A 57,057-nucleotide genomic window follows, 5' to 3' on the forward strand; every position below is an offset into this window, starting at 1 on the left:
TGCGCCCCTATGGGGCGAAATCAATGCCACCTGCTATGCAGGTGGTTTTTTACTTAATGACGGCATAAATGATTTGGCTCAACAAATCGCCATTTGAGGTGCATTTTTCGTACAAAAAAAGCTAAGGTAAGGATAAATACTGAAGTCAGTAAAAAGCATATGACCAATCAGAACACCAACGGCTGAAGGAGTATGCGTATGAAGAAAAACGATATGTATTTAATGAAGAATTTTGATTTTCTGGCCCAGAGCTTCGCCAGAATGAACGCACAAGGTCAGCCCGTCGATCTTCAGGCCATTGTTGGTAATATGGATGAAGCGCATCGCGAATGGTTTTGTCAACGCTATGAACTTTACTGCCGCCAGGCGAATAAAACCATGACGCCAGAAGCGGAGCTGGAGCACTAATCTACTTACCGCAGTACAGATACGACAACGGGCCTGACGGCCCGTTGCTTGTTTTACGGCTTATCTTCGACGTCCGGCGCTGCCGGCGCGCTCGGCGAACGGTTTTCCAGATCGTTAAGACGCTGCTCCAGAAGCGCCAGCTTTTCACGCGTGCGCAACAGCACCTGCGTCTGCACGTCGAACTCTTCGCGGCTTACCAGGTCCAGGCGAGTTAACTGCGACTGGAGCACCTGACGGATTTTTTTCTCCACGTCTTCCCCCAGATCGCGGAGCCCCTTCGGCATTGATTCATGAACCTGACGGGCGATTTGTTCAATTTTTTTCGGGTCAATCATGGTGGTTTCCTGCTCTGGTCGGTTATCCGCTCATTGTAGTGCGATCGTCGGCGCCTATAAACCATAAATGTTTGAAGCTTATGCATTGCCGACGATAGTCAATAGCGTTATAGTTGCTTTGCTTATTCTCAGGGCGGGGCGAAATTCCCCACCGGCGGTAAATCAACCATAGCGTTGAAAGCCCGCGAGCGCTTTCTGCGAATGCAGAAAGGTCAGCAGATCCGGTGTAATTCCGGGGCCGACGGTTAGAGTCCGGATGGGAGAGAGTAACGGCTCAGTCGGGTTTGTACCCGCTTGCGTTGACTTTTGCCGCTAAACCGGCGCTCCTAAGACTGCCCTGATTCTGGTAACCATACAATTAATGAGGTTTTTTTTACCATGAATCAGACGCTACTTTCCTCTTTTGGTACCGCTTTTGAACGTGTAGAACGTGCTCTGGATGCACTGCGCGAAGGCCGCGGTGTGATGGTGCTTGACGATGAAGACCGTGAAAACGAAGGCGATATGATTTTCGCCGCTGAAACCATGACCGTTGAGCAGATGGCGCTGACCATTCGCCACGGTAGCGGCATTGTCTGCCTGTGCCTGACGGAAGATCGCCGTAAACAGCTCGACCTGCCAATGATGGTTGAGAACAACACCAGCGCCTACGGTACCGGTTTTACCGTGACCATCGAAGCCGCTGAAGGCGTGACCACCGGCGTTTCCGCCGCTGACCGCGTGACCACCGTGCGCGCGGCAATTGCCGATGGCGCGAAGCCGTCCGACCTGAACCGCCCTGGACACGTTTTCCCGCTGCGCGCGCAGCCGGGCGGGGTTCTGACCCGCGGCGGCCATACTGAAGCAACCATCGATCTGGTCACGCTGGCTGGCTTCAAACCGGCGGGCGTACTGTGTGAACTGACCAACGACGACGGCTCTATGGCGCGTGCGCCGCAGTGCATCGAGTTTGCTCAGCAGCACAATATGGAAGTGGTCACGATTGAAGATTTAGTGGCCTACCGTCGCGAACACGAGCGTAAAGCCAGCTGATTGCCGTCGTTGCGCTAAAAGTTGCGCTAAAAAATGAGAAAGCCGGGATATCCCGGCTTTATTGTTGAATAGCTCCAAAAGAAAGCTACTGATAGTTAATCTTTATAATCACATCTTTGCTAAAAGGGCCATCCTTGACTGAGACGGAGGGATTTTGGGTCAGCTCAGCAATATAGTTATGCGTGACGGTTGATGGTCGTCCCGGAATATAGGTAGCGAATGGCATATATTGGTTGAATATAACGTTAGTACTAGCCGTGCTATCATAGATATTCAATAGAAAGCCATTATTCATATCCAAATGAGTAATATCGTATAGGGTATCATTAGTATAGAAGCTGGTCGTGATATCGAATTGTTCAGTACAGCCTGCCGCCTGATCCCGGATGGTGGAGAGGCTGAACGTTTTTTTCAGCGCTGGCATGTCGGTTTTATAAGCATGAATGACGCCAAAATCCACTGTCTGACTTTCAGGGAAAAGCTTAACGGAAGCTGTACAGGTCAAAAACCGCACGTTATCTAATCCAGTAATATAATAACGTAAATTTTTGGCATCACTGAGCAGGTTTGCTCCCCCTTCGCCATCAAATTGCAGTACGTTAATGTCACCAAAATTATAGACTGTTGAGCTATCGGGAGGAATCGCTTTAACTTTAATATACAGGCGGAAGCGGGCGTTAAAGGATACATTTTTTTGCAGTACCGAACCATTACATACCGGGTCATGATAGATATTTGGCAGCGGTTTCTGATCTATTCTATCCAGACAGGCGCCTGTCTTGATGCCTTGATTAATGCCTTCGTAATCGACACCATCGTATGTTACGCCAAAAGTAAAATAAGGATTATTGAGTACCTCACTGCTATTAAACGCCGAGAGTTTTATCCAGGCATAAAGCTCTTCCGTTGGGGCAGCGCGACTCCAGTGCGAGGCTTTATCGCAGTACACGGTAATATTAATGTCGGAACTTTCCCAAATTTTCTTGCCAGGCGTAATGTCGTTAGGAATGGTAAAGGAAGGAAGTGTAGCAATGTAAGAAAGCGCTCCTCCTTCGTTATTTTGATAGCAATTTACTGCCCATGATGGCACAGAAAACAGGCTGATTAATAACGTTAAAAAACTTAGTAGTCTTTTCATTATTATCCCTTTTTCACCGGTTCAGACTGACAGACCACTTGTACAGAATTACAGCTGACTTTAAACATATTCAGGCCGCCGTAATCGCCAATAAAGCCTACCTGGAAATTAGCCGGCAGGTCTTTAATCTCCTGAGACGCCAGGCCAAACGGTTCAGCCATCATGCTGGATGTTTTTGGCAGCAGCGTTTTGCCATTCGTGCCAATATAACCCACGGTGATAAAGTAGGGGGAGTTGTTCTTTAACGTTAACCCGCTGGCCGTTCGGCTAATATCGAATTTACCGGTCAGATTCACCTGCCCGTTCTTCACTTCGACTGCCTTTGGTCGCCAGAAAATTTTAATGCGGCTCTGCATGGCAATTTGCATGACGTTTTTCTGTTCCGAGCGCGGCGGAATTTCGCGCACGTTGAAATAAAACAGCGATTCCCTGTCCGCCGGAAGCTGCGTCAACGTTGGCTGAGGAATCAGGCGAACCTGTACTTGCTCACCCGCCTCGAGGCGCACCATTGGCGGAACAGCAGTAATATAGTTTCGGGATTTTTTATTATCCTTATCCTCAATCCATGATTGGGCAAGGAAAGGGGCCGTTGTGCTCTGGTTGGTCAAGCGCACGGAGACGCTCTTATCCGACTGGTTAAGAATAATGCGGGTTCTGTCGGGCGACACGGCGGCATTTACCGCAAAGCTGGTACTCAACAGACAGAATAGTCCTTTCGCAAATGTCTTAATTTTCATCATCATTCATCCTGAATTAATGTGCGGGCTTACATGGTAAAATAATGGCCTGACCATCGAGGTTGCTATGGTTAGGCGGTGTCAAATCACACACGTTGTCGTTCCATTTTAGCGTCAGGATGCTGTTTTCCTGTATTCCGCTCAGGTATACAAAGCCGTCATCAGCGACTAAACCTATATCGCGACCTGTTGCTTTGTCGGTTACGGTCACGCCCAGCGGTGGATAGCGTCCGTCTTCCAGGCGGATGACGCCGATGATCTGATAGCCTTTGGTCGCGCTCAGGGGCATATAGCCAATAGCGCCTTCGGTCAGCGTGGTGCGGATTACCGAGTTGGTTACATCCACGCCATCCGGCAGGTTGTTGTTGTTCACCATCACCATCGCCGTTGTGTAGTTACCCACTGACGGAACCACGGAAATACCAAACATATTGGTCATACTACGATGATTGTTTACCTCAACACCGGCTATTCCATCCGCATCCACCATGACGCGAGAACTGTTGCCAGTGTTGTAATCATGTAATGCCGCACCGTAACGGGTTGCCGTGAACGAGCCGTTCCAGCCAGCGCTGAGCGAGCGATAGCTGCTTGGCTTCACGCTACCGTTTACATTCAACCGGCCATAGGGTGAATAGTGCTGATAGTATCCGCGCATGGCCGCTTCGCCATCGCCAAACTCTTTATCTGTGCCTGAAACGGACATATTCCACGGGTTATTACGATCTGAACCATCGTACCAGGTTGCCGTTTGCGTCGTTGCGTCGTCGCCATAGCGCTGCAGGCTGTACATAATATTGCGATTATTTTCCAGCGGCAGGGTGAGTGAAAAGTAATATTGATTCTCTTCATCATCATTCCAGCGCACGCGGCTCATCGCCAATGAAGCTGAAATATTTTTAAACGCACCAATATCAAAGCTCCGGCTCAGAGAAAACGAGTAGTTCGTATTGGTTTCACTGTTCCAGTAGGTATTACGTGTGACACTCAGATAGGTATTTAGCTCCAGCGGCGCAACGAACTGATTAAAGGAGAGCACATAGCTCTCTTTCTCATTGGAGCTGGAGTCGGAGCCATCGCGCGAGCTGATATATTCGCTCATCGTGACGTACTCTTTATCTGAGAACCGGTAACCCGCGAAGGTTACCTGACTGTTTGTTTCTTCAAAACGTTTGGCATAGTTAGCGCGATAGCTGAAGCCGCGCTGTTTACCTTGATCGTCATTACGTAGATTAGCCTCGGCGCGGGTAATATCAAGGGAGAATGAGCCAAAACGGTTAAGGTTAAAGCCAACCCCACCGGTTGCCGCCTGATAGTCATCGGCGGTGACGATAGCGCCGCCGTAGAGAGAAACATCACTCAACCAGCCCCAGGAAGCCTCCCCGGTCCAGAAAAGGGGGTTATTCACATCATTGTGGGTCGTTGATGTGGGTTTACCCACTGAACTTTTATAACGTACCTGCCCTTTACGCGTCAGGTAAGGGATAGAGGCGGAACCAACCTGGAACGTACTTTTGCGTCCGTCTTCTTCCTCGATCGTTACATCCAGCTGCCCCTGCAAGGTTGTGCCCAGATCGGCGATGGTGAATGGCCCGGGGGAGACGGTCGTTTGATAGAGCGTGCGGCTGTTTTGCGTAACGGTGACTTTAGCGTTGGTCTGCGCGATGCCGCTTATTTGCGGCGCATAGCCGCGTAAATCCGGCGGCAGCATTTGTTCATCACTTTCCAGAGAGGCGCCGGTAAAGTGAAAAGTATCGTAGAGGCCTGAGCTCAGGTCGTACTGGCCCATCGTGAATTTTGACGCCAGGGACGGAATCGGGCGGAATAAATAGGTACGCGGCAGGCTGCTGCTGGTACCCGTTGATTTCCGCTCAGTAAACGATTGATCGTACTGATAATCGCTACGTAAGCGCCATGCACCGAGGTTGAAACCCAGTGTGCCATATGAGTTGACGCTCTGGTTGCTGTCGCCGTGGCTCGGCGTGTACTGGCTGGCGTAAAGGTTATAATCCAGCATAAGCCCCGCGATACCGTCGTCCCAGTACTCCGGCGGCGTCCAGTTTTTAGCCTGATATTTCATCCATGCCTGGGGTACGGTTAACGTCAGTACCATATTCGCTTTATCCAGACGAATAATCAGCTCTGGCTGATGGCTGAGATCGAGACAGCCTTTTTGATTCCACATTTGTAGCGGTTCAATAAACGCATCGGCAAAGCCGAACTCTGCCAGGCGCTCTTTAGTGAGGCAAAGCTGAGATCCGCTTTCGTTATCAGCTTTTATCCACTCCAGGTGATAGGCTTTTGGTAAGGTATTTTTGTTGATCTGTACGCGTGCTACATAGGTGCCGACAGGAATATAGCCTTTTTTTTCAAATTGCGAGAGATCGATGTTTTTCCTGTCCTCAGCATCAATCATATCGGTATTGAATTCTATTGCATAAAACGGCATTGATAGTGATGCGGTAAAACATACTGAGCAAAGGGTATGCTTTATTAAAAGGAATAACTTTCCTGGCATTAAACCGCTATGAATAATAGTGCGCATAAAATCCGTTTCTTTTAATAAAATAGACCAGGAAAGCCGGTGAATCCATCACCGGCTTGAATCGATAAAAATTAAGCGAAAGCGATAATTATTTATAAGCCAGGACGTAGTTTGCCTGAGCGTAAACATCACCCTCGGTTGCATTTTTACCTTTAGATTCCATGCGGGCGTGGAAGTCCAGGTTCTGAGTCGGGTTGGTATCGGTAAACACTACCGGCACTGCGGATCCCAGGGTTACGGTGTTGTAACCTGCGTCCATAATACGTACGCCAACGCCGGTAGCGCCGCCGTAGTTGCTTTCTTTGGTATTTACCATCAGGCTGGCGTCATTGCTGTCGACGTTGGCAGAAGTGAAGGTCACGTTCACTTTATCCGTTGTCGTTTTCACGCCTTTATCATCCGTTGTGCTCAGAATACAGTCGCGCAGTTTGATAGAGAAATCTGCAGGCTGAGAGTACTGGCCGCCGTTCAGTACGCTATCGGCAACCTGGCCGAGATCGACATCAATCTGAGAGCTTTCCGGTGTCACAGAGCAAGGGGCGGTAATAACGGTACCGGAGAAGGTGACAATACCGAGCAGCGTTTTTTTAAACATGGAATATAGTCCTTTATAGATGATCAATATTAAATATGAGGTTTACGACAACTGGTATGGGATTGGGTTTGCTTGAATTAATATTAATTCAACGCGTAAAAACTATCATGCTGCTCACTGTTACGCATGTTAATTGTAATTAAAGGTAACTCGCAGTTTTCCTTAATGTATGCATTTTAGTGCGCTTTTTTTAGGATATTTCGCAATGTAATATCTCTTTTGACGGTGGCTTTACCTGTATTGATTGTTGATGTGAATAAATTTCGTTTGATACCCGCAGAATTAACGTCAAATTAATGCCAAAGCAATGAGGGCGAATGCTGTGAAAAGGCTATTTACGCATGGTCTTAATTGACTAAAGGTTAAATTTAATACCTGTTCTCAATTCATCATTAATGATGAATTGATGTAATGAATTGACAAGTGAAATAATGGGGGCATTGACTCAGCCAATGCCCACCGTTTGCAAAACCACCAGGCTTAATCCCATCACTGACATCCCGCACAGCACGCCATAGCTCGGGTTGCTTTGTGGATCGAGCTCTTTCGCCAGCGGCATAAGCTCATCAACCGACAGCGCAATCATGATACCGGCAACCGCGGCCATAACGGCGCCCATCATCACCGGGGATATCGCGCTGCCCAGCACCAGCCAGGCCAGCACGCCGCCGAAGATTTCCGCCATGCCGGAAAGACCCGCCCAGAACACCGCTTTACTTCTGGAGCCCGTGGCGGCATATACCGGTCCGGCTACCGCCAGTCCTTCCGGGATGTTGTGTAGTGCAACGGCTAACGCGACCCCCATGCCCAGCTCGAGATTATTGCTGGCCGTCACGAAGGTCGCAATGCCCTCGGGGAAGTTATGCAGGCTGATGCCTAAGGTCAGCAAAATCGCCGTACGGCGCAGGTTGCGCGGGCGGGAAATGCCGGGAGACATCAGATCCTGCGGGTGGGCGTGAGGCAGCATGCGGTCAAGCGCAAAGTAGCCCAGAAGGCCGATAATAAACATGCCGTAGCCGAGCAGGGGGGACATGCCTTCGGTAGCCAGCGCGGCGGGCAGCATCTCCATCAACGAAATCAACAGCATGATCCCGGCGGCGAATCCCAGTGAGAACCCCAGTAAGCGATTCGAGGGTTTCTGCCCGATAACGCCGAAAATGGCGCCAATAAAGGTAGCGCTCCCTGCCAGCAGGGTCAAAATGACGGGTGAGGACAACATTCACCTCCTTATGAAAATGATTCTTATTAAGAGTATCGTGATCCATTGACGATCGCGAGCGCGCGGATTCACTCTTTACCGCCGCTTACATTCAAATTTTCTGACGATCATCATCATGCTTATCTGAGTTTATCCTCCATAGAAAGAGCGTAATGTAAATACATCAACTTTCTTAATAAAGGATATCACTATGTCCCGTACCCGCCTGCCCGCGCTGTTTTTAGGTCACGGTAGCCCGATGAACGTGCTGGAAGATAACATCTATACTCGCGCCTGGCGGCATCTGGGCGAGACGCTGGCGCGGCCTAAAGCCATTGTGGTGATCTCCGCGCACTGGTTCACTCGCGGTACAGGAGTGACCGCGATGGAGGCGCCGAAAACGATTCATGATTTTGGCGGTTTCCCTCAGGCGCTCTACGATACGCATTATCCGGCGCCGGGTTCGCCTGAGCTGGCCCAGCGTCTGGTCGAGCTGCTGGCGCCGGTGCCGGTGACGCTGGATAAAGAAGCCTGGGGCTTTGACCATGGTTCCTGGGGCGTGTTGATTAAAATGTATCCCGATGCCGATATTCCGATGGTACAGCTGAGTATTGATAGTACGAAGCCCGCGGCATGGCATTTCGAAATGGGGCGTAAGCTGGCTCAGCTGCGCGATGAGGGCATTATGCTGGTGGCAAGCGGCAACGTGGTGCATAACCTGCGTACCGCACGCTGGCACGGCGAAAATACACCTTATCCCTGGGCGGCGTCGTTTAATGACTACGTGAAGGCGAACCTGGACTGGAAAGGTCCCGTAGCGGAACATCCTCTGGTGAATTACCTGGCGCATGAAGGCGGATCGTTATCGAACCCGACGGCCGATCACTTTCTGCCGCTGTTGTACGTGCTGGGCGCCTGGGACGGTGAAGAGCCGATTACGATTCCGGTTGAAGGAATGGAAATGGGCTCCCTGAGCATGCTGTCGGTGGTCATTGGCGCCTGAAAATAGATAAACCCCGGCAGTAAACAATGCCGCCGGGGTTTGCTGTTACTCGACGAAAATGTGCGGATAAAAGCGCGACAGATCCTGAGTGATCAGCGCCCGGTCTTCGCGAATGCCAATTCCCGCCGGCTGGTCGTTAATCAGCCAACTGCCGATGAGCGTGTAGCTGTCGCCAAACTTCGGCAACGGATAGAACGCCTGGACGATGGTGCCCTCTTCACCGTACGGCCCTTCTACCGCCTCCAGCACTTTGCCATTCTCCACGATAGAGACGTTAGCGCCTTCGCGGGAGAAGATCGGCTTGATTACGTACTTTTCCAGCCCCGGGTGCGCATCTTCGCTGAAATAAGCGGCCAGCAGGTTCGGATGGTTGGGGAACATCTCCCACAGCAGCGGCAGCAGCGCTTTGTTGGAGATAATGCTCTTCCACGCCGGCTCCAGCCAGCGCACGCCGGCATCTTCCAGCTTGGTGGAGAACACCTCGCGCAGCATGTACTCCCATGGATAGAGCTTGAACAGATTACCAATCACCTGATCCTGCAGGTCGGTAAACTGGCCTTTTTCGCCGAGACCAATATCTTCGATGTAGAGGAACTCGGTCGCCACGCCCGCTTCTGCGGCGCAGTCCTGTAAATATTGCACGGTACCGCGGTCTTCAACGGTATCGCGACAGCAGGCCATATGCAGCAGCTGGAAGCCGAACTGCTCGCGCAGCTCGCCAAAGCGATCGATCAGCTTCTCCTGCAGGCTGTTGAACTGGTCGCTGCCCGCCGGCAGCTGACCGGCGTTAAGCTGATCTTCCATCCAGATCCACTGGAAGAATGCCGCTTCATAGAGAGACGTCGGCGTATCGGCGTTGTTCTCCAGCAGCTTCGGCTCACCCACGCCGTCCCACGCGAGATCGAGACGCGAATACAGCGAGGGCTGATGGGTTTTCCACGACTGGCGTACGAAGCCCCAGGTGTGTTTGGGGATGCGAAATTTGGCCATTAACTCATCGCTGGCGATGACTTTTTCCACCGCCTGCAGACACATCTGATGCAGCTCTGCGGTGACCTCTTCAAGCTTTTCAACCTGCGCCAGCGTCAGTTTGTAATAGGCTTCTTCGCTCCAGTATGGCTCGCCGTACATGGTGTGAAAGTTAAAGCCATATTCTGTCGCCTTTTCGCGCCAGTCCGGGCGCTCGGTAATGCTGATTCTTTCCATGTCGCTTAGCCGCCCATCGAGCGTGAAGAAGAGGAGCTTGCTGAGCTACGCTGCATGGTTGATTGCTTAGCGACCGAGTCGCCAAACCCGCCGCGCGTCACGGTGCTGGTGGTGGCTGGTTTTGGCGCCATCGCAGTTTTCGGCACGGTCATGGTACGGCCCGGCTGCGCTGCTCCGTAGCTCTTACCGCCCGCGTCGGTGTATTTACCATAGGCCGGGCTGGCCGGGTTTTTTGAGCTGAACAGCGGCTGCTGAGCGCCCATTCCGCCGCCCATCATCCGGCCCATCATGTAGCCCGCCATCAGCGGCATCCAGAAGCTGCCGCTGCTTTGCGCCTGGGCCTGGTTTTCCGGAGCCATGCCTGCCTGAGCCGGCGCCTGCTGGCACTGACCTTCACCGAATTCGGCGACGCAATCTTCACGAGAGGCGTATTTTGGCGCGGTACGTTCTGCTTCTTTGAGTGCGTTGTTGTAAGCGGTGGTGCACTCTGCGGATTTGCTCGGGTTAGCGGCAGAGCAGTCATCGGCGTTTTGATACAGAGAAACCGTTTCATCGCTTTGTTCACAGCCGGCGAGCATAAATACCGCCGTCACGGCGAGCGCAACGGGAGTTAAATGACGAGCGCTCCAGCTTTTGCGGAAGGAGGCGTGTTTAATATTTTTTGTCCGTTTCATGTTTGTCTTCCTGGACCCAGTGGTATGCGTTTTGTTAACGCTCAGGATAGAGGATGAGTGGTGGAAAATGAAGCGAATAGGGGCGGAAAGCGGGGGATCTTTACGTTGCCTTACGTTTAACGCTTCGCTTACCCGCGGGGTAAGCGAAGCGTGGAGTGCGCAAGCTTAATTACTGGCGGAACGGATTGCTGCCGCTGGTGCTGCGTGCGGAAGCCGGTTTTGCCGCGGCGGTGTTGCTGTAGCCGTCAGCGCTGGCATCCTGCTGCGGATTTTCCGGCGCGACGCTGTCAGGCGAGGTCGGAATCGCTTTACCCAGCGTGTTGTTCAGCGCAACCAGGTCCTGCTTGTTCAGCGTACCGAGCGCGGACTTGATGTTCAGCTCGTTAATCAGGTAGTTATAACGCGCGTTGGACAGCTGCTGTTTTGCGTTATACAGCGTGGTGGTCGCGTCCAGGACATCGACGATAGTACGCGTACCCACTGAATAACCGGCTTCCATGGCATCCAGTGAACTTTGGGCAGACACCACGGCCTGTTTGTAGGCATTGATGCTGCTGATGGACGCGTTCACGTTGTTAAAAGAGGAACGAACGGTCTGCACCACGCTACGATGCGCGCTTTCCAGCTGCTCGCTGGCGCCGACAAAGTTGTACTGCGCCTGTTTAACCTGGGAGTTCACCATCCCGCCCTGATACAGCGGCAGGGAGAAGTTCAGGCCGATTTGGTTCTGCCCGATATCTCTGTCCTGCGTGGTGTTTTTAGAACCACTGTAGCTGTTATTAGATACGCTACTGGACGCGTTTAAATTCAGGGTCGGCAGATGCCCATCCTGCGCCTGGCGAATTTGCTCGCGCGCCAGGTCCTGGCTGAGTCGGGCCTGCAGCAGCGACAGGTTGCGGTTTTCCGCTTCTTTCAACAGCGCGTTCACCGCCGATGGTTTAGTGGTTTTAAACCCATCAACGTTCAGCGAGGCCAGCTCCGGATAGTAGTTGCCGGTCACCTGACGCAGCCCTTCTACGGCGTTATCGAGGTCGTTGCGCGCGGTGACTTCATTCGCCAGCACGGCATCGTACTGCGAACGGGCGTTCTGTACGTCAGTAATCGCCACCAGGCCAACGTTAAAGCGCTGGGTGGTCTGATCTAACTGGCGGTAAATAGCCTGTTTCTGCGCTTCGGTATAGGAGAGCGTATCGATCGCGGCCAGCACTTTAAAATAGGCCGTCGCGGTGTTCAGAATCAGCGTTTGCTGATCCGTCTGATAGGTGACGTCCTGAATGCCGGCGTTCTTTTCCTGCAGCGTCAGCGCACGCCATTTCGACATATCAAACAGAACCTGCGTGAGCTGCAGCGATCCGCTGGTGACGTCGGAATTCTGGTCTTTAGCATCACGGAAGCCGCTGGTATAGGTATAATCTGCACCCAGACCGAGCTGTGGCAATAACGGGCTACGCGCTTCGTTGATCTTCTCGAATGCGGCATCACGATCGGCTGCTGATTTACGCAGATCAGGGTTGCTGACACGCGCCTGCTGATAAACCTGCAGCAGGTTTTCAGCCTGGCTCATGGCGCTGAAGCCAGTCAGGCCCAGGCCGATAAGGATGGGAAAGAGTTTCTTCATTTGCATTCCTTGTTGTGAAGCATTTAGCGCTACTCAAATTCTAAAAATAATCACTGATTGTATAGAGTCTGTTACCGTAAAAAGTTGGCGTTATGTGCCATGGGGCGGTAATTTGCACCAATCTAGCATACGAGCCGTAAAACGGTAGCCACACCGCCTATAAATTCATAACTTCATGTTCTACAGGATATCGAAATGAGCGACGTCAATCAGCAGGGGATTACCTTCTCTAAAAACGATGTAGAAATTATTGCACGCGAAACGCTTTATCGCGGTTTTTTTTCGCTCGATTTATATCGTTTTCGCCATCGCCTGTTCAACGGTGGGATGAGCGGCGAAGTGACCCGCGAAATTTTTGAGCGCGGCCACGCCGCAGTCTTGCTACCCTTTGACCCGGTACGCGATGAAGTTGTGCTCGTCGAGCAGATCCGTATTGCGGCGTATGATACCAGCGCGAGCCCGTGGCTGCTCGAAATGGTCGCCGGTATGATAGAAGAAGGCGAATCTCCTGAAGATGTCGCCCGTCGTGAAGCGGTGGAAGAGGCCGGGCTTATTGTTGGCCGGGTTAAACCGGTCCTGAGCTACCTGGCCAGCCCCGGCGGCACCAGCGAAAGGCTGTCTATTATGGTGGGTGAAGTCGATGCAACGACGGCAAAAGGAATTCATGGACTGGCCGACGAAAACGAGGATATTCGCGTTCATGTGGTGAGCCGGGAACAGGCTTACAGATGGGTGGAAGAGGGGAAAATCGACAACGCAGCCTCTGTCATCGCGCTGCAATGGCTGCAACTGCATTATCACAATTTACGAAACGAGTGGACAAAATGAAGCGTTATACGCCTGACTTTCCTGAAATGATGCGCCTGTGTGAAACCAACTTTGCCCAGCTGCGCCGCCTGTTGCCGCGAACGGATGCAGCGGGAGAAAAGGTGAGTTACCAGGTGGGCAACGCGCAATACCGATTAACCATCGTCGAATCGACCCGCTACACTACGTTAGTGGCGATTGAACAGACGGCGCCGTCGGTGAGCTACTGGAGTCTGCCGTCAATGACGGTACGGCTCTATCACGATGCAATGGTCGCTGAAGTGTGTTCAAGTCAGCAGATCTTTCGCTTTAAAGCGCGGTATGATTATCCTAATAAAAAGTTGCATCAACGCGACGAAAAGCATCAAATTAATCAGTTTCTGGCCGATTGGCTGCGATACTGTTTTGCACATGGAGCGATGGCGATTCCGGTTTGTTAGCGTCGTGAAACCTAAGGACACCATTTGGAAAGCCTGTTAAACCTACCTTTGGCTGGTGAGGCCAGAGTCAGGATATTACAAATTACCGATACTCACCTGTTTGCTGAAAAACATGAAACGCTGTTAGGTATCAATACCTGGGAAAGCTATCAGGCCGTACTGGATGCGATCCACGCCTCACAGCGAGAGTGCGACCTGATCGTTGCTACAGGCGATTTGGCGCAAGATCACTCTGCCGCGGCCTACCAGCATTTTGCTGAAGGCATCGCGAGTTTTACTGCACCCTGCGTCTGGCTACCGGGTAATCATGATTTTCAACCGGCAATGTACAGCACGCTGCAGGAATCCGGCATCTCTCCCGCTAAACGCGTATTGCTGGGCGACCACTGGCAAGTATTGCTGATGGATAGCCAGGTGTTCGGCGTGCCGCACGGCGAGCTGAGCGATTTCCAGCTGGAATGGCTTGAGCAGAAGCTGACCGAAGTTCCGCAGCGCTATACGCTGCTGCTGTTGCACCATCATCCCATGCCGTCAGGCTGTAGCTGGCTGGATCAGCATAGCCTGCGCAATGCCGGGGCGCTTGATTGCGCGCTGGCCGCTTTTCCTCGCGTTAAGCATCTGCTCTGCGGCCATATTCACCAGGAGCTGGACCTTGACTGGAACGGACGGCGCATGATGGCCACGCCATCCACCTGCGTGCAGTTTAAGCCGCACTGCGCGAACTTCACGCTCGATACCGTCTCCCCAGGCTGGCGCTGGCTGGAACTGCATCCTGACGGCACATTGACCACTGAAGTTTGCCGCCTCGAAGGCGTGAAATTTCACCCGGATATCGCTTCAGAAGGATACTGATGTCTACGCTTCTCTATCTGCATGGTTTTAACAGCTCGCCTCGGTCGGCAAAAGCGACTGCGCTGAAAGCGTGGCTGGCGCAGACCTATCCTGACATCTCGATGGTGATACCGGAGCTCCCGGTTTATCCCGCGCAGGCGGCTGAGCATCTGGAGTCTATCGTGCTGGAGCATGGCGGTGAACCGCTGGGCGTTGTCGGGTCGTCGCTGGGGGGATATTACGCGACCTGGCTATCGCAGTGCTTTATGCTGCCCGCCGTGGTAGTGAACCCCGCGGTGCGCCCGTTTGAGCTGTTGAACAATTTCCTTGGCCCCAATGAGAATCCATACACGGGGCAGCAATATGTGCTAGAGTCTCGCCATATTTACGATCTCAAGGTCATGCAAATTGACCCGCTGGAAGCGCCGGATTTAATCTGGTTATTGCAGCAAACGGGTGATGAAGTGCTTGATTACCGCCAGGCCGTGGATTATTTCGCCTCCTGCCGACAAACGGTAGAGGAGGGCGGTAATCACGCATTTGTTGGCTTTGAAGATCATTTCACTCAGATTATCGATTTTCTGGGCCTGCGCTGAGCGGTTCGGAACGACCTACGAATACACACCATGACGCAATCTTCATATAACGCTGATGCCATTGAGGTACTCACCGGGCTAGAGCCGGTTCGCCGCCGTCCGGGAATGTACACTGATACCACACGTCCAAACCATCTTGGTCAGGAAGTTATTGATAACAGCGTGGATGAGGCCCTGGCCGGTCACGCGAAACGCGTGGAGGTGATTCTCCATGCCGATCAGTCGCTGGAAGTCATCGACGATGGACGCGGAATGCCGGTGGATATCCACCCTGAAGAGGGGGTTCCGGCAGTTGAACTGATTCTTTGCCGCCTGCACGCCGGGGGGAAGTTCTCCAATAAGAACTACCAGTTCTCCGGCGGCCTGCACGGCGTAGGGATTTCGGTGGTCAACGCCTTATCGAAACGCGTTGAGGTGAACGTGCGCCGCGACGGCCAGGTCTACAGTATCGCGTTTGAAAACGGCGATAAAGTAGAAGATCTCCACGTGACGGGTACCTGCGGTAAGCGCAATACCGGTACCAGCGTGCACTTCTGGCCGGACGAAAGCTTTTTCGATAGCCCGCGTTTTTCCGTCTCGCGCCTTTCTCATTTATTAAAGGCCAAGGCCGTTCTCTGCCCGGGCGTAGAGATTGTTTTCCGCGATCTGGTTAACGACAGCGAACAGCGCTGGTGCTACGCCGATGGTCTGACCGACTATCTTAGCGAAGCGGTTAACGGCCTGCCGCTGCTGCCGGAAAAACCGTTCGTCGGCACCTTCTCCGGCGATACCGAAGCGGTTGACTGGGCGCTGCTGTGGCTGCCGGAAGGCGGTGAACTGCTGACCGAAAGCTACGTCAATCTGATCCCGACGATGCAGGGCGGTACCCACGTTAACGGCCTGCGCCAGGGGCTGCTGGACGCCATGCGCGAGTTCTGCGAATACCGCAATATTCTGCCGCGCGGCGTGAAGCTGTCGGCGGAAGATATCTGGGAGCGCTGCGCCTACGTCCTGTCTGTGAAGATGCAGGACCCGCAGTTTGCCGGGCAAACGAAAGAGCGCCTCTCTTCCCGTCAGTGCGCCGCGTTTGTTTCCGGGGTGGTCAAAGACGCCTTCAGCCTGTGGCTGAACCAGAACGTTCAGTCGGCAGAGCTGCTGGCGGAAATGGCGATCTCCAGCGCCCAGCGTCGCCTGCGCGCGGCGAAGAAAGTGGTGCGTAAAAAGCTGACCAGCGGTCCGGCGCTGCCCGGTAAGCTGGCGGACTGTACCGCCCAGGATTTGAACCGAACCGAACTGTTCCTTGTGGAAGGGGATTCGGCGGGCGGATCGGCCAAGCAGGCGCGCGATCGCGAGTATCAGGCGATCATGCCGCTGAAAGGTAAAATCCTGAACACCTGGGAAGTCTCTTCCGATGAGGTGCTGGCTTCTCAGGAAGTGCATGATATTTCCGTCGCTATCGGTATCGATCCGGATAGCGACGACCTGAGCCAGCTGCGCTACGGCAAGATTTGTATTCTGGCGGATGCCGACTCCGACGGCCTGCACATCGCGACGCTGCTGTGCGCGCTGTTCGTCAGGCACTTCCGCACGCTGGTTAAGCAGGGTCACGTCTACGTGGCGCTGCCGCCCCTGTACCGTATCGACCTCGGCAAAGAGGTGTATTACGCGCTTACAGAAGAAGAGAAAACCGGCGTGCTGGAGCAGCTTAAGCGCAAGAAAGGCAAGCCGAACGTGCAGCGCTTTAAAGGGCTGGGCGAGATGAACCCGATGCAGCTGCGCGAGACCACGCTGGATCCGAATACCCGCCGTCTGGTACAGCTGATTATCAACGATGAAGACGAGCAGCAGACGACCGCCATGATGGATATGCTGTTAGCGAAGAAGCGTTCTGAAGATCGGCGTAACTGGCTGCAGGAGAAGGGCGATCTGGCGGAGCTGGACGGATAATAAAAAATCGGCCGGGAAACCGGCCGATGTCGTTTGCTTGCTTAAATACCCGCTTCAAGAATACGAATATTCATTTCCAGTACGTCGCCTTTCACGGCTTCGCCGTAGGCTTTCATGTGCGGCGTCTGCAGGTGCGCTTCAAGATGCGCGACGCTTTCCCACTGCTCGACCATCACGATGGAATCCGGTGAAGTAGTCTGAAAACTGACGCCAGCGGCGTGATCCACCAGCGGCGCATAGCCGTGGCAGCCTTCTTCCTGGAGAACGGTCGGGGTAATTTTTGCGAACTGATCCAGCACCGCCTGACGATGGTGTTGGCCCGGACGAGTGCGAATTTCAGCGATCACTGTCAACATGGTTAACTCAACTCCTTCTGTATATTCTCATCATACTTCAAGCCGCCGCTAAAATGAGCCGCGCTTGTCGTCTTTTCATAACTCACTACAGTTAACCAAAAATTTCCGCCAGATGCTTGCGATATTCTGCCGTATAACGCGGAACATCGGGCATTTTGATCACATCGTTGGCGATGAAGGTGGGCAGGGCGCTCATCCCAAGGAACTGGTTGGCCTTATGGAATGGCAGGTACACCCCGTCGACGCCAACGCCGTGGAAGAACTGATCTTTCTCGGTGAACGCTTCCATCGGCGCGTTCCAGGTCAGGGACAGCATATATTTTTTCCCCTGAATCAGGCCGCCGGAACCATATTTCTTACTGGCGTCGGAGCGGGTGCGGCCATCGCTGGCATACAGCGCGCCGTGACCTTCGGTAAAGACATCATCAATGTACTTTTTCACCGTCCACGGTGCGCCCATCCACCAGCCCGGCATCTGCCAGATAACCACGTCTGCCCAGAGAAAATTCTGCACTTCTTCTTTGATGTCGTAGTCGCTCTCGGCGCGGACGACCTTAACATCATGCCCGGCGTCGCGCAGATAACCATCCGCGACCTCGGTCAGGGTGTCGTTCAGCTGGCCGTTAGAGTGGGCGAATTTTTTCGCACCGTTAATAATCAGGATGTTGCTCATTTTTTATCCTCAACTTTTCAATTTTGAGGCTAATTTTACCCCGCAGGGCAGAGCGGTAAAATGAGCAAAATGTGCAAAGTCTTTTGCTTTTTTAGCAATAATGCCGCTACCAGCGAATGCGCGCCTCGAATCCGCCGTCCCGGGCGTTGTCGAAGCTGGCCGTCATCCCGTGCAGCGCGGCGATGCGTTTGACGATGGAGAGCCCAAGGCCGCTGCCGGGCTGTTCCTGGCCGGGAGGGCGATAAAAGCGCTCGCCGATGCGCGTCAGGGCCTCGGCGCTGATGCCCGGGCCGTTATCGCGTACGCGAAATTCACCCGCATCAAGGATGATGTCGACCTGGCTTCCGGCGGCGCTATAGCGCACGGCGTTATCCAGAAGATTGCGCACCAGCAGGCTCAGCAGCAGCGGCTGGCCGGTGCGCGTGATGTTTTTCGCGTTCAGGTGCAGGCGTAGCTCAACGCCGGCCTGCTGGGCGGGGTGGTACATCTCCATGACCGCCGACTGCAGCAGTTCATCAAGGGCGATAGTCTGGAGATCGTCCAGCTGCGCCAGCGAATCCAGACGCGACAGGGTGAGCAGCTGGTCGACCAGGCGAGTGGCGCGATCGATCCCCTGGTGAAGCTGCGCCAGCGCTTTATCCAGCCCTTGCGGATCGTCCGTTGAGAGCTGAGCCACTTCGGTCTGCACCTTCAGCGCCGCCAGCGGGCTGCGCAGCTCGTGGGCGGCATCGGACGTGAAGCGACGCTCGCGGATCATGGTGTCATGCGTCCGGGTAAAGAGCTGATTTAGCGCGTCGACCAGCGGGCGAACTTCGCTGGGCACGTTCTCGCTATTTAGCGTTTCGGCGGAGTCCGGCGCCCGGGCGCGCAGCGTGGTGGCCAGCTTTTTCAGCGGCGCCAGCTCCCGGCTCAACAGCACGATGAGCAGCAAAAACATCAGCGGCAGCGCAACCAGCCAGGGCGTAAGCTGGGAGGTGACGATATCCAGCGCCATCTCGCGGCGATAATCCCACTCCTGACCGACGGCGATACGATGGCGACCGTCGCGGGTGGTAAGCCACAGGAAGCGCCACTCGTCATCGTCGCCGCGCAGGTAGCCATCGCTGAACCCCTCCCGATGGTTACCCCACGGGATATCCTGGCCATTTTCGCCATCGTTAAGCACCATTTTGCCATCGGCGGTAAAGATAGCGAAAGCCAGCGCATCGTCATCGAGATGGCCATGTTTGACCTTTTTCTGCTCCCGTACCTGCGGAGCGAGGGTATGGAGTTCGTCAACATTCATCGCGCTCAGGCGGCGGGCGAACAGCAGCTGCTGGGTATCGAACAGCTTATCCAGTTTGTCGGCGGTTTGTTGCCAGGCCACAAGGCTGGCAATGCCCCAGGCGGCGCTGGTCAGCAGCAGAAAAAGCAGCGTCAGGCGGACGCGCAGGCTCAGTCTACCCAGTCGTTTCATGCATCCCCCAGGGTATAGCCGATGCCGTGCACGGTGCGAATGAAGCCGCTGCCGAGCTTACGGCGCAGATGATGGACGTGCACTTCTACCGCGTTACTGGAGACATCGTCATCCCAGCTATAGAGCTTTTCCTCAATCAGCTTACGCGGCAGCACGCGTCCGGCGTTGCGCATCAGGAGTTCCAGCAGAGCAAACTCCTTTGGCTTGAGCGGCAGGCTCTCGCCGTTTAGCGTGGTCGTGAGTCGGCCTGGATCGAGAACAACATTGCCGTGCCGCAGCTCGCTGCTGCTGTGGCCGTGGGCGCGACGCATCAGCGCTTCCAGACGCGCGGCGACTTCAACCAGTGCGAAAGGTTTGCAGAGGTAGTCATCGGCGCCGAGACGTAACCCTTCAACGCGCTGGCTGAGCGCGTCGCGGGCGGTGAGGATCAGTACCGGTTCGTGGCGGCCTTTGTCGCGCCATTCGCGCAGAATATCCAGCCCATCGATGCCGGGCAGGGTCAGGTCCAGAATAATGGCGTCGTAAGGGGCGTGGTACAGCGCGGCTTTGCCCTCTTCGCCGCGGGTAAACCAGTCGACGCTGAAGCCCAGCTTGGTCAGTCCGGTTTTAAGGCCGTCGCCGATCAGTTTGTCGTCTTCCACCAGTAAAATGCGCATTTTCTGCTCCTGTGTCCCTCGGATATTCCCGCAGTAAAGCGCGTTGCGGCGCGTACTGTACAGGAATAAAATTTATTTTTTCCGCTTAAGAAGTCGTTAAGTTTTGCCCGGTGTAATAGTGACGATATAAACACAAAGGGAGAACACATCATGAAGAAAATCGCCGCAATGACCGCTATCATCGCCTTAGTTTCCATGCCGGTACTGGCCGCCGGGCAGGGCGGATTTTCCGGACCCGGCTCGACGCAAACCAGCCAGACGACCACGCAAAACGGCGGGTTCATTGGCCCGAACGGGAGCGTAACGACGGTTGCGAATGCGAAAAGCCTGCGTGACGATACCTGGGTGACCCTGCGCGGTAAAATCGTGGAGCGTATTTCCGACGACCTGTATAAATTCCAGGACAGCTCCGGCACCGTGAACGTCGATATCGATCACAAGCGCTGGAACGGCGTGACCGTGACCCCGCAGGATACGGTAGAGATTCAGGGTGAAGTGGATAAAGACTGGAACTCAGTGGAAATCGACGTAAAGCAGATTCGTAAAATCACGCCATAATTTTCTTATCATCTTAAGCAAGATCGGTCAGGAACCGCACTCCTCGCTCTGTCAGAGTATGTTTCCGGGAGGATGCGATGAACGATACTCAGGTAAGCCCGGCCTTTGCCGGGCGTTTTCAGCAAGTGTGCTTGTACATTGAACGCCATCTGGACACGCCGCTGTCGCTGGAGACGCTTAGTGCGATAGCCCACAGCTCGCCGTATCATTTTCACCGGCAATTCAGCGCCTATAGCGGGGTACCGCTCTATCGCTATATCCAGTGGCTACGTCTGCGTCGCGCCTGTTGGCGACTGGCGTTTAATCCACAGGAAAAGATTATCGATATTGCCCTTGATGCGGGGTTCCAGAATCCTGAGTCGTTCAGCCGTGCCTTCCGCAGCGCTTTCGCGCAAAGCCCCAGCCAGTTCCGTCAACAGCCGGACTGGCTGGAATGGCATCGACGCGTGCCGAAACATACGCTACAGGAGCAACACCCGATGGATGTTAAAATAATCCAGCTACCTACCACTCAGATCGCGAGGCTGCGGCATCGCGGCAACCCTGATTTAGTCAATGAGACCGCCGCGAAGTTTATCGCCTGGCGCAAGGTGAGCGGTCTGTCCCCGGTCGCCAGCTGCGCAACCTGGGGAATCTCCTGGGACGACCCCGCGGCCACGCCGGCTGACGATTTTCGTTTCGATATTGGCGGTACGGTCAGCCAGCCGGTGCCGGAAAACAGCTTCGGCGTGGTGAATGGCGAGATCCCCGGCGGACGTTGCGCAGTGGTGCGTCATCACGGCTCTCTGGACACGCTCGCGCAGAGCATCTGGTTTCTTTATCGCGACTGGCTGCCCGCATCGGGAGAGTCGCTGCGCGATTTCCCTGTTTTCTTTCGCTACCTCACTTTCGTGCATGAAGTCGGTGAGCATGAGCTGCAGACGGACGTTTATCTTCCGCTGAAATGAAGGATGTCCACTGAATTCCTCAACCAGCCTAACGCCCTGTGACTCAGGGCGTCAGATAGGGTATTATCGCCGGTAGTTTTGCCGTCCGAACGGCCGGTACGCAGATTGAGGATTCACGATTAATGAGCGATATGGCAGAGCGCCTTGCGCTGCATGAATTTACGGAAAACGCCTACCTGAACTACTCCATGTACGTCATCATGGACAGGGCGCTGCCGTTTATTGGCGATGGCCTGAAGCCGGTCCAGCGTCGCATCGTCTATGCGATGTCTGAGCTGGGTCTCAACGCCAGCGCCAAGTTCAAAAAGTCCGCCCGCACCGTCGGCGACGTGCTGGGTAAATACCATCCGCACGGCGATAGAGCCTGCTATGAAGCCATGGTGCTGATGGCGCAACCCTTCTCTTACCGCTATCCGCTTGTTGACGGTCAGGGGAACTGGGGGGCACCGGACGATCCTAAATCCTTCGCCGCGATGCGTTATACCGAATCCCGTTTGTCGAAGTATGCTGAACTGCTGCTGAGCGAACTGGGGCAGGGCACCGTTGACTGGGTACCGAACTTCGACGGCACTTTGCAGGAGCCGAAGATGCTGCCTGCGCGCTTGCCTAATATTCTGCTCAACGGCACTACCGGCATTGCCGTCGGCATGGCGACGGATATTCCGCCGCACAACCTGCGTGAAGTCGCTCAGGCGGCCATTACCCTGATTGAAAAACCGCAGACCTCGCTGGACGATCTGCTGGATATCGTACAGGGGCCGGATTACCCGACCGAAGCGGAAATCATCACCCCCCGCGCCGAGATCCGCAAAATCTACCAGAATGGCCGCGGTTCGGTGCGGATGCGCGCGGTGTGGGCGAAAGAAGACGGCGCGGTGGTGATCAGCGCGCTGCCGCATCAGGTTTCCGGCGCCCGCGTGCTCGAGCAGATCGCCGCCCAGATGCGCAACAAAAAGCTGCCGATGGTGGATGACCTGCGCGACGAATCGGATCACGAAAACCCGACTCGCCTGGTGATCGTCCCGCGCTCTAACCGCGTGGATATGGAGCAGGTGATGAACCACCTGTTCGCGACGACCGATCTGGAAAAGAGCTATCGTATCAACCTGAATATGATCGGGCTCGATAACCGTCCGGCGGTAAAAAATCTGCTGGAAATCCTCTCGGAATGGCTGACTTTCCGCCGCGATACCGTGCGCCGTCGTCTCAGCTACCGTCTGGAAAAAGTCCTTAAGCGCCTGCATATCCTGGAAGGTTTGCTGGTGGCGTTTCTGAATATCGATGAAGTTATCGAAATTATCCGTCACGAAGATGAGCCTAAGCCGGCCCTGATGTCGCGCTTTGGCATCAGCGAAACCCAGGCGGAAGCGATTCTGGAATTAAAACTGCGCCATCTCGCCCGGCTGGAAGAGATGAAGATTCGCGGTGAGCAGAACGAGCTGGAAAAAGAGCGCGACCATCTGCAGGCCATTCTGGCTTCTGAACGCAAAATGAATAACCTGCTGAAGAAAGAGCTGCAGGCCGACGCCGACGCCTTTGGCGACGATCGCCGTTCGCCGCTGCGCGAGCGTGAAGAAGCGAAAGCGATGAGCGAGCACGATATGCTGCCGTCCGAGCCGGTCACCATCGTTCTGTCGCAGAGCGGCTGGGTGCGCAGCGCCAAAGGCCACGATATCGACGCGCCGGGGCTGAACTATAAAGCGGGCGACAGTTTTAAAGCCGCAGTGAAAGGGAAGAGCAATCAGCCGGTGGTCTTTATTGACACCACCGGGCGTAGCTACGCGATTGACCCGATCACCCTGCCGTCCGCACGCGGACAGGGCGAGCCGCTCACCGGTAAGCTGACGCTGCCGCCGGGGGCGACGGTAGAACATATGCTGATGGAGGCCGATGACCAAAAACTGCTGCTGGCTTCCGACGCAGGATACGGGTTTATTTGTACTTTCAACGATCTGGTCGCGCGCAATCGTGCCGGTAAGACGTTGATTAGCCTTCCGGATAACGCGCACGTAATGCCGCCGCTGGTGATTGAGGATGAGTCCGATATGCTGCTGGCCATTACCGCAGCCGGCCGCATGCTGATGTTCCCGGTGAGCGACCTGCCGCAGCTGTCGAAAGGCAAAGGTAACAAGATCATCAGTATTCCGTCGGCGGAAGCGGCTGCGGGCCAGGATGGCCTGGCGCACCTGTTCGTTCTGCCGCCGCAAAGTACGCTGACGATTCACGTCGGCAAACGGAAAATCAAACTACGCCCGGAAGAGCTGCAAAAAGTCACCGGCGAGCGCGGCCGCCGCGGCTCTCTGATGCGCGGACTACAGAAAATTGACCGGGTGGAGATTGATTCACCGCGTCGCGCCTCCGCGGGCGATAGCGAAGAGTAGGAACATCCTCCCCCGCGGTTCGGCGGGGGAGGTTAATATTTACCGCAAAATCGTTGTTTATTCAGGCATTGCGATGAACAATATCCGCCAGCGTCATTCGAGATGCGCAACGCGCTTTGCAATGATGCCCGATGCCTGCAATCTGCGAAACAGCGAGTATAATTCTAAGCGGTTTGGGTTTCAGAGGTAGCTATGCTATTTATTTTTCGACTAATTATCGTTGTCATCTATTGTATTCTGGTCTGCATCTTCGGCTGTATTTATTGTCTGTTCAGCCCGCGTAACCCTAAGCACGTCGCCACCTTCGGCCACCTGTTTGGCAAACTGTCGCCGGTCTTCGGCCTGAAAGTCGAGCTGCGCAAGCCAGCCGACGCGGAAAGCTACGGCAACGCTATCTATATCGCTAACCACCAGAATAACTATGATATGGTGACGGCATCAAATATCGTGCAGCCGCCGACCGTGACCGTGGGTAAAAAGAGCCTGGCGTGGATCCCCTTTTTCGGCCAGCTCTACTGGCTGACGGGGAACCTGCTGATCGATCGCAATAACCGGGCAAAGGCGCATGGCACTATTGCCGAAGTCGTGAACGCATTTAAAAAGCGCAATATCTCTTTTTGGATGTTTCCGGAAGGGACCCGCAGCCGCGGCCGCGGTTTGCTGCCTTTTAAAACCGGCGCTTTTCATGCTGCTGTCGCGGCTGGCGTGCCCATTATTCCGGTGTGCGTGTCTAATACATCGAATAAAATTAATCTCAATCGCCTGAATAACGGTCTGGTGATTGTAGAAATGCTGCCGCCGGTAGATACCAGCCAGTATGGAAAAGAGGGCGTTCGCGCGCTGGCCACGCACTGCCGCGAGCTGATGTCCGCGAAAATCGCTGAGCTGGATAAAGAAGTTGCCGAACGCGAAGCGGCCGCAAAGAAATAACACAGGAAACGCCGCAAACAGCGCGCGGATTGCTGGCGGGAAACGAATTCCCTTATTAATTAGTCAGTATTTCATGGAGTTAATATGTCACTCAGTCGGCGTCAGTTCATTAAGGCTTCAGGCGTAGCGCTGTGCGCGGGCGCCGCGCCGCTGAAGGCACAGGCCGCTGGCCAGCAGCCTGCGCTGCCGATCCCCCCTCTGCTGGAGTCCCGCCGCGGGCAGCCGCTATTCTTGACGCTACAGCGCGCGCACTGGTCGTTTACGCCCGGTACCCGCGCCTCGGTGTGGGGGATTAACGGTCGCTATATGGGGCCAACCATTCGCGTCTGGAACGGCGACGATGTCAAGCTGATCTACAGCAACCGCCTGACGGAAAACGTGGCGATGACTATCCGTGGTCTGCAGGTCCCCGGTCCGCTGATCGGCGGCGCCGCGCGCATGATGTCCGCTAACGCCGACTGGGCGCCGGTACTGCCAATCCGCCAAAGCGCGGCGACCCTGTGGTATCAGGCCAACACCCCAAACCATATGGCAAAACAGGTCTATAACGGCCTGGCCGGCATGTGGCTGGTGGAAGATGATGTCAGTAAGAATCTGCCGATCCCCAATCACTACGGCGTGGATGATTTTCCGGTGATTATTCAGGACAAGCGTCTGGATAACTTCGGTACGCCTGAATACAGCGAGCCCGGTAGCGGTGGTTTCGTGGGCGATACGCTGCTGGTGAACGGCGTACAGGGGCCTTTCGTTGAGGTGTCGCGCGGCTGGGTGCGCCTGCGCCTGCTGAATGCGTCCAACTCCCGTCGCTATCAGCTGCAGATGAGCGATGGCCGATTGCTGCACGTGATTTCCGGTGACCAGGGGCTCCTGCCCGCGCCGGTTTCGCTGAAGCAGCTGTCGCTGGCGCCGGGAGAGCGTCGAGAAATTCTGGTCGATATGACCAACGGCGATGAAGTGTCGATCACCTGCGGGGAAGCGGCAAGCATCGTCGATCGTATTCGCGGCTTCTTCGAGCCGTCGAGCATTCTGATCTCCACGCTGATTCTGACATTGCGCCCGACGGGCCTGCTGCCGCTGGTGACCGATAGTCTGCCCGTGCGTTTGCTGCCGACGGAAATTCTGGCCGGCGCGGCGATTCGCAGCCGTGAGATCACCCTTGGCGACGATCCGGGGATCAACGGTCAGCTGTGGGATCCGCAGCGTATCGATATTACGGCGCAGCAGGGCACCTGGGAGCGCTGGATTGTGCGCGCCGACCGGCCGCAGTCGTTCCATATTGAAGGCGTCATGTTCCAGGTGCGTAACGTCAACGGCTCCGCGCCGTTCCCGGAAGATCGCGGCTGGAAGGATACCGTCTGGATCGACGGCCAGGTTGAACTGTTGGTCTATTACAATCAGCCCTCCTGGCCGCACTTCCCGTTCCAGTATTTAAGCCAGACGCTGGAGCTTGCCGACCGGGGCTCCATTGGCCAGATTCTGGTGAATCCGGCGCCGTAATTTATTCTGTCCCGGTTCCATGCGGCCGGGATTGGAAAAACCTCCTTCATTTCTTCCATCGTTCCGGCTTATAATCGCCGCCCTTTTTGATTATTTTTTTATCATTTCCCCGGAAGCAATATGAGCGCAATATCCCTGATCCAACCGGATCGTGACCTTTTCTCCTGGCCGCAGTACTGGGCCGCCTGCTTTGGCCCCGCGCCGTTCTTGCCGATGTCGCGAGAAGAGATGGATCAACTTGGCTGGGATAGCTGCGACATCATTCTGGTTACCGGCGATGCCTATGTCGATCACCCGAGCTTCGGCATGGCGATTTGCGGACGCATGCTGGAAGCGCAGGGATTTCGCGTGGGGATTATTTCCCAGCCGGACTGGAATAATAAAAACGATTTTATGCGCCTGGGTAAACCGAATCTGTTCTTCGGCGTCACCGCCGGCAACATGGATTCGATGATCAACCGCTACACCGCCGACCGCAAGCTGCGTCATGACGATGCCTACACGGCGGGTAACGTTGCCGGTAAACGCCCGGATCGCGCCACGCTGGTCTATACCCAGCGCTGTAAAGAAGCCTGGAAAGATGTCCCGGTGATCCTCGGCGGTATCGAAGCCAGCCTGCGCCGTACCGCGCACTACGACTACTGGTCTGATACCGTGCGTCGCTCGGTTCTGGTGGACTCCAAAGCCGATATGCTGATGTTCGGCAACGGCGAGCGTCCGCTGGTGGAAGTGGCGCACCGTCTGGCCGCCGGCGAGCCCATCGGGCAAATTCGTGACGTACGCAACACCGCCATCATGGTGAAAGAGGCGCTGCCGGGCTGGAGCGGAGTGGATTCCACGCGTCTGGATACGCCGGGGAAAATCGACCCGATTCCGCATCCGTACGGTGAAGATTTGCCGTGCGCGGATAACAAAACCGTCGCACCGCCAAAACAGGAAGCGAAGCGCGTTACCGTGCAGCCCCCGCGTCCGAAGCCGTGGGAGAAGACCTACGTCCTGCTGCCTTCCTTTGAGAAGGTGAAAGGCGACAAGGTTCTCTACGCGCACGCGTCGCGTATTCTGCACCATGAAACCAATCCCGGCTGCGCCCGCGCGCTGATGCAGAAGCACGGCGAGCGCTATATCTGGGTTAACCCGCCCGCAATCCCGCTCTCCACCGAAGAGATGGATAGCGTGTTTGCCCTGCCGTATAAGCGCGTTCCGCATCCCTCATACGGCGATGCCCGCATTCCGGCCTACGAGATGATCCGCTTCTCGATTAACATTATGCGCGGCTGTTTTGGCGGCTGTTCCTTCTGCTCAATTACCGAGCATGAGGGGCGTATCATTCAGAGCCGTTCCGAAGATTCGATCATTAATGAAATCGAAGCGATTCGCGACACGGTTCCCGGTTTTACCGGCATTATTTCCGATCTTGGCGGCCCAACGGCCAACATGTATATGCTGCGCTGCAAGTCGCCGCGCGCCGAGCAGACCTGCCGCCGCCTGTCATGCGTTTATCCGGATATCTGCCCGCATATGGACACTAACCATGAGCCGACGATTAATCTCTATCGCCGGGCCCGTGACCTGAAAGGCATCAAAAAGATCCTCATCGCTTCCGGCGTACGTTACGACATCGCCGTTGAAGACCCGCGCTATATCAAAGAGCTGGCTACCCACCACGTTGGCGGCTATCTGAAGATTGCCCCGGAGCATACGGAAGAGGGACCGCTGTCGAAAATGATGAAGCCGGGTATGGGCAGCTACGATCGCTTTAAGCAGCTGTTTGATACCTATTCGAAGCAGGCCGGTAAAGAGCAGTATCTGATCCCATACTTTATTTCCGCCCACCCCGGCACGCGGGATGAAGATATGGTGAATCTGGCGCTGTGGCTTAAACAGCATCGTTTCCGCCTGGATCAGGTGCAGAACTTCTATCCGTCGCCGCTGGCGAACTCGACCACCATGTATTACACCGGCAAGAACCCGCTGGGTAAGATTGGCTATAAGAGTGAGGATGTGGTGGTGCCGAAGGGTGACAAACAGCGCCGCCTGCACAAGGCGCTGCTGCGCTATCACGATCCGGCCAACTGGCCGCTGATCCGTCAGGCGCTGGAAACCATGGGTAAAAAGCACCTGATCGGCAGCCGTCGCGATTGCCTGGTACCGGCGCCGACGATCGACGAAATGCGCGAAGCGCGTCGCCAGAACCGCCATACCCGTCCGGCGCTGACCAAGCATACGCCGATTGTGCACCAGCGCTCGAACGGCGGGGCAACGGCGAAGAAGCCCGTAAAACGCGGTAAGGTCGCCGGTCGTTAATTTGACTGCATTGCCCGCTGGCGCTTCGCTGACCGGGCCTGATAATTCCGGGCCCGGTCAGCCGCTTGCCAAACGGCAAAGCAAATTCTATGGCTATGCCTCTCTGATTCTGGCCGCCAGCGCCGCCAGCTTTTCATCATCCGCCCGCTCATGATCGTGGGAAGAGAGATAGCCTTCATATTGCGCAAAAAACTTAGTCTGACGCGACTCGATAGGCCGCCATTGGGTCATATCGCCGGTGCCGTGCATCGGGCTGAGTTTGCTGTGGACATGGTCAACGCCATAGCCTTCAAAAAACATCCCCGTACGGCCCACGTCATCAAAGGCTTTATCCAGAAGCTTCGCCACCTTCTGCGTCGCCAGCACCAGATCGGCCAATGCCTGCGGCGGCATATCAAACGCATAGCTGGGGTAGTGCTTCTTCGGGATCACGACCGTAAAACCGTCGGTATTAGGGAAAATAGAGAGAAAGGCGAGGTGGTGTTCATCTTCCCACACCTTATGGCAGGGGGCTTTCCCCTCAACAATTTGGCAGAAAATACAGCTCATCAGCACGCATCCATTTGATTGCAATAAACCCTGAATGTACGTGGTTTTAGCCGGATAGCAAAGCGATGCTCCGCCGGAAGCCGACGGAGCAGGAAAGGTTAACCGCCGAACTGATCCGGGTCTGGCCCCAGGCGTTTGTTCTGGTCCAGTTTAGTGATTTCACTCAATTCATCTTTATCAAGACGGAAGTCCCAGACGTTAAAATTCTCGGCAATGCGCGATGGCGTCACCGATTTCGGGATCACCACCAGGCCGCTGTCGAGATGCCAGCGGATAACGATCTGCGCCGGGGTTTTACCGTATTTATCCGCCAGTTGACGAATAATTTTCTGATCGAATACCCCTTCGCCGCCCTGCGCAAGCGGGCTCCAGGACTCGGTCTGGATCTTATGCGTCGCATTCCAGGCGTGAAGCTGGCGCTGCTGCATCAGCGGGTGAAGTTCAATCTGGTTTATCACCGGAGCGACGCCGGTTTCATCGATGATTTTTTGCAGATGATGAACCTGGAAATTACAGACGCCGATGCTTTTTGCCAGCCCCTGCTGCTGCAGCTCAATTAAGCTTTTCCAGGCGTCGACGTAATGGTTAGTTGCCGGAACCGGCCAGTGAATGAGGTATAAGTCGACGTAGTCGAGCTTCAGTTTTTTAAGGCTTTCCTGCAGCGCTTCTTTGGGCTGCTTTTGATCGTCATTCCACAGTTTCGTGGTGACGAACAGCTCATTGCGGGCGACGCCTGCGCTGCATAACGCATTGCCGACGCCGGTTTCATTCTGGTACACGGCGGCGGTGTCAAACGAGCGATAACCGACTTCCAGCGCCTTATGAATGGCGGAGACGACTTCCTCGTTGCCTGCTTTCCACACGCCGAGCCCCAGCTGCGGCATCAGGTTGCCGTCGTGTAGTTTTATAACGGTTGGATGTGTCATGCCTTCCTCCTGTTAATGAACTCAGCGGAATAAATTCCGCCGAGGGGTAGCATTAAGTCTGGACGAAATAGCTAAAAACGGTAGTTAAACTCCTCTCCTTTGCGCGAGTTTACGCGTCGGAGAGGGCGTTGATTAGCGCGCAGCCTCGTAAATACGGCGGCTGACGTCCAGCGTAATATCCTGATTTTCACCGAGCTGGGTCATGCCGTGCTCTTCCAGTTTCGCCAGCAGCGCCGGGATGGAGCTGCCATCCAGACCGTAGGCGGAAAGGCGCGTCGGGACGCCCATCTGTTCGAAGAAATCACGCGTTGCGGCGATGGCGGCGTCAATGCGCTCTTCCTCGGAACCTTCGGTGATGTTCCAGACGCGGGCGCCGTACTGCAGCAGCTTGGCGCGTTTAGCATCGCGTTTTTCATTCCACAGGGCCGGCAGAACGATAGCCAGCGTCTGGGCGTGATCGAGACCGTGCATGGCGGTCAGCTCGTGGCCGAGCATATGGGTCGCCCAGTCCTGCGGCACGCCTGCGCCAATCAGGCCGTTCAGCGCCTGGGTGGCCGCCCACATAATATTGGCGCGAACGTCGTAGTTTTCCGGCTCTTTCAGCGCTTTCGGGCCGTCTTCCACCAGGGTCAGCAGAATACCTTCGGCAAAGCGGTCCTGGATTTTGCCGTCGACCGGATAGGTAACGTACTGCTCAACGGTATGGACAAATGCGTCAACGACGCCGTTAGCCACCTGGCGCGGCGGCAGGGTGTAGGTGTAAACCGGATCCAGAATAGCGAACACCGGCTGGACGTGGGTGGACATAAACGCGCGTTTGTCGCCGGTGGTTTTACGCGAGATCACCGCGCCTTTATTGGATTCGGAACCGGTCGCCGGCAGCGTCAGCACGGAGCCCATCGGGATAGCGCTGGCCACTTTGCTGCCGTAGGTTTCGAGGATTTCCCACGGATCGCTATCGGCCGCATAGTGGGCCGCCGCGGCGATGAATTTGGTGCCGTCGAGAACGGAGCCGCCGCCCACCGCCAACAGGAAAGTGATCTTTTCATCACGCGCGATTTTCACCGCGTTCATCAGCGTTTCGTAGGACGGGTTTGGCTCGATGCCGCCAAATTCCCGAACGTCAATGCCGTTCAGCGCGCTCAGAACCTGATCAAGCACGCCGGTTTTCTTCACGCTACCGCCGCCGTAGGTGACAAGCACGCGTGCATCCGCCGGGATTTGATCGCGCAGATTTTCAATCGCGCCTTTACCGAACAGAATGCGGGTTGGGGTATGTAGGTCGAAATTATTCATGGCTGGTGCCCTCAAATAGATAAAACCGCCAACAGAGACAATCCCTCTGCCAGATGACGGACATTGTGTTCCCGCGGGCCGTTCCCCTCAATGCACATTCCTGCCGTTGTCTTGCCCATTTCTCCTTGGGGCTGGAGAAATTCGCCGGAAGTGCGCACAATGCGAAGGTATAAAAACGTTCGGAGAAGCACGATAAATGAACCGCGCTGAGATATGCCAGCTATTAACGCATAAGGTTAATCAGCTGAAAGATAAAGAAGAAATGCTTAATGCTCTGCTGCCGGATATTCGCCTGCTGTACGGTACCCAGCCGGGGACGCGCACGCCGGTTATGTATCAGCCGGGGATCGTTTTTCTCTTTTCCGGGCATAAAATTGGCTACATTAACGAGCGCACCTTTCGCTATGACACCAATGAGTATCTGCTGCTGACGGTACCGCTGCCGTTTGAATGCGAAACCTTCGCCACTCCGGAAGTCCCGCTGGCGGGGATTCGGCTGAACGTCGATATTCTTCAGTTGCAAGAACTGCTGATGGATATCGGGGAAGATGAGCAGTTTCAGCCGTCCATGGCGTCGAGCGGGATCAACTCTGCGGTGCTGTCCGAAGAGATATTGTGCGCGGCGGAGCGCCTGCTGGATGTCATGGAGCGCCCGCTGGACGCGCGCATTCTTGGCAAACAGATTATCCGCGAAATTCTCTATCACGTGCTGACCGGGCCGTGCGGGGGTGCGCTGCTGGCGCTGGTCAGTCGTCAGACCCACTTCAGCCTGATTAGCCGCGTATTGAAGCGTATTGAAAGCCAGTACACAGAGAACCTCAGCGTCGATCAGCTGGCGGCGGAAGCGAATATGAGCGTCTCGGCGTTCCACCATAACTTTAAATCAGTCACCAGCACTTCCCCGCTGCAGTACCTGAAAACCTATCGCCTGCATAAAGCGCGCATGCTGATGATCCACGATGGTATGAAGGCCAGCGCGGCGGCGATGCGGGTGGGGTATGAAAGCGCGTCGCAGTTCAGCCGCGAGTTTAAGCGTTATTTCGGCATGACGCCGGGGGAGGATGCGGCGCGTATCAGAACGATTCAGGGGATGTGACGAACGATGTAAGGGCGGCGAATTCGCGCCGCCCCGGTAAACGATCAGGCGTTACAGTATTTCTTTTTAATCACCACGATAACCGTACCGAGCAGCCCGGCGATCAGCAGCGCGATAGGCAGAATCATCAGGCAGGTCATAACCTGATCTTCATGGCGCTTAACGAAGGGAATCATGCTCAGCGCATAGCCCAGACCGGTGACTACGCCAACCCACAGCAGCGCGCTCAGCCAGTTGAAGAACTGGAAGCGGCGGTTTGGCAGCCCGGAAATGCCCGCCATGGTGGGAAGCAGGGTGCGAACAAACGCCAGGAAACGCCCTGCCAGCAGCGCCAGCAGGCCGTGTTTGTCAAACATGCAGGTTGCCCGCTGATGGTACTTATGCGGCAGATGCCCAAGCCAGCGCTTAACCGTAACGGTGTTACCCAGCCAGCGACCCTGGATATAGCTCAGCCAGCAGCCGAGGCTGGCCGCGGCGGTTAAAATGGCGACCGTAGGTACAAAGTCCATCACGCCTTTGGCGATCAGCGCCCCGGCGAGCAGCAGCAGGCTATCGCCCGGTAAAAATGAGGCGGGCAGCAGACCGTTTTCCAGAAACAGGGTTGCGAACATGACCAGATATACAACGCCCACAACGTGGGGGTTTGCCAACGCGGCAAAATCATGCTGCCACAGCGCGGCGACAATTTCTTGAATGACAACCATGGACTTTCCTAAGTGGTACCGTGTTTTTTGTCTAGTGTACTCCTGAAGAGGCTCGGGCACCTTGATCCCGGGCGCAACTAAAGCGGCCGTTTTTCTAAAAAACGTCCGCTATTGTTGCCACTGACCGTCACTTTACACGATACGCGCGAAGCCCGCCGCTAAATCATCCAGCAGATCGGTAACATTTTCTAACCCGATATGTACCCGAATTAGCGTGCCGCTGAAATCAACTTCAGCATCAGGACGGATTGCGGCAATGTGTTCCGGCTGGTTGGCTAAAATCAGCGATTCAAAGCCGCCCCAGGAGTAGGCCATGCTGAACAAGCTGAAGTGGTCCAGATAAGCGGAGAGTTCGGCGTCGGTCAGGCGTTTATTGAGCACGAAAGAGAACAGACCGCTGCTGCCGGTGAAGTCGCGCTTCCAGTACTCATGGCCTTTGCTGCCGGGCAGGGCGGGATGATTCACGCGCGCCACCTGCGGATGCTGCGCCAGCCATTCGGCAATCTGCAGGCTGCTTTCATGGTGCTGACGCAGGCGTACCGCTAAGGTGCGCAGGCCGCGGCTGGTCATATAGGCGGTATCGGCATCCACCATTTGCCCCATCAGATAGGCGTTTTCGCGCAACTGCGCCCAGCAGCGCTCATTGGACACGGCGGTACCCACCATCGCGTCGGAATGGCCGATCAGATATTTGGTGCCGGCCTGAATGGAGATATCGATACCAAACTCCAGCGCTTTGAACAGCACGCCCGCCGCCCAGGTGTTATCGATCATAATGATGGCTTCGGGAGCGACGCGACGTACCGCCGCGACGATCGCCGGAACATCATGGACTTCCATGGTGATGGAGCCGGGGGATTCGAGGAACACCACGCGGGTGTTCGGCTGCACCAGACGGGCGATATCGCCGCCGATGAGCGGGTCGAACCAGCCGGTGGTGACGCCGAGTTTGGCGAGAATTTTGGTACAGAAATCCTGGGTAGGCTCATAGGCGGTGTTGGTCACCAGAATATGGTCGCCCTGCTCGACGAACGCCAGAATGGTATTCGCGACCGCCGCCGCGCCGCAGGGGAAGAGGGCGCAGCCGGCGCCGCCTTCCAGCTCGCACATCGCTTCCTGCAGGGAGAAATGGGTCAGCGTCCCGCGACGCCCGTAGAACAGCTCACCCTTGGCGCGGTTGCGCGTCGCGTGCTTTTTCGCTTCGACGGTGTCGAAAACCAGCGATGAGGCGCGCTGAATGACGCTGTTTACCGAGCCCAGGGTGTATTTTTTGCTGCGCCCGGCGTGAACCAGCGCAGTATCAAGATGTTTATCAGCCATGTTCAGATAACCTGTTTTTATACGTCTGGACGTCTAAACTATCATGAATACCCGTTGATGTACCGGGGCGCGGCGGATACAGGTAAAAATTTTATTAACCGCGGGGTCAGCAACTTTTTTACTGCGTAAGCGCAAGGAAAATAAACGTGATTTGCTGCACAGTGTAAATACTAATGAGAACCACTATCAATTCGATGTCGTTTTGATATTATTGTGCGCAGATTTTGTGATTTACGTCCTGGAGATACAGTGTGGGTAATAATTTGATGCAGGCGGATCTCTCCGTTTGGGGTATGTATCATCATGCCGATATTGTCGTTAAGGTAGTGATGATCGGCCTGATTCTGGCGTCGGTAGTCACATGGGCTATCTTTTTCGGCAAAGGCGCAGAGATCCTGGCCAGCAAGCGCCGCCTCAAGCGCGAACAGCAGCTGGTTGCTGAAGCACGCTCTCTCGACCAGGCCAGCGATATCGCTAACGGTTTCGATGCGAAAAGCCTGACCTCGCAGCTGATCAACGAAGCGCAAAATGAGCTGGAGCTTTCCGCGGGTTCTGAAGATAACGAAGGCATTAAAGAGCGTACCGGTTTCCGACTGGAGCGTCGTGTGGCGGCGGTAGGTCGTTACATGGGACGCGGCAACGGTTATCTGGCGACCATCGGCGCGATTTCCCCGTTCGTCGGCCTGTTTGGTACCGTCTGGGGCATCATGAACAGCTTTATCGGGATTGCCCAGACCCAGACCACTAACCTGGCGGTGGTTGCTCCGGGTATCGCGGAAGCGCTGCTGGCCACGGCAATTGGCCTGTTCGCTGCGATTCCGGCGGTGGTCATCTACAACATTTTTGCCCGCATGATCGCCAGCTACAAAGCGTCCCTTGGCGATGTCGCCGCCCAGGTTCTGCTGTTGCAAAGCCGCGACCTGGACCTGAGCGCCAGCGGCGTTAAGCCGGTACGTACTGCCCAGAAACTACGCGTAGGTTAATGCTTTATGGCGATGCATTTTAACGAAAACCTCGATGATAACGGCGAAATGCACGACATCAACGTGACGCCGTTTATCGACGTCATGCTGGTGCTGTTAATCATCTTTATGGTGGCGGCGCCGCTGGCTACCGTCGACGTGAAGGTGAATCTGCCTGCTTCCTCCAGCCAGCCGCAGCCGCGTCCGGAAAAGCCGATCTATCTGTCGGTGAAGGCGGATAAAACCATGTTCCTCGGCAATGACCCCATTACCGACGAGAACATGATCGCCTCGCTGGATGCGCTGACCGGAGGCAAGAAAGACACCACCGTCTTCTTCCGCGCGGATAAAACCGTGGACTACGAGACGATGATGAAGGTCATGGATACCCTGCATCAGGCGGGCTATCTGAAGATTGGCCTGGTGGGCGAAGAAACCGTCAAAGCGAAGTAATCCCCCTTTCCACGCATCTCCTCAGGCTGGCCTTGCGCCAGCCTTTCTTATAGTTGAAGCAAAAACTTGTAAGACCAATCGTGTAGATGTGTGACAACTTTCTCAGTTAACAGAAAACATAAACCCGATGCGAAAAATGACAATAGGATAGTTTTTATCCTCCCTCTAGAGTGAATACCACTTCATCTGAGAGGGATTATATTGTGGATCACGATAATAAACTGTCATTTGCGGAGAAGCTGGGATACGGCATGGGAGATGCAGCCTGCGGTATCGTCTACTCTTCGGTAACCATGTTTCTGACATGGTTTTATACGGATATTTACGGACTCTCCGCTGCCGCAGTCGGAGTGATGTTCCTGGTGACGCGAGTTCTGGATGCGATTACCGATCCGCTAACCGGCATCGTTGCAGACCGTGTGAAGACCCGCTGGGGCCATTTTCGCCCGTGGCTTATCTGGTTTGCCGTCCCTTATGCCGTGCTGGCGGTAATGACCTTCACTACTCCGGAATTTGGCGCATCGGGTAAACTGGTTTACGCCTACCTGACTTACACCTTACTCATGCTGTGTTACACCTTTATCAATATTCCCTACTGCGCGCTGGGCGGAGTCATCACGCGCGATGAGAAGGATCGCCTATCAGCCCAGTCATATCGTTTTACGATCTCTTCTCTGGCCGGTCTGATGGTTTCTGTCGCAACCCTGTTTCTGGTGGATTTTTTAGGTAAAGAAAATAAGCAGTTTGGTTTTCAGGCGACAATGGGAATCATGGGCGCGATCGCTATTGTAATGCTGGCTTTCTGCTTCTTCTCTACTAAAGAACGCGTGGCTCCAGCGATTGAACAGCAGGGGAGCATACGCGAAGATCTCCGTCAGCTTCTGGCGAATGACCAGTGGCGTATTGTGGCGATAATCACTTTTTTCTCGAGTATGGCCGGGGTTATGCGCAGCGCCGCCACGCTCTATTATGCAACCTACCTGATGTTAGGCGGCGTGGAGTCCGCGGCGGGAACAGCCATGAAATCAGCATTTGTTTCCACCAGCGTCGTTGGCACGATTATCGGCAGCATCGCCGCCGGATGGCTGGCCAAGCGCTATCGCGCGGTCTCGCTGTTTAAAAATATCAACCTCCTGCTGGTTCTGGTTGGCGTCGTAATGTTCTTTGTGCCGCCGACCTGGCTGCCGGTGGTGTTCCCTTTATACTTTCTGGTCGGCTTCTTCCATCAGATGTACCAGCCGTTTAAATGGAACATGATGGCCAACGCCGCCGATTATGGCGAATGGAAGTTTGGTCGTCGCATCACGGGATTATCTTATTCCGGTAATCTGTTTGCTTTGAAAATGGGCATGGCGGTTGCTGGTGCCGCCGTAGGTTTTTCGCTTGGGCTATTTGGCTATCAGGCGGGCGTAACGGCGCAGACTCCGCTGGCGACAATGGGAATTGTTGGGCTGTTAACGCTCGGTCCATCACTATCTTACCTGCTCCTGTGGTGGCTGGCGCGTTTCTATAAGCTGGATGACAAAATGATGCAGACAATTCAGCGAGAGCTGTCCATGCGCCAGCAACAGGCGCATTCAGAGACGCAATTGCCGCTAAACGCCGTTCCGGAAAAGGCCTGAGGAGATGCGAAATATGACCCCTTCTGAATACCAGAATCCTATTTTATGCGCCGATTATTCCGACCCGGATATCGTGCGCGTAAGGGATGATTTCTTTATGGTCTCTTCCAGTTTTAACCATGTGCCCGCTTTACCGATCCTGCATTCAACGGACCTGGTTAACTGGACTATTATCAACCACGTTCTGGATGAACTGCCGCTACCGGGTTATGACCGGTATCAGCCGGGTAAGGGCGTATGGGCGCCATCGATTCGCTGGCACGATGGCAAGCTGTGGGTCTGCTTCAGCACCCCAGATGAAGGTATTTTTATCTGCCATACCGAGGACCCGTGGGGGAAATGGAGCGCTCCGCACTGCCTGCGTCAGGCCAGAGGGTGGATAGATCCCTGCCCGTTCTGGGACGACAATGGTCAGGCCTGGTTGGTACATGCTTTCGCCCATAGCCGCAGCGGCATTAAGCATAAACTGCAGTTGTTTGCGATGGCGCCGGACGCCAGCGAATTACTGGGCGAAGGGCAGATTATCTATGACGGCTGCTGCGATTTACCCACCCTTGAGGGGCCAAAGGTTTATCAACGCGCCGGTTGGTACTACATCTTTGCTCCTGCGGGCGGGGTAGAAAATGGCTGGCAGACGGTGCTGCGCGCGCGCCAGATGACGGGGCCCTGGGAAGCCAAAAACGTGCTTTTCCAGGGAAACACATCGATAAATGGACCACATCAGGGCGGCTGGGTGGAGGGCGAGAAGGGCGAATGCTGGTTTGTTCATTTCCAGGACTTACATCTCTATGGCCGCGTGGTTCACCTCCAGCCGATGTTCTGGGGTGACGACGGCTGGCCGCGTATCGGTGAGCAGATTGGCAGTTGCGGCGTCGGACAGCCGGTTTTACGTTGGCCGCGTCCGAAAGGGTTAACGCCTTCACCGGCGTTGGCGCCGCAAACCAGCGACTATTTTGCGCAAGGCCAACCGGGAATACAGTGGCAGTGGCAGGCTAACCCCAGCCCTGAGTGGCTGCTGCCGGCGGAAGGCGAACTCCGATTACGCTGCACCCCATTATCCCAAGTCGATGGACAGAGAGCGTTATACTGGGCGCCGCAGCTGTTGCTGCAGAAATTCCCGGCGCTAACTTTTAGCGCGAAAACAAGCGTAACGTTATATGCCGCTCAGGACGGTGATGCCGGAGGCCTGATCGTATACGGCGAACGCTACGCCGCTTTGCTGGTGGAGTTTGGGCAAGGGAGTTGCCGGCTCGTGTGGCGACACGGTTGGATGAGCGATGCGGGCGTTGTGCGCGAAACTCGTCAGGTTCTTGCTGAGCTTAAGCGCGGCAAGTGTCAGCTGCAGGTTGCCGTAGGCGAAGGCGGCTTGTGTCAATTTTCCTGGCGAGCTGAGGAGGAGGAGTGGCAGGGGGTTCCCCTTTGTTTTGCTGCCGGGAAGGGGAAATGGGTCGGTGCGAAATTTGGCCTGCTGGCTGCTTCAATGGATGGCCTGCAAAGCGAGGGCTACTGCGCTTTGCAGGACTTTGAGGTCATCCTATAAAGAAACCGTTTCTGGCCGTCTGCAGATAATGCGGGCGGCTGGATGTTGCATAAACGTTGCCCTGTTGCGGTATAATGGCGGCCGTTTATGTTAACTGACAGGATCTTATGGAACGCTTTCTGGAAAATGCTATGTACGCCTCGCGCTGGCTGCTGGCGCCGGTTTATTTTGGCCTTTCGCTCGGTTTGATTGCGCTGACCATCAAATTTTTTCAGGAGATCTTCCACATACTGCCGCATATTTTCAGCGTCAGTGAGTCGGATATGATTCTGACCCTGCTGTCGCTGGTGGATATGACCCTGGTGGGCGGTCTGCTGGTGATGGTGATGTTCTCCGGCTATGAAAATTTTGTTTCCCAGCTGGATATCAACGAGGGCAAGGAGAAGCTCAGCTGGCTGGGCAAAATGGACGCCACTTCGCTGAAAAATAAGGTTGCCGCCTCCATCGTGGCGATCTCTTCCATTCATCTGCTGCGGGTGTTTATGGATGCGAAAAACGTCCCGGACAATAAGCTGATGTGGTACGTCATCATCCACCTGACCTTTGTGCTGTCGGCCTTTGTGATGGGCTACCTCGATCGTCTGACCAAAGTGAAACACTGATCCCTCCTCTCCCGGCGGCGTTGGCCGCTGGGCTTTTTACTCCCCGTTTCTGCTTTTCTCCGCTGGCGTATGTCCGGGCTTCTGCTTTGCTTAAAGGGCGCTTAATAACGGAGGCAGGGTGATGACGCGACTAACGGCCAAAGATTTTCCGCAGCAGCTGCTCGAATACTATGACTACTACGCCCACGGCAAAATCAGCAAACGCGAGTTTCTCCAGCTGGCGGGGAAGTATACCGTCGGCGGGATGACCGCGCTGGCGCTGTTTAACCTGCTGAAGCCCGACTATGCTCTGGCGGAGCAGGTGGCGTTTACCGACCCGGATATCCGCCCGGAGTATATTCATTACCCTTCTCCTGACGGCCACGGCGAAGTGCGGGCTTATCAGGTGACGCCGGCGAAAATAGCCGACAAAGCGCCCGCCGTGGTGGTGGTTCATGAGAATCGCGGCCTGAATCCCTATATTGAAGACGTTGCCCGGCGGGTGGCGAAAGCGGGCTATATCGCGCTGGCGCCGGATGGCCTGAGTTCCGTCGGCGGCTATCCCGGTAATGATGATGAAGGCCGCGCGCTACAGCAGAAAGTCGATCCCGTGAAGCTGATGAATGATTTCTTTGCGGCGGTCGCGTTTATGGCGAAGCATCCGCAGGCGACGGGGAAGGTCGGTATCACCGGGTTCTGCTACGGCGGCGGCGTCAGCAACGCGGCGGCGGTGGCGATCCCTGAGCTGGCCTGCGCGGTGCCGTTTTACGGCCGCCAGCCGCCGCTGAATGAGGTCGATAAAATTAAAGCGCCGCTGCTGCTGCATTATGCCGGACTCGATAGCGGCATTAATGAAGGCTGGCCCGCCTATGAAAAAGCGCTGAAGGCACACAATAAAGTCTACGAGGCCTATATTTATCAGGGTGTTAACCACGGCTTTCATAATGACTCCACGCCGCGCTATGACCGGGCCGCGGCTGACCTGGCCTGGCAACGCACGCTGGCGTGGTTTGAGAAGTATTTGCGCTAAAAACCGGAGGCGGAAGCCTCCGGCGGGCATGGGCGCTACGCCTGGCGTTTATCTTCGGTTTGCGTGTCGAAGTCGCTGGCGTCATGGCGCTCGTGAAGCTGCTCGTTGAGCGGGCCTGAGGTGCGGTTAACCATCCGCCCGCGCTGAACGGCGGGGCGCTTACCCACATCCTGCGCCCAGCGCAGCACGTTTTTATAGCTACCGGCATCCAGGAACTCGGCGGCGTTGTAAACATTCCCCAGCACCACGTTGCCGTACCACGGCCAGATGGCCATGTCGGCGATGGTGTACTCCTCTCCTGCCACAAAAAGGCCGCGGGCAAGCTGCTTGTCCAGCACGTCAAGCTGGCGCTTGGCTTCCATCGTAAAGCGGTCGATCGCGTATTCGATTTTCACCGGCGCATAGCTGAAGAAGTGGCCAAAGCCGCCGCCGAGGAACGGAGCCGAGCCCTGCAGCCAGAACAGCCAGTTGAGGGTTTCGGCGCGGCCTGCCGGATCTTTGGGCAGGAAGAAGCCGAACTTTTCCGCCAGATAGAGCAGGATGCTGCCGGATTCAAAAACGCGGGTCGGCGGAGTGGTGGAGTGGTCGCGGAGCGCGGGGATTTTTGAGTTCGGATTAACCTCGACAAAGCCGCTGGAGAACTGATCGCCTTCGCCGATGCGAATCAGCCAGGCGTCGTACTCCGCGCCGCTGACGCCTAATGCCAGCAGCTCTTCCAGCATAATGGTCACTTTCTGGCCGTTGGGCGTCCCCAGCGAATAGAGCTGAAGCGGATGCACCCCCACCGGCAGCTCCCGATCGTGCGTTGCGCCGGAGACGGGACGGTTGATATTGGCGAATGCGCCGCCGTTGTTTTGCTTCCATTCCCACACTTTAGGTGGCTGGTAGTTATTCTCTGACATGCTGATCTGCCTTTTTAGTGAGGTGTTGATGTCGTGTCGCTGGCGCTACCGCGCCGGCGCGGGAGAGTTGTACTAAGCCAGAATCCGCGCGGCCCATACGCTGACGTCGTCGCCGCTGCCGAGATCCGCCTGCACCAGGCCGTTAACCATAAAGGTCGGCGACACGTGGATGCCGTTCTGGCGCGCGTACTTGCTATGCCATTTGATCTCGTTTTGCAGCTCCGGGCGGGCAAACGCCGCGGCCAGCGAGACGTGGCTATAGCGTTCGATACGCTCGATAATCTGCTGCGGCGTGGCGTTCATGTTCGGCCCGCTGCAGTGGTCGGTAAACTCAAACTCTTCGCGGTGGTCGGCGACGGCTTTAAGCACCTTATGCGCCTGCTCGCGGCCGTGCGGCAGGGTGGACGCGGCGAGAATGCAGCGGACGATGACGCCGGAAAACAGATGCCACGGTTGAGACTGCAGACGAATTTTGATCGTCACGTTATCCGCGCCAACTTCATCCAGCAGGTCATCAAGCTTATTAAATGCCCGCACGGAGAAAGGACAGGTGGGTTCGAGGAACACCTCAAAGGTGCGGGGGCCATGCCCCCAGACCAGCGGTTGGGCGGTCAGATGCGATGGTGTGCTCATTGTCGACTCCTGATTGTTTTTTTATCTCAAATAACGATATCACTTTTGCCCGGGGGCGCAGGCTTATTTTCCTTAAGGGCACGATTAGCGAATCGAATGAGTGGTATCATCATTCCACCTCTGTCTGGTAAGTGCCTGCGGCAGGATAAGAAGAGGGAGTTTTGTTTCGCCAACTGCCCGGGCTGCATTAATTTGAGGTCAGGCTAAATGAGCAAAGGTTCCACAAGCAGTGACGCCCCGTTTGGTACACTATTAGGCTACGCACCGGGCGGCGTGGCGATTTATTCTTCTAATTACAGTAGCTTAAATCCGCAAGATTATCCGGATGACGCCACGTTCCGCAGCTATATCGGTAATGAGTATATGGGGCACAAATGGCAGTGCGTGGAGTTCGCGCGCCGCTTTCTGTTCCTCACCTACGGTTTTGTTTTCACCGACGTCGGCATGGCCTACGAAATCTTCTCCCTGCGTTTTCTCCGCGAGGTGGTCAACGACAATATTCTGCCGCTGCAGGCGTTCGCCAACGGCTCCCGCCGTCCGCCTCTCGCCGGCTCACTGCTGATCTGGCAGAAAGGCGGCGAGTTTAAGCACACGGGCCACGTGGCGGTGATTACGCAACTGATAGGGAATAAGGTCAGGATCGCCGAACAGAACGTCATTCACTCGCCGCTGCCGCAGGGCCAGCAGTGGACCCGCGAGCTGACGCTGGAAGTGAAAAACGGCCTCTACACGATTAAAGACACCTTTGCCGATACCGAAATCCTCGGCTGGATGATTCAAACCGCCGATACCGAGCACAGCCTGCCGCAGCCGGTGCTGCCGGGTGAGGCGATGGCCATCAAAGGCGCGCGTCTGCCGAATAAAGGCCAATACCGCGGCAACTGGCTCAACGAGAAAGATTCACTGCAAAAAGCCTACGTGGAAGCCAACGGCCACGTCATCAATAAAGACCCTTACCAGTATTTCACCATCACCGAAAGCGCCGAGCAGGAGCTTATCAAAGCCACCAATGAGCTGCATCTGATGTACCTGCACGCCACCGACAAGGTGATGAAGGATGACAGCCTGCTGGCGCTGTTCGATATTCCGAAAATTCTCTGGCCGCGTCTGCGCCTCTCGTGGCAGCGCCGTCGCCATCATATGATTACCGGCCGCATGGATTTCTGTATGGATGAGCGCGGGCTCAAGGTGTATGAGTACAACGCCGATTCCGCGTCCTGCCATACCGAAGGCGGGCTGATCCTCGAGCAGTGGCTGAAGCAGGGCTACTACGGCACCGGTCACAACCCGGCGGAAAATCTGCTGGATGAGCTGGCCGGAGCGTGGAAGCACAGCCGGGCGCGTCCTTTCGTGCACATCATGCAGGATAAGGATCTGGAGGAGAACTACCACGCGCAGTTTATCCAGCGTTCGCTGACTCAGGCCGGCTTCGAGAGCAAAATTCTGTTTGGCCTGGATGAGCTGCGCTGGGATGCCGCCGGGCAGCTGATTGATGCCGACGGGCGTCTGGTCAACTGCGTCTGGAAAACCTGGGCATGGGAGACCGCCATTGAGCAGGTGCGGGAAGTCAGCGCCGATGAGTACGCAGCGGTGCCGATACGTACCGGACACCCGAATAATGAAGTGCGCCTGATAGACGTCCTGCTGCGCCCGGAAGTATTAGTCTTCGAGCCGCTGTGGACGGTCATCCCCGGCAACAAGGCGATTTTGCCGGTGCTGTGGTCGCTGTTCCCCAATCATCGCTATCTTCTGGATACTGATTTTGTGGTCAACGAGCAGCTGGCGGAAAGCGGCTATGCGGTTAAGCCTATCTCGGGCCGCTGCGGCAACAATATCGACCTGATTGGCCCGCAGGACGAAGTGCTGGATAAAACCAGCGGCCAGTTTTTCGACCGCAAAAATATCTACCAGCAGCTGTGGTGCCTGCCAAAAGTGGATGGCAAATACATCCAGGTTTGCACCTTCACCGTCGGCGGTAACTACGGCGGGACCTGCCTGCGCGGAGATGATTCTCTGGTGGTTAAAAAAGAGAGCGATATTGAGCCGTTAATCGTGCTAAAAGACACAGATAGCCGTTAAGTTTGGCCCCGGATTGCGGTTCTCGTCACCTGCGGCATTTGTAGTCCGGGCAAGGCGCATCGCGCCGCCCCCGGGGGAAGGCCGCAGGATGCTGGGGAATATCCCGGAGGCGATGCTGCGCATCTGTCCGGGCTACCGAACATACGAACCCGTAGCCCCAGTGAGCATAGTGCGACCGGGGGAATTATCGGTAAAAAACAGATAAAACATCACAACAACAAGACAGAAAAGGAAAATAGTATGCACGATCGGCGACTCGCCGCCCGCGCGGGTGAACTTAAGCCCTCCGCCGTCCGCGAACTCCTCAAGCACAGTAAGCTGCCCGGCGTTATCTCTCTGGGCGGCGGTATTCCGGCCCCGGAGCTTTTTGATACCGAAGGCCTGAACCTGGCGGTGCAGCAGGTGATGAACGGGCGCTTTAACGATGCGTTCCAGTACGGTTTGACCGAAGGTTATCCGCCGCTGCGTCAGGCCGTTAGCGAACTGTGTCAGGCGCGCGGCGTGGCCTGTTCGGCAAGCCATGTCTATATCACTTCCGGTTCGCAGCAGTCGCTGGATATCGTCGCCCGCACTCTGCTCGATCCGGGTGATGCGATTGTCGTTGAGCGTCCGACCTATCTGGCGGCGCTGCAGGTCTTCCAGCTGGCGCAGGCCAATATTCTCAGCGTGGATACCGACGATGACGGCATGCTGGTGGAACAGCTGGCCGATCTGCTGGAAACCACGCGTGTGAAAGCCGTTTACCTGGTACCGACGTTTGGCAACCCCGGCGGGAAAACCCTCAGCGAAGCGCGTCGCCGCCGCCTGGTTGAGCTGGCGAAAAAGCACGACTTCGTCATTATCGAAGACGATCCGTACGGTGAAATCAGCTTCACTGATGAAGTACGCCGCCCGCTGTATCAGTATGCGGTTGAGCTGGGCTGTGAAGATCAGGTGGTTTATACCTCCACCTTCTCCAAAATCCTCGCGCCGGGGATGCGTATTGGCTGGATCGTGATGCCGGAGTGGCTGGCGCAGCAGACGGTGATCGTTAAACAGGCGGCGGATCTGCACACTAATATGCTCTCGCAGGTCATCACCGCGGAATACCTGAGCATGAACCGTCTGGAAAGCCAGATTGCCCTGATCCGCGAAGATTACCGCAAGAAGTGCGTGGCGCTGGCCGACGCGCTGGAATCGCAGCTTGGCGAGCATCTGGCGTTCAGCCGTCCTAAAGGCGGTATGTTCCTGTGGGCTCGCTTCCGTTATCCGTTCGATACCATGGAATGGATGAAGAAAACGCTGGAAAATGGCGTGGTCTACGTACCAGGAGAAGCGTTCTATAACGATAACCCGGATACCCGCACGCTGCGCCTGTCCTACTCGACGGTGTCGACAGAGGGTCTGATGACCGCCGTCGAGCGCCTGGCGAAGTCGCTGTAATCGCCGTGCTCCGCGCCGTCGGCGGCGCGGGGCTCCCTTCTCGTTTTCTTCTTTAAGCCCCTGTTTTTATGCGAATGCATGACCTGCCCGGCGGGCGAAAATCATCAGTGCGTAATGTGAAAACGGGATTGGCGGGTTTTTTGAATCGCCCGCAGCCGATGGCTACGGGCGAGAGAAACACAGAGGCGGGCGGTTTTGCGGCTTATCGCCGGCCCGGGTCGTTAATCCTGGTCGGTAATGCGATCGTCAAGCCAGATCAGCATCAACGTGGAAAGAAAAGCAACAGCGACGGTACCAATAGCTAACAGCATAAGAAGAGCCTCAGGGGTTTTTATTATTTTTCTGCTTTGACCGATGAGCGATTATTTCTGTCTGTGATGGTGACTTTTGTTACTGACTGGGATGTTGCGAGGGTGAAAAAATCGTCAGCATCAATATCGAAATTGAGAACGATTTCTTTGTACTTCCCACAATTCATTAACTCTTTTGCTTCTTTCATACTACTGGCTGTAATAGTAGGCATCAGTTTCATCTCGTTTAAAAACTGAGAAGCAAAATAAGAGCTTGTCGATACCAGATCAACTACTTTTTATGGTAAGGACAATCATGCATCAGATTGATGATTGCCGCTGCCAGTAGCGGATTGAAACATAATTTCTGTTTTACCTTTCCTGCCAGCGTTTCGTTTTGCCCATGGCGGCGAAAAATGCGCCGATCCTCGGCGGTGTATGTTTAACCGCTTTGCAATTTCGTGGCTAAGAGCAAGCCGCCCGCGGCGGCGGCCTGCTGGGGATGTTTAAAAGGCGTAGCCCACGCTAAGGCTGCCGCTGTAGCCGTGGCTGTCGCCGCCGCTGGCGACGTCAGCCTGGCCGCCAAGGTTCAGGCTCAGCGCACCGCGCGTGATGCTCAAACTGGCGCCAGCGTTGACCATGTCACGGCTATCGAAGGCCGCGTTCTGTACGACCTCATAGTGATAAACCTGTCCCTGAGTGCGTACCGAAGGGCCGCTGAAACTGTGTTCATAGCCGATATTTATCGCCGGCGTGAAGCGCCAGCCGCCGCCGTTTTGCGAATGAAATGCGATACTCACATTGGCAATACCGCTGGCGTTATTTTCACTGACGCGGTCGACGTTGAGCGCCAGCTCGCTGCCGCTTTCGCGGAAAGCGTCCATCCGCAGGTGGGTCAGGCGGGTCCCGACGGCGTACTCAACGCTGGCAAAATCGAGCGGACTGACGTAGCCGAGGCGCAGCGTGCCGCCAACCAGCTGGCCATGGGTATCGCCGGTGGCCGTACCCAGCCCGCCATTCAGCCGGCGCGTACTGCTATAATCGATCCAGCCTGCGTTAAGATCGGCGGCGGCAAAGAGGCCATGATTTAAATCCTCAAAAGCATAGCGACCGCCGAACCCCAGCAGAGTGGTGTTGGCATCCGCATCGGCGCTGGCGCTGCCCAGCGAGCCCCAGCTATATCCCAGAGTGCCGTAGCCGCTAAGCTGCGCGTTAAACCGCCAGGTATAGCCCAGCAGCGAGCCGGTGGTATGCTCATTACTGCTGGCGGCGCGGGCGGAACCATCGGTGCCAAGATAGCCGCTAAGCCCGGTCAGCCACAGTTTTCCTTCCCCATCCCGCAGCTGACGGCTATCAATATTCGGCGTTAACGCCCTGTCTAATCGCGAGCCGCTGCGCAGCAGGTAGCTGGCGGCGTCCGCGTAAATCTGCCCGCCGACCTGAGTCTCCACGCCGCCGAGGGTTCCGGCATCAATGGCCGATTGCAGATAATAGTTATAGTCGGTGTAGCGGCCCGATAGCTCGCTGTTTTGCAGGGCGTTAAGCAGCGCAGCGCCCTGCGCCGCATTCCCCCGCAGTTCGCTTTGTCCCGGCAGCTGGCCGTACTGCACCATTTTGCCGCGCAGGACGTAGAGCGTCTCCTGCGACAGCCCCAGGCCCTGCTTCAGATAGTTATCTACCGATCCGTACTCGCGGCTGATTTCATCCAGCCCGGCCTGAAGATAGCTGGCATCGACGCCCAGCAGCGGCTCGTAAATCGCCGCCATGGCGGGGGGCATCATCGCCAGGGTCGCTTCGACGCGCTGGCGGGTATAGTCGTTGGTGGCGAGGTAGTTTTCCATAATGGTCCCCTCATCGACGCCGGCAATGCTCAGCAGCATCGCGGCGGTCCAGCCGGTGCGGTCCTTGCCCGCGGTACAATGGAACAGCGCTGCGCCGTCGGCGCTGGCCAGATCGTTAAATAGCGTGGTGAACCGGGCGCGCATCCCGGCATCGCTGACGAAGGAGACGTTGGTCTGCTGCATCATCGCTTTGGCTTCAGCGGCGCTACTGAACGTTATTGAGGTGATGTTGCTGCCCGAAGCGGTGTTGCCGATGATATCAATATGGGTATATCGCGCCCCGTCGGGCATCACGTCCGGGCTGCTGGCGATTTCGCTGGCCGTGCGCAAATCATAAACATCGCTGATACCGAGCGTGCTCAGCGTCGCCTGGTCCGCGGAGGATAATGCCAGGGCATTAGAACGATAAAAAACGCCGGTGCGCAGGGTGCCGTCGTGGCTGGTGGTATAAACAGACGTCGTGCCAGCGATATCGCGGAAATTATCCATCGTAGCGAGTACGGGCGTATTTATCGGCGCAGCGTAGAGCACGCCGGAAACGGCGGCGGCGACCAGAGAGAGCGAAACGGGAATATAGCGAATCAAAATAAGCCTCGATAATTATTGGTTATAATTTACTGTTTATTAAGGCTTGGAAATATAAGAGGAGATTGTGACGGAATTATTTCCAGAACGATTTTTTTAAAATAAATAGGGTGATAATAACGTCGGGATATCGATTAAATATAACTTTTTCGCGCGCTAAATACTGTTATTCATTCGCCATGTTTATGTTTAACATTCCGCTCGTCGCAGCAGAATGTTATTTTCTATTATTGTCAGCGAGTCATTTTGCGCAGTAATACGCCTTAATCCGGGCGCTGCTTTTCGCTCATCAGCTGGCGACAGCGCTGCTGGTCCTGGCTGATACTTTTCTGCTCTTCCGGCGTCAACTGCTGCCAGGTGTCCAGCATCCGTTGGCCCAGAGCGGGCACGTAGTGGGTCTTATGCAGCGCATAATCCGAATTGCCGCCTTCAATCATATTTTCCATATCGCGGAGAAACGCACGGCTGTCCTGATGGTCAATAACGCAGAAGACGGAGCGGTAGTACGCGACGTCCTCTTCGGCGTAGCGGGGCGTGAACCACCAGATAAGTAGAGCGATAAGCGCCAAAAGCGGGGCAATAAAAACGAGTTTCTTCAACATGAGTCATTCAAAAAGGCAAATTGAAGGATCAGTGTAGCCGTTGATGAAACAGGATGTAAGCGCCGTCGCGGGCCGGCAGCGTAATTCCGGCCCGCAGCGGCGCCGGTCAGTAGCCGACCTTATAGATCCGTCCGCTCTGAACACCTTCTACGCTGCGGCGGTAGGCCTGAGCCACGCTGGCGGCGGGGACGCTGGTAAAACCGGGGAAGAAACCGTCGTAGGCTGCCGCCGATTCCGTTAATACGGTGGGGCTAATCAGGTTAATACGTATTCCGCGCGGCAGTTCGCAGGCGGCGGCGCGAACGAATCCTTCCAGCCCGGCGTTGACGGTGGTGGCATTGACGCCCTGAGCGATGGGCTCATGGGCGACGATCCCGCTAATCAACGTAATAGAACCGCCGTCGTTCAGATAATGCTGGCCGGTCAGCGCCAGGCGAATCTGCCCCAGGAGTTTATCCTGTAGGCCCTGGTTGAAATCGCCGTCGGTCATGGTCGCCAGCGGGCCAAAGAAGAGATTGCCAGTGGCGGAAACAATCGCGTCTACCCGACCGGTTTTCGCAAACAGGTTCTGCACGCTCTGCTGTGAGGTGATATCGACCTGATAGTCGCCCTGAGTGCGGCCGACCAGAATGACTTCATGACGCTGGTTTAATTCTTGCGCAACCGCGCGGCCAACGGTACCGCTGGCGCCAATAATGATGATTTTCATAGCAGGTTCCTCTCTCGGGTGAGAGGCTATTCTTTAATAAAACAAATATCGGATAAACTGGCTAAAAGTTAAATGATTGCTAACCAGGGGTTTGTAATATGGATAAGCTGCGGGCGATGGAGACCTTTATTGCGGTCGTGGAGTGCGGAAGCTTTACCGGCGCCGCAGCGCGGCTCGAGATGTCGGCGGTGATGGTCGGGAAATATATCGCGCTGATCGAGCGGCAGCTTAATACCCGTCTTCTTGAGCGCAATACCCGCCGCCAGAGCCTGACCGACGCCGGGCGGGTCTATTTTGACGAGGCGAAACGCGTCCTGGAGCAGGTCTCCATCGCCGAAAGTTCAGTGGAGAGACTACGGGTCGCGCCCGCGGGCACGCTGCGGATAAGCGCGCCGACGTCGTTTGGCGCCTGCGTGATTGCCCCGCTGACCGCCACGTTTCTGCAGGCCTGGCCCGACGTGCGCGTGGAGCTGGATCTGACCAACCGGATGGTCGATCTGGTGGATGAGGGCATCGATCTGGCGATCCGCATCGGCGAGATCCGCAATAACGATCTGGTGGCAAAGTATTTCGCGCCCTACCGGATGACGATCTGCGCCGCGCCCGGGTATTTAGCCCGCCACGGTACGCCGACAACGCCTGCGGACCTGGTCGATCATCTCTGTTTGTCGCATACGGTGTGGACCGCGCGCAATGAGTGGAAGCTGCCGGGCGCGGAGGAGGGCGTACGCTGGAAGCGCGACGCTGTTCTGCGCTGTAATGATGGCTACGCGCTGCGAACGGCGGCGATCGCCGGCGCCGGGCTGCTGCTGCAGCCGGAAGTGCTGCTGGCGGATGCGCTCGAGTGCGGCAAACTGGTGCGCGTGCTCGAGGCGTATACCCCGCAGCCGAGGCCGATTCACCTGCTCTGGCGGCAGGATCTGCGGCCGCTGCCGAAGCTGACGCGATTTGTTGAGCATCTTCTGCAGGGGCAGGGCCAGAACGGGTAGACTGCTTAATTCTCTGCCGGGCGGCGGGCCTGATGTGATGGGGGATCTTGTCGCCCGGCAAGGCGTTAGCCGCCGCCGGGCAATCTGCTTAGTCGCGCAGCGCGTGACGCCAGTCGGCGATCAGATCCTGCGGATCCTCAATCCCTACCGACAGACGAATCAGCTGCGGAGTAATGCCGTTGGCTAAACGCTGCTCCAACGGGATCGACGCGTGAGTCATGCTAAACGGCTGGCTCACCAGGCTTTCCACGCCGCCGAGGCTCTCCGCGAGGGTAAATAGCTTCAGCTTGCGGATGATCCGCTCGGCGTAGCCATCGTCGCCTTTGACCACCACGGAGATCATTCCGCCGGGAAGCGCCATCTGCCTGCGCGCCAGCTGATGATGCGGATGCGAGGCCAGCCACGGGAACCAGACCCTTTCGACCTGCGGCTGCTGCTCCAGCCACTCGGCAAGCAGCAGCGCATTGCTGCTGTGGCGCTCCATACGCAGCGCCAGGGTACGAATACCGCGCAGCGTCAGGAAGCTGCTGAACGGGTCGAGGACGCCGCCGACCGCGTTTTGCAGGTAGCCCAGCTTTTCCGCCAGCGCGGCGTTGTCGCCGACCACCGCCAGCCCGGCGACCACATCGGAGTGGCCGTTAAGTTATTTGGTCGCCGAATGCACCACGATATCAAAGCCCAGCTCCAGCGGACGATGGATCGCCGGCGAGGCGAAGGTGTTGTCGGTGACGCTGATAATATTATGCCGCCGCGCAATGGCGGCGATGGCGCTGAGGTCGGCCAGCTTAAGCAGCGGGTTGGTCGGCGTTTCAACCCAGATCATGCGCGTATCGGGCCGAATAGCCGCTTCGATGGCCGCCAGATCGTCGGGCTTCACCCAGCTCACCCGCAGGCCGGCGCTGCGGCGGCGAACGTTTTCAATCAGCCGGTATGTGCCGCCGTAGACGTCGTCGACGGCGACCAGGTGGCTGTCTTTATCCAGCAGCTCCAGCACGGTTGAGATGGCCGCAAGGCCGGAAGCAAAGGCGTAGCCGCGCGTGCCGCTTTCCAGGTCGGCAATCGCCGTCTCCAGCGCGTGACGGGTCGGGTTGCCGCTGCGCGAATATTCGTACCCGGTATGCTGGCCCGGCGCGGGCTGAGCAAAGGTGGAGGTGGCATAAATAGGCGGCATCACCGCGCCGTGTTCATCGGTAAATGTGCCGCTATGTACGCTCAGGGTATGCAAATTTGTCATTGAGAAGTCCTTACTGTTCGAGTCGGTTACGCCAGGTGGTCAGCACATCGCTGCGGGTAATGAGGCCAAGAAAACGATCGTTGTCGGCGATAACGGCCACCAGGCCGCGATCGAAAATGGCCTTCAGCGCGCTTTCCGGCGCGTGCTTATCCAGGGTCTCCACGTTACGGGTCATCGCTTCCCTGACCGGCAGAGAAAAGCGCTGACTGTCGCCCTGGACGTGGCTAATCAGATCCCATTCGTCGACGATGCCGACGACGCGGCCGTTTTCCAGCACCGGCAGCTGCGAGATGTCGTAGAGGCGCATACGCGCGAGGATGGCCGCCAGGGTATCGTCCGGCGCGGCGGTGACGGTTGCCCCTTCGTCGTGGCGCAGAGCGATAAAATCGCTGAGATCGCCGCGCGATGGACGGCTTAAAAAGCCCTGCTGGCGCATCCAGTCATCGTTAAACATCTTTGATAAATATTTATTGCCGCTGTCGCAGGCGAAGGTCACCACGCGTTTAGGGGATGTCTGCGCCCGGCAGTAGCGCAGGGCGGCGGTGAGCAGCGTTCCGGTAGAGGAGCCTGCCAGAATGCCTTCAACCTGCAGCAGCTGGCGGGCGGTAGCGAAAGCTTCGCTGTCGGTGACGCGGTATGCGCTGCGGACGCCTTCAAGATGGGCCAGAGGCGGAATAAAGTCTTCGCCGATCCCTTCCACCAGCCAGGAGCCGGTTTCGCCGTAGCGCCCGGTTTCGACCTGGTCCGCCAGAATGGAGCCCGCCGGATCGGCGAGGATAAATTCCGTTTCAGGGGAGTGCTCAGCAAACCAGGCCTGTAGCCCGCCGAGCGTTCCGCCGGAGCCGACGCCGACGACGATCGCGTCGATATCGCCATCCAGCTGCTGGAAGATCTCCGGGGCAGTGGTGGTGGCATGCGCCAGCGGGTTAGCCTCGTTATTAAACTGGTCGATATAAAAGGCGCCTGGCGTTTCGTCGGCAAGGCGCCGGGCGTAGTCCTGATAGTAGGCGGGATGGCCTTTGTTAACGTCCGATCGGGTAAGCTGCACCTGCGCTCCCAGCGCGCGCAGATGGAAAATCTTCTCGCGGCTCATTTTGTCCGGCACCACCAGAATCAGGCGATAATTTTTCTGCGCGGCGATCAGCGCCAGACCGAGGCCGGTATTGCCGGCGGTGGCTTCGATAATCGTGCCGCCGGGTTTTAATTTCCCTTCGCGCTCTGCCTGCGTAATCATGGATAGCGCGACGCGGTCTTTTATCGAGCCGCCGGGATTTTGATTTTCCAGTTTTAGAAACAGGCTGCAGGGGCCGGTATCCAGCTTATGGAGCTGCAGCAGGGGAGTATGACCAATCAGGTCGCTTACGGAATGAAAAACTGACATAACATTTTGCCCATTCGTATCGAGATGATTTGAATGGTAGGGCTGCAAAATTGGCATTTTAAAGAACTTTTGTCTGCCGCTAAGAGCAAAAAGGAATATAAGATGCTTTTTAGCCGTCCGGAGGGAAAGGTTGTTAGCCGCCTGGGCGTGTTGATTTCCAGAATAGCGCGCTTTTGCCCGGTTTTTCACCGAATTATCCGTTTTTACGCGCTGCTTTATCTCTATTTCAGAAATGGATTGCCGAAAATATTCGATGGATCTCTGGGGCTATTTTAGGTGTTGGTGAAACTATCAACGCCGCGTATACCGGCGCGGTAGCCAACGACAGAAATTCAGATGAAGGAAATTAAAGCTAATAAAGTCGGTCTGCTCGCTTCAATAAACCGCCTCTATCAGGAACCTCTTTCCAGAAATATCCTGACCTGGGTGTCATTCAGGCGGGAAATTGTCTGGTACGATCCAGTTAACAGAACAGGAACATAATTTATACCTGAAGGACATATACATGTAATGATTCAGTCGTAACCAGTTACAAGGAAGCTACTATGAATAAAAACGACATGAGTCCTTTACCCACCAATACCCACGAGTGGTTTTTTAATCGTAACAGCATCATCATTTTGCTCGATATTGTTTTGTTTATCGTTCTCTACAACACGCTACCCTATGAGCCGAAGGTGGTCATGGGGCTGAGTATGCTCGCTTTTATCGCCGTATTATGGTTAACGGAAGCGCTGCACGTGACCGTTACGGCAATCATGGTTCCCGTCATGGCCGTGCTGCTGGGGGTATTTAATACCCAGGCGGCGCTAAACAGTTTCGCCAACTCAACGATATTCCTTTTCCTCGGCGGTTTTGCTCTGGCGGCGGCGATGCATGTACAGGGGCTGGATAAAGTCATTGCCGATAAGGTATTAGCGATGGCAAGGGGCAAAATGCGCCTCGCGGTCTTTATGCTATTTGGCGTGACGGCGCTGCTGTCAATGTGGATCAGTAATACGGCGACGGCCGCAATGATGATGCCGCTGGTATTGGGGATCCTGAGTAAAGTCGATGGCAAAAACCGCCATTCGACCTATGTGTTTGTGCTCCTCGGTATTGCCTATAGCGCCAGCATTGGCGGAATGGCGACCATCGTCGGCAGTCCACCGAATGCGATTGCCGCCGCCGAGGTGGGGCTCTCCTTCTTTGACTGGATGAAGTTCGGTTTCCCGGCAATGATCGTCTTACTGCCTGTCGCTATTGCGATTCTTTACCTCGTGTTCAGGCCGGAACTTAAGGGGACCTTCGAAACGAATAGTGAACAGGTCGATTGGGATAAAGGCAAAATAGTCACCCTGGCTATTTTTGGCCTTACCGTATTCTTCTGGATTTTCAGCGGACCTATTAACGATCTGCTGGGCGGTTTTAAATCCTTCGATACCATCGTGGCTTTAGGCGCCATTATATTAGTCAATTTCGCCCGGGTGGTTCACTGGAAGGATATAGAGAAAACGGCTGACTGGGGCGTGCTGTTATTATTCGGCGGCGGTATCTGCTTAAGTAATGTGTTGAAAGAGACGGGCACCAGCCTGTTCCTGGCAAACCAGATTAGCGGGATGGTGGCTCATATGGGGATATTTATAATTATCCTGGTGATTGCAGCATTCGTGGTGTTTTTAACCGAGTTTGCCAGTAATACGGCCAGCGCCGCTTTGCTCATTCCCGTATTTGCCTCAGTGGCCGAAGCGTTCGGCATGTCGCCTGTGATTCTGTCGGTATTGATTGCCATTGCGGCTTCATGTGCTTTTATGCTGCCCGTGGCGACGCCGCCAAACGCTATCGTTTTCGCCACCGGCCATATCAAGCAGCAGGAGATGATGCGCGCCGGCCTGTTTTTGAATGTCGCTTGTATCGTCGTTTTGACCGGATTTAGCATGTTGTTTTGGGTATAACTTCTGATAAGCGAGTTTCCACCCAATATCTTGCAAATTAAGACTGCCGTGCGGCGAATAATCGAACGAAGTTCGATGGAGAGTCCGGCCGCAGAAAAGCAAAAACCCGCCTTTTGGGCGGGTTCTTTAGATAGTGGTGCCTGGACTCGGGAACATTCAGTTACTTATCAATTTGATTTTTATCATAAATTCTTTCCCCTTATATTGTCAAGACCCATAGGTTGATCCGTATTTTTGCTTGTAAATCATAATGGTGGATTAAAATAAGTAGAAAACCTTTTGGTTCGATACTCCGATTCCTTATAAATTTATCGTAATGACATCTACGTTACGCGTGCTGTATACTTAATATCCACAGAAACACAAGAGGACAACACTATGCCAGCCGCAAACAGTATGGCGATGAAACGCGAAACTCTGAACCTGCGCATCAGGCCCGCTGAGCGCGATCTTATCGATCGGGCGGCGAAAGCCAGAGGGAAAAACCGCACTGACTTTGTGCTGGAGGCCGCCCGCGCTGCCGCTGAGGAAGCGTTGATTGAGCAACGCATTATTATGGCCGATCCGCAGGCTTATCAGGAATTTCTGGCTCGCCTGGATCAGACTCCTGCACCTAATGCCGCACTGCGTAAAACCATGCAGACCCCTGCGCCGTGGGAGCAGGAAAAATGATCTCCGCCCCTGAGCCGCTTCATGCCGGACATATTCTTACTCCGTTTTGCTGCGGTGTGGATTCTATGGATAACTGGCTGAAACAGCGGGCGATGAAAAATCAGACCACTGGCGCGTCCCGTACCTTTGTGTGTTGTGGCAGCGATTCTAACGTGCTGGCCTATTACTCGCTGGCGTCCAGCGCGGTCACGACGAATACCGCTCCAGGTCGCTTTCGCCGCAATATGCCTGACCCGATCCCGGTTGTGGTGCTGGGCCGTCTGGCGGTGGATAAATCGCTGCATGGGCGGGGCGTTGGACGGGCGCTGATGCGGGATGCCGGGCTGCGGGTGATTCAGGTGGCGGAGACTATCGGCATTCGTGGGATGCTGGTTCACGCTCTGTCGGATGAAGCGCGGGAGTTTTACCTGCGCGTGGGGTTCGAGCCATCGCTGATAGATCCGATGATGCTCATGGTGACTTTGGGGGATTTGGTGGAGAGTATTTAGCAGATATATTTCTTCCATTCTGCATTAAATTCTGTGTTTAGATAAAATTACTCAGGGAATAGAAATGCTGTATCGGGTTGATGAAATACTGGGATATTTGAATCGTTGTGAGCGCATTACATCAAATCAGGCCGATCCATTAGAGCTTCTAGCTAAAAGACTTTCTTTACGTGGGTTGATCGTTAGTTCTATTTTCCTACTGCTAATGTTACTCCCTCTTGGAATCTACGCATTTTTTCCTGAGAAGCTATTCATCTTAGTGAGTAAATTTTTATTCATTTTGATGATGTTGAGTGGAATATTTACTTTATTAGTTGAGCCAGCATTGATGTTATTAGGTCTATTTAAATGGAAAACAATGACTTTGACT

54 protein-coding genes, 2 pseudogenes and 1 riboswitch (1 of these 57 only partly in view) are annotated in these 57,057 nt (G+C 55.4%); of the genes and pseudogenes, 30 read left to right on the top strand and 26 right to left on the bottom strand.

Translation table 11 applies throughout. From position 1 onward, the window contains the following. Positions 1–198: 198 nt before the first annotated feature. The gene (glgS, locus tag SIK97_RS24645) at positions 199–408 is read left to right on the top strand and encodes a cell surface composition regulator GlgS (RefSeq protein ID WP_004854266.1); all 210 of its coding nucleotides are present in this window, start codon (positions 199–201) and stop codon (positions 406–408) included. A 53-nt stretch (positions 409–461) separates the two neighbouring features. On the opposite strand, the gene ubiK is transcribed toward glgS, so the two are convergent. Beyond that, complete coding sequence (ubiK, locus tag SIK97_RS24650) at positions 462–743, bottom strand: ubiquinone biosynthesis accessory factor UbiK (protein ID WP_057173072.1); 282 nt, start codon at positions 741–743, stop codon at positions 462–464. Positions 744–863: 120 nt separating this feature from the next. Beyond that, positions 864–1,015: riboswitch (FMN riboswitch) on the top strand. A 106-nt stretch (positions 1,016–1,121) separates the two neighbouring features. Here ubiK and ribB point away from each other — a divergent pair. After that, on the top strand, positions 1,122–1,775 hold the full coding sequence (gene ribB / locus SIK97_RS24655) for a 3,4-dihydroxy-2-butanone-4-phosphate synthase (protein ID WP_057173073.1): 654 nt from the start codon (positions 1,122–1,124) through the stop codon (positions 1,773–1,775). A gap of 85 nt (positions 1,776–1,860) precedes the next feature. Here ribB and SIK97_RS24660 read toward each other — a convergent pair whose 3' ends face one another. The 5 genes from SIK97_RS24660 to zupT form a co-directional block, all read right to left on the bottom strand. Then, positions 1,861–2,913, bottom strand: coding sequence for a pilus assembly protein (locus tag SIK97_RS24660; RefSeq protein WP_025105915.1), 1,053 nt, complete (start codon positions 2,911–2,913; stop codon positions 1,861–1,863). A gap of 2 nt (positions 2,914–2,915) precedes the next feature. Beyond that, the gene (locus SIK97_RS24665) at positions 2,916–3,653 is read right to left on the bottom strand and encodes a molecular chaperone (protein ID WP_032751302.1); all 738 of its coding nucleotides are present in this window, start codon (positions 3,651–3,653) and stop codon (positions 2,916–2,918) included. A 13-nt stretch (positions 3,654–3,666) separates the two neighbouring features. Beyond that, positions 3,667–6,195 carry a fimbria/pilus outer membrane usher protein gene (locus tag SIK97_RS24670; RefSeq protein WP_057173074.1) on the bottom strand — a complete coding sequence of 843 codons (2,529 nt, stop codon included), beginning with the start codon at positions 6,193–6,195 and terminating at the stop codon, positions 3,667–3,669. 88 nt (positions 6,196–6,283) lie between these two features. Continuing rightward, positions 6,284–6,790: a fimbrial-like protein gene (locus SIK97_RS24675; RefSeq protein WP_239692896.1), complete on the bottom strand. Its 507-nt coding sequence runs from the start codon at positions 6,788–6,790 to the stop codon at positions 6,284–6,286. 445 nt (positions 6,791–7,235) lie between these two features. Continuing rightward, positions 7,236–8,006 carry a zinc transporter ZupT gene (gene zupT, locus SIK97_RS24680; protein ID WP_025105919.1) on the bottom strand — a complete coding sequence of 257 codons (771 nt, stop codon included), beginning with the start codon at positions 8,004–8,006 and terminating at the stop codon, positions 7,236–7,238. 193 nt (positions 8,007–8,199) lie between these two features. Here zupT and ygiD point away from each other — a divergent pair, with 193 nt between their 5' ends. After that, the gene (gene ygiD, locus SIK97_RS24685; protein WP_032751296.1) at positions 8,200–8,991 is read left to right on the top strand and encodes a 4,5-DOPA dioxygenase extradiol; all 792 of its coding nucleotides are present in this window, start codon (positions 8,200–8,202) and stop codon (positions 8,989–8,991) included. 45 nt (positions 8,992–9,036) lie between these two features. Here ygiD and SIK97_RS24690 read toward each other — a convergent pair whose 3' ends face one another. The 3 genes from SIK97_RS24690 to tolC form a co-directional block, all read right to left on the bottom strand. Further along, positions 9,037–10,197, bottom strand: coding sequence for a glutathionylspermidine synthase family protein (locus SIK97_RS24690; protein ID WP_032751293.1), 1,161 nt, complete (start codon positions 10,195–10,197; stop codon positions 9,037–9,039). Between the two features lie 5 nt (positions 10,198–10,202). Next, a complete protein-coding gene (locus SIK97_RS24695; protein ID WP_004125303.1) occupies positions 10,203–10,871 on the bottom strand; it encodes a DUF1190 family protein in 669 nt (222 codons plus the stop codon). A gap of 169 nt (positions 10,872–11,040) precedes the next feature. Continuing rightward, entirely contained in the window at positions 11,041–12,489 is a 1,449-nt protein-coding gene (gene tolC / locus SIK97_RS24700) for an outer membrane channel protein TolC (RefSeq protein WP_319610975.1), read from the bottom strand. A gap of 195 nt (positions 12,490–12,684) precedes the next feature. Here tolC and nudF point away from each other — a divergent pair, with 195 nt between their 5' ends. Genes nudF through parE form a run of 5 tightly spaced genes read left to right on the top strand, consistent with a single transcriptional unit; the run spans position 12,685 to position 17,089 of the window. Next, positions 12,685–13,317 carry an ADP-ribose diphosphatase gene (gene nudF, locus SIK97_RS24705; protein ID WP_004854249.1) on the top strand — a complete coding sequence of 211 codons (633 nt, stop codon included), beginning with the start codon at positions 12,685–12,687 and terminating at the stop codon, positions 13,315–13,317. Next, on the top strand, positions 13,314–13,736 hold the full coding sequence (locus tag SIK97_RS24710; protein WP_004854247.1) for a DUF1249 family protein: 423 nt from the start codon (positions 13,314–13,316) through the stop codon (positions 13,734–13,736). The genes nudF and SIK97_RS24710 overlap by 4 nt, the downstream gene beginning before the upstream one ends. Positions 13,737–13,760: 24 nt before the next feature. Continuing rightward, on the top strand, positions 13,761–14,588 hold the full coding sequence (cpdA, locus tag SIK97_RS24715; RefSeq protein ID WP_004854245.1) for a 3',5'-cyclic-AMP phosphodiesterase: 828 nt from the start codon (positions 13,761–13,763) through the stop codon (positions 14,586–14,588). Then, positions 14,588–15,163, top strand: a complete 576-nt coding sequence (gene yqiA, locus SIK97_RS24720) for an esterase YqiA (RefSeq protein ID WP_004854243.1) — start codon at positions 14,588–14,590, stop codon at positions 15,161–15,163. Before cpdA ends, yqiA begins: the two co-directional genes overlap by 1 nt. Positions 15,164–15,193: 30 nt before the next feature. Then, positions 15,194–17,089, top strand: coding sequence for a DNA topoisomerase IV subunit B (gene parE / locus SIK97_RS24725; RefSeq protein ID WP_004854242.1), 1,896 nt, complete (start codon positions 15,194–15,196; stop codon positions 17,087–17,089). Between the two features lie 41 nt (positions 17,090–17,130). Here the strand turns inward: parE and SIK97_RS24730 are convergent, their stop codons facing one another. The 4 genes from SIK97_RS24730 to qseB form a co-directional block, all read right to left on the bottom strand. Continuing rightward, positions 17,131–17,445, bottom strand: a complete 315-nt coding sequence (locus tag SIK97_RS24730) for a putative quinol monooxygenase (protein ID WP_004125281.1) — start codon at positions 17,443–17,445, stop codon at positions 17,131–17,133. A 91-nt stretch (positions 17,446–17,536) separates the two neighbouring features. Continuing rightward, complete coding sequence (locus SIK97_RS24735) at positions 17,537–18,118, bottom strand: NAD(P)H-dependent oxidoreductase (protein ID WP_014226872.1); 582 nt, start codon at positions 18,116–18,118, stop codon at positions 17,537–17,539. Between the two features lie 106 nt (positions 18,119–18,224). Continuing rightward, positions 18,225–19,574 carry a quorum sensing histidine kinase QseC gene (gene qseC, locus SIK97_RS24740; protein WP_025105923.1) on the bottom strand — a complete coding sequence of 450 codons (1,350 nt, stop codon included), beginning with the start codon at positions 19,572–19,574 and terminating at the stop codon, positions 18,225–18,227. Then, complete coding sequence (gene qseB / locus SIK97_RS24745) at positions 19,571–20,230, bottom strand: quorum sensing response regulator transcription factor QseB (protein ID WP_014226870.1); 660 nt, start codon at positions 20,228–20,230, stop codon at positions 19,571–19,573. Before qseB ends, qseC begins: the two co-directional genes overlap by 4 nt. A gap of 150 nt (positions 20,231–20,380) precedes the next feature. On the opposite strand from qseB, the gene SIK97_RS24750 reads away from it, so the two are divergent. From SIK97_RS24750 to SIK97_RS24775, 6 genes and pseudogenes are all read left to right on the top strand, one after another. Beyond that, positions 20,381–20,788 carry a YgiW/YdeI family stress tolerance OB fold protein gene (locus SIK97_RS24750; RefSeq protein WP_014839568.1) on the top strand — a complete coding sequence of 136 codons (408 nt, stop codon included), beginning with the start codon at positions 20,381–20,383 and terminating at the stop codon, positions 20,786–20,788. A gap of 77 nt (positions 20,789–20,865) precedes the next feature. Further along, positions 20,866–21,735: an AraC family transcriptional regulator gene (locus SIK97_RS24755; protein ID WP_009651841.1), complete on the top strand. Its 870-nt coding sequence runs from the start codon at positions 20,866–20,868 to the stop codon at positions 21,733–21,735. A gap of 122 nt (positions 21,736–21,857) precedes the next feature. Continuing rightward, entirely contained in the window at positions 21,858–24,116 is a 2,259-nt protein-coding gene (parC, locus tag SIK97_RS24760) for a DNA topoisomerase IV subunit A (protein WP_057173076.1), read from the top strand. Between the two features lie 192 nt (positions 24,117–24,308). Continuing rightward, complete coding sequence (plsC, locus tag SIK97_RS24765) at positions 24,309–25,046, top strand: 1-acylglycerol-3-phosphate O-acyltransferase (protein ID WP_004125254.1); 738 nt, start codon at positions 24,309–24,311, stop codon at positions 25,044–25,046. A gap of 84 nt (positions 25,047–25,130) precedes the next feature. Further along, positions 25,131–26,543 carry a cell division protein FtsP gene (gene ftsP, locus SIK97_RS24770; RefSeq protein WP_004854230.1) on the top strand — a complete coding sequence of 471 codons (1,413 nt, stop codon included), beginning with the start codon at positions 25,131–25,133 and terminating at the stop codon, positions 26,541–26,543. Positions 26,544–26,573: 30 nt separating this feature from the next. Then, positions 26,574–28,814, top strand: a pseudogene (locus SIK97_RS24775) (YgiQ family radical SAM protein); the annotation flags it as partial. A gap of 126 nt (positions 28,815–28,940) precedes the next feature. On the opposite strand, the gene SIK97_RS24780 reads toward SIK97_RS24775, so the two are convergent. The 3 genes from SIK97_RS24780 to yqhD form a co-directional block, all read right to left on the bottom strand. Beyond that, the gene (locus SIK97_RS24780; protein ID WP_025105926.1) at positions 28,941–29,396 is read right to left on the bottom strand and encodes an HIT family protein; all 456 of its coding nucleotides are present in this window, start codon (positions 29,394–29,396) and stop codon (positions 28,941–28,943) included. A gap of 98 nt (positions 29,397–29,494) precedes the next feature. Beyond that, positions 29,495–30,322, bottom strand: a complete 828-nt coding sequence (dkgA, locus tag SIK97_RS24785) for a 2,5-didehydrogluconate reductase DkgA (protein ID WP_057173077.1) — start codon at positions 30,320–30,322, stop codon at positions 29,495–29,497. Positions 30,323–30,454: 132 nt separating this feature from the next. Continuing rightward, entirely contained in the window at positions 30,455–31,618 is a 1,164-nt protein-coding gene (gene yqhD, locus SIK97_RS24790; RefSeq protein WP_032692877.1) for an alcohol dehydrogenase, read from the bottom strand. 196 nt (positions 31,619–31,814) lie between these two features. On the opposite strand from yqhD, the gene SIK97_RS24795 reads away from it, so the two are divergent. Continuing rightward, a complete protein-coding gene (locus tag SIK97_RS24795) occupies positions 31,815–32,714 on the top strand; it encodes an AraC family transcriptional regulator (protein ID WP_014226863.1) in 900 nt (299 codons plus the stop codon). A gap of 44 nt (positions 32,715–32,758) precedes the next feature. On the opposite strand, the gene yghB is transcribed toward SIK97_RS24795, so the two are convergent. Then, complete coding sequence (gene yghB, locus SIK97_RS24800; protein ID WP_004125241.1) at positions 32,759–33,418, bottom strand: DedA family general envelope maintenance protein YghB; 660 nt, start codon at positions 33,416–33,418, stop codon at positions 32,759–32,761. A 132-nt stretch (positions 33,419–33,550) separates the two neighbouring features. Next, positions 33,551–34,738 (bottom strand): cystathionine beta-lyase, encoded by a 1,188-nt coding sequence (gene metC / locus SIK97_RS24805; protein ID WP_049079781.1) that lies wholly within the window; start codon positions 34,736–34,738, stop codon positions 33,551–33,553. Between the two features lie 251 nt (positions 34,739–34,989). Here metC and exbB point away from each other — a divergent pair, with 251 nt between their 5' ends. From exbB to yghX, 6 genes are all read left to right on the top strand, one after another. Then, a complete protein-coding gene (gene exbB, locus SIK97_RS24810; protein WP_004105812.1) occupies positions 34,990–35,721 on the top strand; it encodes a tol-pal system-associated acyl-CoA thioesterase in 732 nt (243 codons plus the stop codon). A gap of 6 nt (positions 35,722–35,727) precedes the next feature. Continuing rightward, positions 35,728–36,153 carry a TonB system transport protein ExbD gene (exbD, locus tag SIK97_RS24815; protein WP_057173078.1) on the top strand — a complete coding sequence of 142 codons (426 nt, stop codon included), beginning with the start codon at positions 35,728–35,730 and terminating at the stop codon, positions 36,151–36,153. Positions 36,154–36,356: 203 nt separating this feature from the next. Next, a complete protein-coding gene (locus tag SIK97_RS24820; RefSeq protein ID WP_032692872.1) occupies positions 36,357–37,775 on the top strand; it encodes a glycoside-pentoside-hexuronide (GPH):cation symporter in 1,419 nt (472 codons plus the stop codon). A gap of 13 nt (positions 37,776–37,788) precedes the next feature. Next, on the top strand, positions 37,789–39,315 hold the full coding sequence (locus tag SIK97_RS24825) for a glycoside hydrolase 43 family protein (protein WP_032692871.1): 1,527 nt from the start codon (positions 37,789–37,791) through the stop codon (positions 39,313–39,315). Between the two features lie 107 nt (positions 39,316–39,422). Continuing rightward, complete coding sequence (locus SIK97_RS24830) at positions 39,423–39,917, top strand: TIGR00645 family protein (RefSeq protein WP_004105804.1); 495 nt, start codon at positions 39,423–39,425, stop codon at positions 39,915–39,917. A gap of 121 nt (positions 39,918–40,038) precedes the next feature. Then, positions 40,039–40,926, top strand: a complete 888-nt coding sequence (gene yghX, locus SIK97_RS24835) for a YghX family hydrolase (RefSeq protein WP_025105929.1) — start codon at positions 40,039–40,041, stop codon at positions 40,924–40,926. A gap of 35 nt (positions 40,927–40,961) precedes the next feature. On the opposite strand, the gene yghU is transcribed toward yghX, so the two are convergent. Together yghU and SIK97_RS24845 are read right to left on the bottom strand one after the other, a co-directional pair. Then, complete coding sequence (gene yghU / locus SIK97_RS24840) at positions 40,962–41,828, bottom strand: glutathione-dependent disulfide-bond oxidoreductase (protein ID WP_057173079.1); 867 nt, start codon at positions 41,826–41,828, stop codon at positions 40,962–40,964. A gap of 72 nt (positions 41,829–41,900) precedes the next feature. Further along, positions 41,901–42,461, bottom strand: coding sequence for a DsbA family protein (locus tag SIK97_RS24845; RefSeq protein ID WP_014839560.1), 561 nt, complete (start codon positions 42,459–42,461; stop codon positions 41,901–41,903). On the opposite strand from SIK97_RS24845, the gene SIK97_RS24850 reads away from it, so the two are divergent. The 3 genes from SIK97_RS24850 to SIK97_RS24860 all read left to right on the top strand — a co-directional run bounded on the left by SIK97_RS24850 (position 42,449) and on the right by SIK97_RS24860 (position 45,962). Further along, positions 42,449–42,592: a hypothetical protein gene (locus tag SIK97_RS24850; protein ID WP_305955792.1), complete on the top strand. Its 144-nt coding sequence runs from the start codon at positions 42,449–42,451 to the stop codon at positions 42,590–42,592. The genes SIK97_RS24845 and SIK97_RS24850 overlap by 13 nt on opposite strands. A gap of 76 nt (positions 42,593–42,668) precedes the next feature. Continuing rightward, the gene (gene gss, locus SIK97_RS24855; RefSeq protein WP_009654105.1) at positions 42,669–44,540 is read left to right on the top strand and encodes a bifunctional glutathionylspermidine amidase/synthase; all 1,872 of its coding nucleotides are present in this window, start codon (positions 42,669–42,671) and stop codon (positions 44,538–44,540) included. 240 nt (positions 44,541–44,780) lie between these two features. Beyond that, positions 44,781–45,962, top strand: coding sequence for a PLP-dependent aminotransferase family protein (locus tag SIK97_RS24860; RefSeq protein WP_047722908.1), 1,182 nt, complete (start codon positions 44,781–44,783; stop codon positions 45,960–45,962). Positions 45,963–46,296: 334 nt separating this feature from the next. Here SIK97_RS24860 and SIK97_RS24865 read toward each other — a convergent pair whose 3' ends face one another. The 4 genes from SIK97_RS24865 to SIK97_RS24880 form a co-directional block, all read right to left on the bottom strand. Next, a complete protein-coding gene (locus SIK97_RS24865; RefSeq protein WP_032751274.1) occupies positions 46,297–46,485 on the bottom strand; it encodes a hypothetical protein in 189 nt (62 codons plus the stop codon). 273 nt (positions 46,486–46,758) lie between these two features. Then, complete coding sequence (locus SIK97_RS24870; RefSeq protein ID WP_046877674.1) at positions 46,759–48,678, bottom strand: tyrosine-protein phosphatase; 1,920 nt, start codon at positions 48,676–48,678, stop codon at positions 46,759–46,761. A gap of 263 nt (positions 48,679–48,941) precedes the next feature. Beyond that, positions 48,942–49,280, bottom strand: a complete 339-nt coding sequence (locus SIK97_RS24875) for a hypothetical protein (RefSeq protein WP_032692867.1) — start codon at positions 49,278–49,280, stop codon at positions 48,942–48,944. Positions 49,281–49,386: 106 nt separating this feature from the next. Continuing rightward, the gene (locus tag SIK97_RS24880; protein ID WP_047722909.1) at positions 49,387–49,989 is read right to left on the bottom strand and encodes a short chain dehydrogenase; all 603 of its coding nucleotides are present in this window, start codon (positions 49,987–49,989) and stop codon (positions 49,387–49,389) included. Positions 49,990–50,087: 98 nt separating this feature from the next. On the opposite strand from SIK97_RS24880, the gene SIK97_RS24885 reads away from it, so the two are divergent. Continuing rightward, positions 50,088–50,978, top strand: coding sequence for a LysR family transcriptional regulator (locus SIK97_RS24885; protein ID WP_047722910.1), 891 nt, complete (start codon positions 50,088–50,090; stop codon positions 50,976–50,978). An 88-nt stretch (positions 50,979–51,066) separates the two neighbouring features. Here SIK97_RS24885 and SIK97_RS24890 read toward each other — a convergent pair. Both SIK97_RS24890 and SIK97_RS24895 read right to left on the bottom strand, forming a co-directional pair. After that, positions 51,067–52,212, bottom strand: a pseudogene (locus tag SIK97_RS24890) (trans-sulfuration enzyme family protein). A gap of 10 nt (positions 52,213–52,222) precedes the next feature. Beyond that, entirely contained in the window at positions 52,223–53,593 is a 1,371-nt protein-coding gene (locus tag SIK97_RS24895) for a pyridoxal-phosphate dependent enzyme (protein ID WP_025105933.1), read from the bottom strand. 33 nt (positions 53,594–53,626) lie between these two features. On the opposite strand from SIK97_RS24895, the gene SIK97_RS24900 reads away from it, so the two are divergent. The 5 genes from SIK97_RS24900 to SIK97_RS24920 all read left to right on the top strand — a co-directional run. Further along, the gene (locus SIK97_RS24900) at positions 53,627–53,869 is read left to right on the top strand and encodes a hypothetical protein (RefSeq protein ID WP_004854184.1); all 243 of its coding nucleotides are present in this window, start codon (positions 53,627–53,629) and stop codon (positions 53,867–53,869) included. A gap of 269 nt (positions 53,870–54,138) precedes the next feature. Next, entirely contained in the window at positions 54,139–55,527 is a 1,389-nt protein-coding gene (locus SIK97_RS24905) for an SLC13 family permease (protein ID WP_032751266.1), read from the top strand. Between the two features lie 378 nt (positions 55,528–55,905). Next, positions 55,906–56,199, top strand: coding sequence for a DUF1778 domain-containing protein (locus tag SIK97_RS24910; protein ID WP_032751264.1), 294 nt, complete (start codon positions 55,906–55,908; stop codon positions 56,197–56,199). Next, the gene (locus SIK97_RS24915; RefSeq protein WP_057173841.1) at positions 56,196–56,687 is read left to right on the top strand and encodes a GNAT family N-acetyltransferase; all 492 of its coding nucleotides are present in this window, start codon (positions 56,196–56,198) and stop codon (positions 56,685–56,687) included. The genes SIK97_RS24910 and SIK97_RS24915 overlap by 4 nt, the downstream gene beginning before the upstream one ends. Positions 56,688–56,751: 64 nt before the next feature. Beyond that, positions 56,752–57,057, top strand: the 5' portion of a protein-coding gene (locus tag SIK97_RS24920; protein ID WP_032692862.1) for a hypothetical protein. 393 nt of this gene lie beyond the right edge of the window; only the first 306 of its 699 coding nucleotides appear in the window; its start codon is at positions 56,752–56,754; the stop codon falls past the right edge of the window.

The sequence above is a fragment of the Klebsiella sp. JN_Kp126 genome (assembly GCF_033843325.1).
Classification (GTDB): Bacteria; Pseudomonadota; Gammaproteobacteria; order Enterobacterales; family Enterobacteriaceae; genus Klebsiella; species Klebsiella michiganensis.

Excerpts from the sequence above, each read along its gene's own strand:
- glgS (WP_004854266.1), top strand. The coding sequence starts at position 199 with ATGAAGAAAAACGATATGTATTTAATGAAGAATTTTGATTTTCTGGCC.
- ubiK (WP_057173072.1), bottom strand. The coding sequence starts at position 743 with ATGATTGACCCGAAAAAAATTGAACAAATCGCCCGTCAGGTTCATGAA.
- ribB (WP_057173073.1), top strand. The coding sequence starts at position 1,122 with ATGAATCAGACGCTACTTTCCTCTTTTGGTACCGCTTTTGAACGTGTA.
- SIK97_RS24660 (WP_025105915.1), bottom strand. The coding sequence starts at position 2,913 with ATGAAAAGACTACTAAGTTTTTTAACGTTATTAATCAGCCTGTTTTCT.
- SIK97_RS24665 (WP_032751302.1), bottom strand. The coding sequence starts at position 3,653 with ATGATGAAAATTAAGACATTTGCGAAAGGACTATTCTGTCTGTTGAGT.
- SIK97_RS24670 (WP_057173074.1), bottom strand. The coding sequence starts at position 6,195 with ATGCGCACTATTATTCATAGCGGTTTAATGCCAGGAAAGTTATTCCTT.
- SIK97_RS24675 (WP_239692896.1), bottom strand. The coding sequence starts at position 6,790 with ATGTTTAAAAAAACGCTGCTCGGTATTGTCACCTTCTCCGGTACCGTT.
- ygiD (WP_032751296.1), top strand. The coding sequence starts at position 8,200 with ATGTCCCGTACCCGCCTGCCCGCGCTGTTTTTAGGTCACGGTAGCCCG.
- SIK97_RS24690 (WP_032751293.1), bottom strand. The coding sequence starts at position 10,197 with ATGGAAAGAATCAGCATTACCGAGCGCCCGGACTGGCGCGAAAAGGCG.
- SIK97_RS24695 (WP_004125303.1), bottom strand. The coding sequence starts at position 10,871 with ATGAAACGGACAAAAAATATTAAACACGCCTCCTTCCGCAAAAGCTGG.
- tolC (WP_319610975.1), bottom strand. The coding sequence starts at position 12,489 with ATGAAGAAACTCTTTCCCATCCTTATCGGCCTGGGCCTGACTGGCTTC.
- nudF (WP_004854249.1), top strand. The coding sequence starts at position 12,685 with ATGAGCGACGTCAATCAGCAGGGGATTACCTTCTCTAAAAACGATGTA.
- SIK97_RS24710 (WP_004854247.1), top strand. The coding sequence starts at position 13,314 with ATGAAGCGTTATACGCCTGACTTTCCTGAAATGATGCGCCTGTGTGAA.
- yqiA (WP_004854243.1), top strand. The coding sequence starts at position 14,588 with ATGTCTACGCTTCTCTATCTGCATGGTTTTAACAGCTCGCCTCGGTCG.
- parE (WP_004854242.1), top strand. The coding sequence starts at position 15,194 with ATGACGCAATCTTCATATAACGCTGATGCCATTGAGGTACTCACCGGG.
- SIK97_RS24730 (WP_004125281.1), bottom strand. The coding sequence starts at position 17,445 with ATGTTGACAGTGATCGCTGAAATTCGCACTCGTCCGGGCCAACACCAT.
- SIK97_RS24735 (WP_014226872.1), bottom strand. The coding sequence starts at position 18,118 with ATGAGCAACATCCTGATTATTAACGGTGCGAAAAAATTCGCCCACTCT.
- qseC (WP_025105923.1), bottom strand. The coding sequence starts at position 19,574 with ATGAAACGACTGGGTAGACTGAGCCTGCGCGTCCGCCTGACGCTGCTT.
- qseB (WP_014226870.1), bottom strand. The coding sequence starts at position 20,230 with ATGCGCATTTTACTGGTGGAAGACGACAAACTGATCGGCGACGGCCTT.
- SIK97_RS24750 (WP_014839568.1), top strand. The coding sequence starts at position 20,381 with ATGAAGAAAATCGCCGCAATGACCGCTATCATCGCCTTAGTTTCCATG.
- SIK97_RS24755 (WP_009651841.1), top strand. The coding sequence starts at position 20,866 with ATGAACGATACTCAGGTAAGCCCGGCCTTTGCCGGGCGTTTTCAGCAA.
- parC (WP_057173076.1), top strand. The coding sequence starts at position 21,858 with ATGAGCGATATGGCAGAGCGCCTTGCGCTGCATGAATTTACGGAAAAC.
- plsC (WP_004125254.1), top strand. The coding sequence starts at position 24,309 with ATGCTATTTATTTTTCGACTAATTATCGTTGTCATCTATTGTATTCTG.
- ftsP (WP_004854230.1), top strand. The coding sequence starts at position 25,131 with ATGTCACTCAGTCGGCGTCAGTTCATTAAGGCTTCAGGCGTAGCGCTG.
- SIK97_RS24780 (WP_025105926.1), bottom strand. The coding sequence starts at position 29,396 with ATGAGCTGTATTTTCTGCCAAATTGTTGAGGGGAAAGCCCCCTGCCAT.
- dkgA (WP_057173077.1), bottom strand. The coding sequence starts at position 30,322 with ATGACACATCCAACCGTTATAAAACTACACGACGGCAACCTGATGCCG.
- yqhD (WP_032692877.1), bottom strand. The coding sequence starts at position 31,618 with ATGAATAATTTCGACCTACATACCCCAACCCGCATTCTGTTCGGTAAA.
- SIK97_RS24795 (WP_014226863.1), top strand. The coding sequence starts at position 31,815 with ATGAACCGCGCTGAGATATGCCAGCTATTAACGCATAAGGTTAATCAG.
- yghB (WP_004125241.1), bottom strand. The coding sequence starts at position 33,418 with ATGGTTGTCATTCAAGAAATTGTCGCCGCGCTGTGGCAGCATGATTTT.
- metC (WP_049079781.1), bottom strand. The coding sequence starts at position 34,738 with ATGGCTGATAAACATCTTGATACTGCGCTGGTTCACGCCGGGCGCAGC.
- exbD (WP_057173078.1), top strand. The coding sequence starts at position 35,728 with ATGGCGATGCATTTTAACGAAAACCTCGATGATAACGGCGAAATGCAC.
- SIK97_RS24825 (WP_032692871.1), top strand. The coding sequence starts at position 37,789 with ATGACCCCTTCTGAATACCAGAATCCTATTTTATGCGCCGATTATTCC.
- SIK97_RS24830 (WP_004105804.1), top strand. The coding sequence starts at position 39,423 with ATGGAACGCTTTCTGGAAAATGCTATGTACGCCTCGCGCTGGCTGCTG.
- yghX (WP_025105929.1), top strand. The coding sequence starts at position 40,039 with ATGACGCGACTAACGGCCAAAGATTTTCCGCAGCAGCTGCTCGAATAC.
- yghU (WP_057173079.1), bottom strand. The coding sequence starts at position 41,828 with ATGTCAGAGAATAACTACCAGCCACCTAAAGTGTGGGAATGGAAGCAA.
- SIK97_RS24850 (WP_305955792.1), top strand. The coding sequence starts at position 42,449 with ATGGTGTGCTCATTGTCGACTCCTGATTGTTTTTTTATCTCAAATAAC.
- SIK97_RS24845 (WP_014839560.1), bottom strand. The coding sequence starts at position 42,461 with ATGAGCACACCATCGCATCTGACCGCCCAACCGCTGGTCTGGGGGCAT.
- gss (WP_009654105.1), top strand. The coding sequence starts at position 42,669 with ATGAGCAAAGGTTCCACAAGCAGTGACGCCCCGTTTGGTACACTATTA.
- SIK97_RS24860 (WP_047722908.1), top strand. The coding sequence starts at position 44,781 with ATGCACGATCGGCGACTCGCCGCCCGCGCGGGTGAACTTAAGCCCTCC.
- SIK97_RS24865 (WP_032751274.1), bottom strand. The coding sequence starts at position 46,485 with ATGCCTACTATTACAGCCAGTAGTATGAAAGAAGCAAAAGAGTTAATG.
- SIK97_RS24875 (WP_032692867.1), bottom strand. The coding sequence starts at position 49,280 with ATGTTGAAGAAACTCGTTTTTATTGCCCCGCTTTTGGCGCTTATCGCT.
- SIK97_RS24880 (WP_047722909.1), bottom strand. The coding sequence starts at position 49,989 with ATGAAAATCATCATTATTGGCGCCAGCGGTACCGTTGGCCGCGCGGTT.
- SIK97_RS24885 (WP_047722910.1), top strand. The coding sequence starts at position 50,088 with ATGGATAAGCTGCGGGCGATGGAGACCTTTATTGCGGTCGTGGAGTGC.
- SIK97_RS24895 (WP_025105933.1), bottom strand. The coding sequence starts at position 53,593 with ATGTCAGTTTTTCATTCCGTAAGCGACCTGATTGGTCATACTCCCCTG.
- SIK97_RS24900 (WP_004854184.1), top strand. The coding sequence starts at position 53,627 with ATGGTAGGGCTGCAAAATTGGCATTTTAAAGAACTTTTGTCTGCCGCT.
- SIK97_RS24905 (WP_032751266.1), top strand. The coding sequence starts at position 54,139 with ATGAATAAAAACGACATGAGTCCTTTACCCACCAATACCCACGAGTGG.
- SIK97_RS24910 (WP_032751264.1), top strand. The coding sequence starts at position 55,906 with ATGCCAGCCGCAAACAGTATGGCGATGAAACGCGAAACTCTGAACCTG.
- SIK97_RS24915 (WP_057173841.1), top strand. The coding sequence starts at position 56,196 with ATGATCTCCGCCCCTGAGCCGCTTCATGCCGGACATATTCTTACTCCG.